Consider the following 57,671-nt stretch of genomic DNA (forward strand, 5'->3'; position numbering starts at 1 on the left):
TGTCTACCTTACCTAATCCCCTAATTGATAGGGTCTCTCACGACTGAGGGGTTCACTATTGTTGACTAGTAGACCCTATGAAGGTTTCAAGCAGTAGTCTTCATAGAAGGGCAGTGGACTGCCTGATTGTGTGCGCGTCCAGTATAGTGAATGAGTAAAGCTTAATCCTAATGCTGGAATTGAATCTACTGTGACGGTTGCGGTTGAAAGGTTGTTGACCCCAGAAATTGCTCGACCTGCTCGCTATCTGGGTAATGAGTTAGGGGCAGTTCATAAGGATTGGAATGCATCAACGGTGCGTTGGGTTTTGACTTACCCTGAGGTTTATGAGGTTGGGGCCTCAAACCTGGGACATGTCATTCTCTACAGCATCCTGAATGCTCAGCCCAGGCAATTGTGCGATCGCGCCTATCTACCTGCGCCGGATCTGTCTGCCAAATTACGAGAAAACAAGATTCCACTATTTGCAGTGGAGTCGAGGCGATCGCTGACCGAGTTTGACATTTTGGGATTTAGCCTTAGCTATGAACTAGGGGCTACCAACATCCTGGAGATGTTAAATCTTGCTGGCATCCCCTTAACCTGGAAAGAACGGAAGCACGAACTAGCAGGGCAGAATTACCCGCTCATTTTCGCGGGGGGGCAAACTGCCACCTCTAATCCAGAACCTTATGCCGACTTTTTCGACTTCATCGCGCTGGGAGACGGAGAAGAGCTGCTGCCCGAAATCGGTTTGGTGTTGGAAGAGGGCAAGTCTGCCGTACTGAGTCGAGAAGAACTGCTGCTAGATCTAGCACAGGTGCCTGGAGTCTATGTACCGCAGTTTTACAAGATGGGTGCAGATGGCTCTGTTCAATCTATTCGACCAGATGTGCCGGACCGCATCTTACGTCGGGTTGCTGACCCTATGCCCGCGTATTCAATGGGGTTGGTTCCCTATGTTGAGACAGTACACGACCGTCTCGTGATCGAAATTCGCCGTGGCTGCACTCGTGGCTGTCGTTTTTGCCAACCTGGGATGCTCACCCGCCCGGCCCGCGATGTGGAGCCAGAGCAGGTTGTAGAAGCGATTGAGCAAGGCATGAGAACGACAGGCTACAACGAGTTCTCGCTGTTGTCGTTAAGCTGCTCTGACTATTTGGCTTTGCCAGCAGTCGGCATGGAAATCAAGAATCGGCTCAAGGACGAGAATATTTCTCTATCTTTACCCAGCCAGCGAGTCGATCGATTTGATGAAAACATTGCCAATATTTTGGGGGGAATGCGGCAGGGCAGCTTAACCTTTGCCCCTGAAGCTGGCACTCAGCGAATGCGGGACATTATCAACAAGGGACTGACTAACGAGGAATTGTTGCGAGGGGTTAAAACTGCTCATGAGCAAGGGTGGGACAAGGTCAAGCTCTACTTCATGATTGGCTTGCCTGGAGAAACAGATGTTGACGTGTTGGGTATTGCCGAGACAATTCGGTGGCTTCAGCAGGAATGCAGTACTCCAGGTAGACGAAAGTTAAACTTCAATGTAACGATTTCCAACTTCACACCCAAACCGCATACTCCATTTCAGTGGCACTCGGTTTCGACGGCTGAGTTTGAGCGCAAGCAGAAGCTTTTGCGCCAGGAATTTCGCACGATTCGTGGGCTGAAGGCCAACTTTACGGATGTGCGGCTTTCCGCGATGGAAGACTTTGTTGGACGGGGCGATCGTCGTCTTTCTACCGTCATTCACCGCGCCTGGGAACTGGGAGCCGGAATGGATGCCTGGTGGGAAAGCCTTGATCGTGCCTTTGCTGCCTGGACACAGGCGATTGCTGAGTCAGGGCTAACCTGGAAATATCGCCAAGTTGAAAGCGGCGAATGGAATTTGATGGAAGGGATGCTGCAACTGTCTACCACCAGCCCGTCCCCTCAACCCGACGAGCATTCTACTTCGGTAGAAAGATCTGATTCTTTACTCCCTACTCCTCATCCTGCATTTGATGCTCCTTTGCCCTGGGATCATATTGATACAGGAATTGATAAACAATGGCTCAAAGCAGACCTACAGAAGGCTTTAGAAGCAGCGATCGTACCAGACTGCTCTTTTGAGGGTTGCTCCCACTGTGGTGTGTGTGGGGCAGACTTCGGTCACAACGTTGTGATTCAGCCGCTGCCGATTCCTCAGTTTGAGGGACACTTTAAGCCCAACCAGGAAAAAGTCCAGCGGTTGCGAGTTTGGTTTGGGAAGCAGGGCGATATGGCTTTGGTGAGCCATCTAGATATGGTGCGCTTGTTTGACCGAGCAGTGCGGCGAGCCGCTTTACCCATCGCTTTCACAGGAGGATTTCATCCTTCACCTCGAATCTCGATTGCTAATGCTCTATCGCTTGGAGCAACGAGTTCGGGTGAGCTAGTAGACTTTGAACTGACTAAAACTGTAGATTTAGTCGAGTTTCAGGAAAGATTGGCAGCGGCTTTGCCAGCAGATGTACCCATTTATCAGGTAGAGGCGATTGCTCCCACTACTGCATCTGCCACCAAGTTACTGGAGCAAGCAAAGTACTATGTCGCAGTTCGTGCTCTGGCTGAGGGCACTTCAGATCCAGAGCCTCTGTCAACAGCACAGTGGCAAGCTTGGGTAGAAGCGATTAAAGCAGCCAATGAAATAGGCTTAGAGCAGAAAACGAAGTCGGGCAAGACTAAGCAAGTTAACTTGTGCGATCGTCTCTTTGACCTTTCCTTAGCCGAAAATACTGTTTCCTCAGACTTGCCTCCTGCTATTCTGCATCACCAAGCTCAATCTGACGCTATTCTGCAATATGTGGGAAGCTGTCGCAACGACGGCAGCTTGCTGCGCCCAGAGCATGTAGTTTATATGCTGGAGCAAATAGCTCAGCGTCCATTTCAACTGCTGCATACCCACCGAAGCCAGCTTTTTCTATCCCCAGCAGTCACTGAGTAAGGATTGTTGATTGGATTCTGCTCCTGATTTCTCACAAATTGCTCACTTCTAGTGGCGTTATCGCTGCTCCACGCTATAATTCAATTCAAAGAAGCTGTCGTGGATTGAGAGCCTTCAGGGTTGCCAGTGGTTTAATCGGCAACACAAGTCGGGCGCAGTCTGCTTCTGCAAGGCTTTCCGTTCACCCCTGGTCAATTGCAGATGCCTAACTCCCAGCGGAAGGTATCTTTCCAGGATGTTTGATTAGTTGGCTGTAGGTTCGAGGTTCGTTGGAGAGATTCAGCCATTCTGGGGTTGCTGAATTTCTCAATGGTTTTGTTTAAGGATAAGGAGCAGCTTCGTTTGCCTCCATGTCATGATTGTGATTTTTTCCACACGTTGTCTTATTACCAGGAAAGCAAGCGGTGCTGATGAGGCTAGTGCCTTTTGCTTTGCTGTAAATATTCGAGGAAGTTGAATGTCGAAGCAAATTATTATTGCCGAACAGCACCGGATTGCTGCTGTTTTTTCAGAAGATCAAATTCAAGAACTGATTGTTGCCACAGGAAGTCACCAAGTTGGTGATATTTATCTAGGTGTAGTTGAGAACGTACTACCTGGAATTGATGCGGCCTTTGTCAACATTGGAGACGCCGAGCGCAATGGGTTCATTCACGTCACGGATCTAGGTCCGCTCAGGCTAAAGCGGGCCGCTGGCTCTATCACCGAACTACTAGCACCCCAGCAGAAGGTTTTGGTGCAGGTAATGAAGGAGCCAACAGGCAACAAGGGTCCTCGGTTGACTGGAAACATTAGCCTTCCTGGTCGATATCTTGTACTCATGCCGTTTGGTCGGGGTGTAAATTTATCACGCCGTATTCGTAACGAAAATGAACGTAATCGGCTGCGCGCGCTGGCAGTCTTAGTCAAGCCAGCAGGGATGGGGCTACTTGTCCGTACCGAAGCCGAGGGTGTAGCAGAAGAAGCCATTATTGAAGATTTAGAGACCCTGCAAAAGCAGTGGGAGAACATTCAGCAAGAAGCAGTGACGACTCGCCCTCCCAGCCTATTGAATCGCGATGACGATTTTATTCAACGGGTTCTACGAGACGTATACAGTGCCGACGTTAACCGGATTGTGGTAGATTCTCACACCGGAATGAAGCGGGTAAAACAGCATTTAGTCAGTTGGAGCGGTGGTCGGTCACCTCAGGGTGTACTGGTAGACCATCATCGCGATCGCACCTCCATCCTGGAGTATTTCCGCGTCAATGCAGCAATTCGAGAAGCACTTAAACCCAGAGTCGATTTGCCCTCTGGCGGCTACATCATTATTGAACGGACAGAAGCGCTAACCGTTATTGATGTCAACTCTGGTTCTTTTACCCGGTCGGCAACCGCGCGTGAAACGGTTCTTTGGACAAACTCTGAAGCGGCTGTTGAAATTGCCCGACAACTGCGACTTCGCAATATTGCCGGAGTCATTATCGTCGATTTTATCGATATGGATTCCCGTCGCGATCAACTGCAAGTTTTAGAGCAGTTTAACAAAGCCATAAGAGCCGACAAAGCTAGACCTCAAATTGCTCAACTCTCGGAACTAGGTTTGGTTGAGCTAACCCGCAAACGCCAAGGCCAGAACATTTATGAGCTGTTTGGAAGAACCTGCCCAACCTGCGGCGGATTAGGGCACTTAGTACACCTTCCAGGTGAATCAGAGCGTCAGCTTCAAGAATTTGTCGAACCAGCGGCTCGCGAATATGCTGCACCTGAGAGCCGCACACCGCAGCTGCGGGAGAACTGGGACGGTCAAAAAGATGAATTTGATGCAGATCCATCTCAAGATTTGCAGGAACTAGATTTGACCAACCATCCTAGCTATCAAGAGCGGGGTGGAGCTAACAATCGCCGCCGTCGTCGCAGCCGCATCCGAGTCGGAGAACCTGTTGCGAGAGTGGGTAGCCCCGTCCGAGCAGAACCTGACATTGAGCCTGAGCTGCCGCCTGCTGCGGAAGAGACAGTACTACCCACGTTGATTCCTAAAGAGAGTCGAAGTGAAAAACCAGATCGCAGCCGCTCCTCTAATCGACGCGACAAACCTATTGCTGAACCACCTCAAATTGTTCAAGTTGAAATGACACTTGAAGAACAAGATGTCTATGCTTTAATGGGTGTTTCACCTTTGGTTTTAGCAACTGAGGGAGTAAAAGATCCAAAGTCTGCTGTTGTCACAGTTACATTGCCTGGAGAAAGCTCCCGTACTGGTAATGGAACACCTGTGCCAGTCGTATTTCCACCTAGTGGATTTGAGCAAACTGAAGCAGAAGAAACCTCCCCGTCGAGCACAGACTTTCCTTTAGACGACGAAAATGGCGAAGATTCAGTTTCAATACCTGTATCTGTGCCAGCACCCGATTTAGCAGTTTCTGATGGAAGTGCAGATTCGCCTGACGGTAATGGGTCGTCTCGTCGCCGTCGCCGTCGTTCTTCTGCTGTCGAGTCAGAAAATACTATGAATGCAGTGGGTGATAGCTAGTTGTGATCCAATCACAATTGTGTTTTTCAAACCTACCTGACAACTTAAGCCAGTTTCGACTGATTGCTGGAGTTGATGAAGTAGGTCGAGGAGCTTTATTTGGACCAGTGGTTTCCGCGGCAGTGATTTTACCGGGTCGGGCTATAGCAGGTTTACTTAGTGCAGGCTTAGCGGATAGCAAGCAGCTTACTCCTTTACACAGAGAACTGCTTGCTAAACAGATCCGGTTTCTAGCAGTAGATTGCCGAATTGGTATCGCTTCAGTTCAAGAAATTGATCGACTCAACATTCTGCAAGCATCTCTACTGTCTATGCGTCGCGCTATCCTTCGGCTAACTCCCCAGCCCGATTTTTGTTTGATAGATGGCAATCAAAAAGTTCAAGGGTTGCCAATGCCTCATCAAACCTGCGTAAAAGGCGATCAGCAATTTGCAGCGATCGCCGCTGCCAGCATCATTGCAAAAGTTTGGCGGGATGCACTAATCGTTAGACTAGCAGCTAAGTATCCAGGGTATGACCTAGCAGCCAATAAAGGATATGGAACTGTCAAACACAAGCTAGGATTAAAGCAATTAGGGGCTTCTCGACAACATCGCTTGTCTTTTAGCCCCTGTAAGTTGCAATAATTATGTTGAAACGTGCTGAGCAGTTAAGCAATTGGTGTATTAGGAGATAGAAGAGATCGCCCGGACTGAGCAACCTGCTCCCTCTGATTAACAGCCCAAGTCCGATAGTCAGACAAGAGTTGATGTATTAAACGTTGCTTAACGGTGAGCAGGACACTTCGCAGCAAGCCATTGCCTGTTGCCTCTAACAAAGGTTTTGGCGTAAATAACAGAGGCGGCGGTAACTCAACTAGTACCTCCAAATCTGCTCTCCCGACGAGATAAGTTGTATCGCGCTTTAGTTGTGGAGTTAACTGTCCAACGAGGTTAAGGTTAAATCGCTGGTTAATATATTCCACTCCTCGAATCTCACAAGCAAGGGATTCAACCCGAATCGTGCCGTCTGGTTCTGCCCAGATTCTCATATCTACTATAGGTTGAACCTTGAGCATCATAAAGTTCAAAGGACGCATCTTGAGCCGAAAGACTTCTGAACTCAACTGCTCAGTCCGACTTGGATCAACCAGTGCCTTGACCAAGCGCTGAGGTTGACGCAAGTAATGCTGAATTGGGATAGGCTGATCTGCTACAGCAATCTCAACGGATTGGAAGGCGTTAAATCGGATAGGCATAGAAGGATTAAAGAATGGTTGAATGCTTCCCTACTCGTTCACTAAATTTTACATACTTTCCAAGAAAACACCCTTAATCTTACGAAGTATACGTGTTTTGGCGGACAATAGCTGATTGTACTTAATAGAAAGTTTCAATTATCTCAGCTTTGTCTCTGAAAAGTTATTCCTCAAATATTTGCTATGGCACGCTCAATTGCTTACCTCGGACCTCCAGGAACCAATGCTGAAGCAGCAGCCCTGATCTGTGCCAAATGGTTGCTAGAGACGACAGAGGAAGAATCTTTACTCTGTCCCTATCCCAGCATCACACAAACATTAAGAGCAACAGCAACTAGAGAAACCGACTTAGTAGTAGTTCCGGTCGAAAACTCAATTGAAGGAAGTGTGAGTGTCACCCTAGATGCACTTTGGCAGCTTGACACCCTGCGGATACAAAAAGCTCTAGTGCTGCCAATCTCTCATGCTTTGCTGTCGTACAGTCCAGCTCTGGAGCAGATTCAAACCGTTTACTCTCATCCTCAAGCTCTTGCCCAATGCCAGAGTTGGCTGGAAAGAGCTTTGCCCAATGTACAGCTAATTCCCACAAACTCTACAACGGAGGCATTGCAATACCTAGACCGAGACTCTAGTAGTGGAGCAATTTCATCTCAACGGGCTGCTCAGCTTTATAAGCTGCCTGTTCTGGCTCATCCAATCAATGACCACCCTGACAACTGCACCCGCTTCTGGATATTAAGCTTACAACCATCGCCCGGTGGTAGCCATACCTCGCTGGCCTTAAGTTTCTCTGCCAACTTACCAGGGGCATTAGTTAGACCCCTTCAATCTTTTGCCGAACGGGGTATTAACCTAAGCCGTATAGAATCACGTCCTACCAAGCGATCGCTTGGAGAATACCTGTTCTTTGTCGATATTGAAGCTGATGAAAAAGATCCAACAACACAATCTGCTCTAAAAGAATTGAGCAACTATGCAGAGACCCTAAAAATCTTTGGCAGCTACACGGTTCTTCCATCTCAGATTGCCCAAACCTAAGAGAGTTGAACCCCCTTTCCCTTTTTTACTTCAAAGCATCCTTTAAGGCTGTTCGAGCTGCCAGATGATTGCGCGTAGAGGTTAAAATTTCAGCTTCGCGCTCTAGACGGGCCGCCGTGTCTTGCATCTCCAAAAGGGCTTGCTGCTCCATCGCTACACCATAAAGGTTGCTAGCGACCCAGTAGGAGAGTTCAATGGGCAAATCAGGAATGTCATCAGGCAGTTCAATTTCTTGACCTGTCAACTTAGCAGAAAGATGCACAACATCTCTCAATAGTTGATCAACTTCAGTTGATAATGTCTTTAAATTCCTTTCAGTGGGTTGATCTTCAATCCATTCAACCAATCCTACGTAGTAGGGCTTCTCTCGGACATATTCAAGAATCCGAAAGCGCTGCTGCCCCACAGTCATAACCTTCATCCGGTCATCTGGGAGACGTTGAAAGTGTACGATCTCTGCACAGCAACCAACCTTTGCAACTTTACCCTCTACCGGGTCAACCATTAGCACTCCAAAGCGGCGATCGCTCTGAAGTATGGTATTCATCATAATCCGATAGCGAAACTCAAAAATGTGAAGTGGAAGTGGTTTGCCTGGAAATAGAACTACTTCAGACAACGGAAAAAGTGGAAGCTCTCGAACAGCAACTGATGAAGAAGATGTCATTGAAATCCTAATCCCCAATAGGGATTCAATATGATTAGGTTTGACCTTATCAACTGCTTTCGGAAACAGGTCAAATGTGTGAGCAGCAAAGGCTACTCCCCATAGTCTATCGCATCCTTCTAGTCTGCAAAAAGGCTATGACCCTAAATCTATAACCAAAGGTTGAGTTGGCGACATCTAGCTACTAGTGCCCACCTAGTACCCTTGATTAAAAGACCTATCCTGCAAAAGGTTATGGCTGATTTCTACCTTCGATAGAAACAATGGCAATCTAACGAACAGAGAAGAAGCTCTATTATTGCTAAACAGCTAGCTTAGTCGCTACAAATGGGTCGTGGGAGACGAACTCTTCGGAAGTTCGTCCCCACGACCCATTTCATTTCACAACCAATCAGGAGAGCTACAGCTTCACTTCAATGTCAACGCCAGCAGGCAGATCCAGCTTCATGAGAGCATCAATCGTTTTAGAAGAAGGTTGGTAAATATCAATAATGCGGCGGTGAGTACGGGTCTCAAAGTGTTCCCTAGAATCTTTGTCTACGTGAGGCGATCGCAGTACGCAGTAGATTCGGCGCTTAGTCGGTAGAGGAATCGGACCAATTGCTGTAGCGTTTGTCCGATTAGCAGTATCGACAATCTTTTCACAAGAGGTATCTAAAAGGCGACGATCGAATGCCTTAAGGCGAATCCGAATTTTTTGCTGTTGAATAGTTGCCATGATTTTGCTTCAGTTGTCTAGGTTCAGTTAATTCAGGTTCATCTCAATATTCTGGCTGAAGCTAGGATGTTGAGATGAACTTGGTTAAGCTCAAAACTATCAGCAGCCAAACTTGTAGGTTGGCTGCTGATAAAAACGGCTCAGTAGCTAGAGCTACTTGATGATTTTGGAAACGACACCCGCACCTACGGTACGGCCACCCTCCCGAATTGCAAAGCGCATTCCCTGCTCAATTGCAACCGGGTTAATTAGCTCAACCGTCATTTTGATGCGATCGCCAGGCATCACCATCTCAGCTTCACTGCCATCGTCAGCAGTAAAAGCACTGATTGTGCCAGTCACATCAGTTGTACGAACATAGAACTGAGGGCGATAGCCAGGGAAGAATGGGGTATGACGACCACCTTCTTCTTTCTTCAGAATGTAAACCTCAGACTCAAATTGGGTGTGAGGTGTGATCGAACCAGGCTTAGCAAGTACCATGCCGCGCTCAATGTCAGCTTTCTGAATACCGCGAAGCAGAACTCCAACGTTATCTCCAGCCATTCCCTCTTCCAGAACTTTCTGGAACATCTCTACACCCGTAACTGTGGTGCTGCGAGTATTTCTGATACCGACCAGCTCAACAGTCTCACCGACCTTGACCTTGCCACGCTCGATCCGTCCAGTTGCGACCGTTCCACGACCCGTGATTGAGAAAACGTCCTCAACAGCCATCAGGAAGGGCTTATCTATATCTCGCTCAGGAGTAGGGATGTAAGCGTCTACTTCATCCATTAGCGCGTAGATTTTGTCTACCCACTCGTTCTCTCCCTTAACGATCTTAGGGTTAGAAACCAATGCTTCCAGAGCCAACAGAGCCGAACCTGAGACAATGGGAATGTCATCGCCCGGGAAATCATAGGTGCTGAGTAGTTCACGCACCTCTAGCTCAACTAGCTCCAGCAACTCTTCGTCATCGACCTGGTCTTGCTTGTTTAGGAAAACAACAATGTTGGGTACACCAACCTGCTTCGCCAGCAGAATGTGCTCACGGGTTTGGGGCATCGGGCCATCAGCCGCTGACACAACCAGAATCGCTCCGTCCATTTGTGCCGCGCCAGTGATCATGTTCTTCACATAGTCGGCATGTCCTGGACAGTCTACGTGAGCATAATGCCGCTCTTCTGTCTGGTATTCAACGTGAGCGGTGTTGATTGTAATGCCTCTTGCTTTCTCTTCAGGAGCAGCATCAATCTCGTCGTATTTTCTGGCTTTGGCACCACCCGTTGCAGCCAGGGTCATCGTGATCGCAGCGGTAAGAGTAGTTTTACCATGATCGACGTGACCGATGGTACCGATATTAACGTGGGGTTTAGTCCGTTCAAACTTTGCGCGTGCCATGAATCTATGTGTTCCTCTTTCTGATTATGCGTTCCCTTTACTCTTAGCAATGATCGCTTCAGCCACGTTGCGAGGCACCTCATCGTAGTGGCTAAACTCCATCGAGAATATGCCCCGACCCTGCGTCTTAGACCGGATATCAGTAGCATAACCGAACATTTCTGCCAGTGGCACCTTAGCGGTGACTTTGGCAATTCCTTCTTCCGATCCCATCCCTTCAATCTGACCTCTGCGGGAGTTTAGGTCACCCATCACATCCCCCAGAAAATCTTCAGGAACCTCGACTTCAACTTTCATCATCGGTTCCAAAAGAACGGGTGAAGCTTTCATCACAGCTTCCTTAATTGCCATTGAGCCGGCAATCTTGAAAGCCATTTCTGAAGAGTCAACCTCGTGATAAGACCCGTCTACCAGCGTAGCCCTAAGGTCGATTACCGGATATCCAGCCAGAATACCAGACTCACAAGCTTCTTTCATGCCTTGCTCGGCTGGGCCAATGTACTCCTTCGGTACCGTGCCTCCAACAATCTTGGAAACAAACTCAAAGCCAGTACCAGGCTCTCCAGGCTCCAACTGAATCACGACATGGCCATACTGCCCTTTTCCTCCACTTTGACGAACAAACTTGCCTTCTGCCTTAACAGCCTTACGAACTGTTTCCCGGTAAGCGACTTGAGGGGCACCAATGTTAGCTTCTACCCTAAACTCCCGCAACATCCGGTCCACAAGAATCTCTAGGTGAAGCTCACCCATTCCGGCGATCACGGTCTGGTTTGTTTCCTGATCAATGCTAACTCGAAAAGTTGGGTCTTCCTCAGAGAGAGATTGGAGGGCTTTGGAAAGCTTCTCCATATCTTGCTTTGTCTTAGGCTCAACCGCAACCGAGATTACAGGCTCTGGAATAAACAGAGACTCTAGAATGACTGAGGATTCCTCAGTGCAAATCGTGTCACCTGTAAACGTATCTTTCAAACCAAGAGCAGCACCTAAATCTCCGGCTCGAAGCTCGTCAACTTCAGTTCGTTCGTCTGCTTTAAGCACGATTAAGCGAGAGATCCGTTCCTTCTTGCCCTTTGTCGAGTTGTAGACATAGCTCCCTTTGCTGAGGACACCTGAGTAGACTCGAACAAAGGTCAGACGACCATATGGGTCTGCCATGATTTTGAATGCTAGGGCAGCTAGGGGCTCATCGTCACTTGCATGACGAACAGCCACACTACCATCCGGTAAGGTACCTTGAATTGGAGGCACCTCTGTAGGAGCGGGTAAATAGGCAACCACAGCGTCCAAAAGAAGCTGAACGCCTTTGTTCTTAAACGCAGAACCACACAGCATAGGAACTATGGTGCCTGCGATAGTTCCTTTCCGCAAAGCGGCTCGGATCTCTTCTTCAGTTAGCTCCTCACCTTCGAGGTATTTTTCTGTCAGAGCATCGTCAGTCTCAGCCACTGACTCAATCAGCTTGGTGCGATATTCCTTTGCAAGCTCAAGCACATCTTCTGGAATATCCGTATCTTCAAAGTCCGTACCTAGATCATTGTTGTAGATACGAGCGCGCATCCCTACTAGATCTACGACTCCTCGAAAGCGATCTTCACTCCCAATTGGAAGTTGAACAGGCACAGCGTTAGCCCGAAGGCGATCGCGGATCTGGTCATACACCTTAAAGAAGTTAGCACCCGTTCGGTCCATCTTATTGACAAATGCAATCCGGGGTACTTTGTAACGATCGGCTTGCCGCCAGACCGTTTCTGACTGAGGTTGAACCCCACCGACCGAACAAAATACAGCGATCACACCATCTAGGACACGCATGGAACGCTCAACTTCGATCGTGAAGTCAACGTGGCCAGGAGTGTCGATAATATTGATGCGATGGTCTTTCCAGCTTGTGCTGATAGCAGCAGCAGTGATAGTAATACCCCGCTCCCGCTCTTGCGCCATCCAGTCGGTTACAGCTGTTCCCTCGTGGACTTCTCCAATTTTGTGAACGACACCGGAGTAAAACAGAATTCTCTCCGTCGTCGTCGTTTTACCAGCATCAATGTGGGCGGCAATTCCGATGTTACGTATCCGCTCTAGCGGGATATTACGTGCCACAGCTACCTCCTTAGTCCCTGTCGCAAAGTTCGTTCGGATACTTCTGTTAAGATTCTATACACTGCGAACTCTTAACGCAGTCTTCCTCTAAGAAATTAGTATCTGTAGTGAGCAAACGCTTTGTTAGCTTCAGCCATTCTGTGAGTTTCTTCACGCTTCCGGATTGCGCTGCCAGTTTCATTAGCTGCATCCATAAGCTCATTTGCTAGCTTACCAGCCATAGTTCGGCCTGTACGCTGGCGAGAGTACTGGGTTAACCATCTTAGAGCCAATGCAATGCCTCGGTCAGAGCGAACTTCCATAGGAACTTGGTAAGTTGCACCCCCTACACGGCGTGCCTTGACTTCTACTAAGGGAGTAGCGTTTCGTACAGCTCTCTCAAACGTTTCCAACGGGTCCGACCCAGTTCTCTCCTCAATCACCTTGAACGCATCATAAATGAGACGATACGCCAAGGATTTTTTTCCACTTCTCATCAATCGCCGAACCATCATGCTGACAAGGCGGCTGTTGTGAACTGGATCAGGTTGAACTGGACGCTTTTGGATAACTGTACGACGAGACATGGTAAGCCTTAAATTGAGAGGTTAGATTGCCTTGCAAAAAAGATTGATTGAAACAGAAAGATGTGGACATCACAATCGCAAAGAGAACGCAGTCCCATTACGACATACGCTGAGAACACATCGACAGCGACGAAAATGCCACCAATATCCAAGAATAACTCAAGGTAGCAAATTTCGAATAAATCGCAAGTGTAAAGTCAGCACATACGAAAAGCATTACGGGCTTAGCTCAGGACTTAGGGCGCTTAGCACCATACTTGGAGCGCCCTTGCTTCCGATCTTTTACTCCAGCAGTGTCCAGAGTTCCGCGAATAATGTGGTAACGAACACCCGGTAAGTCTTTAACCCGACCACCCCTAATCATAACGACAGAATGCTCTTGTAGGTTATGACCAATCCCCGGAATGTAAGCAGTCACCTCAAACCCAGAAGTCAAACGTACCCGCGCAACCTTACGGAGTGCTGAGTTTGGTTTTTTAGGAGTGGTTGTATAAACCCTCGTGCAAACGCCTCTACGCTGCGGACAGCTCTTTAAAGCTGGTGACTTTGTCTTTTTCGTTGCCTTTTGGCGTTCGTCGCTAATAAGCTGTTGGATTGTGGGCATGGAATAACACTAAATCTCGTTCTCTTACTGGTTTGCTCTTTGCAACAGTCTACAACTATAGCGATTTTAGCGATTTTTTGTCAATTTGTTTGGACTTTAATATCTGGCAGCAAAGCCCTCAGAAATGGGAAGCTCTGGAAACCACTACGAAATAGAGAAAGAGTTACCACATCCACAGTTTTGGATAGCGTTAGGGTTGTGGAAGCGAAATCCACCGCCCATTAGATCCTCGGAGTAGTCTACTGCCAAACCGCTAATACAACTGAGACTCTGAGGGTCTACTACAACAGACATCTCCCCACATTTTAGAACTTGGTCAGTCGGGTTAATGCAACTATCAAATCTGAGGACATAATGAAGCTCAGAGCAGCCACCGGGCTGAATTTCTAAACGAAATAGCGTTTGAGGGTCACGCTGTTTTGCTTTAAGACGGCTGATTTCGGCGATCGCTGCCTGACTAAGCTGAATCATGAATTATATGGGGAAAATATAAGTCCTGTGGATGATCTTACAGCCATCTAGCCGCAAGCGTAGAGATGCAAAGAGGTCAGAGTTAGAGCTAGCTAAAAAGGGTAGGCTCTTGGTCAAGCCTACCCTTTTTGATGTAATAGTCAGGTGAGCGAATTTTGAAACTTAAGCTTTGGCTCGAGAGTAGTCATCCTGGAACCGAACGATGTCATCCTCTCCTAAATATTCTCCGTTCTGAACTTCAATTAGAACCAGAGAAATTACTCCAGGATTTTCTAAGCGGTGGCTGGTGCAGGCGGGCACGTAGGTTGATTGGTTGCTAAACAACAGCTTTTCCTGGTCGCCGCAGGTGACTTTGGCGGTCCCGGAGACGACGATCCAGTGTTCGCTGCGGTGATGATGCATTTGTAGGCTAAGACGATGCCCAGGCTTGACTTCAATCCGCTTAATTTTGTATCCCCGCCCTTCTTCCAAAATAGTGAAAGAACCCCAGGGGCGCAGTTCGGTGGCAGCGACTCCTTTTGGAGTAACCGAGGTAGGTAGGTTCAAAGCGGCGGGTTGAGTAACTTCTTGGGTTTGAGCCACGACATTTTCTCCTTATGAACTGCTGTGAGATTGAGTTGACTTCGGGCATTCGCTTGGGTTGCTTTGACTGGAAAACGATGCCCGACTCAAGCATGATTCCCTCAATTCAAACAACCGAAGCTAACCATAGCAAAAGCGCCCAGATGATTTCATCTGCCAAACCACAATTTGAGCTGATTTATATGGATTCTTTACACAATAGGATGAGCTTTAAATCAGCTTTATTTCCTCTAAAGTTGAAAAGGTATAAGTACTCATCCCAAAAGTAAGCAGTGCGAGTTGCGTAGGCTGTTTTATTCAAAGGCTAGGTTGAATAAACACACCGATGCCATTGTGAACGCGGGCTGCTGTATAGGGAGAGCGGTTAAGCAACTGTCCACCGAGATAAAGTGTTGTAGAACTTCCACCATCTAGATTGAGGGCATCTACTGCGCCTAATCGCTGCATGATTTGAGCGGTTTCTGCCAGAGTAGGTCCAGGTCCACCTATTCGATTTTGAACCGTAATCATAATCAGATCGCCTTCTGCTGTTCTACCGATCGCACTGCGGGCAGCTGCCTGTCGGGCAAAGGCTTCACCAAATTGCTCGGACTGAGCATTGAGTACGACTTGACGATTTTGCAGCAGCAGCGGACCGGCTCCAAGAATTTGGGTATATCGGCCAAAGTCGGCTGGGTTGCTGGTAGTTTCTAGCTGCACGTTGGTACCTACAGCAAGAGCGTTTGCAGCAGCACTGTAGGCTCTAACGACTATCACGTATCCATTGGCAGGGATGGGAATGGAGGTTTGCCCTGCAGCTCCAGCAGGTTGCTGATTGACGACCCGATTGTCCTGAACTGTGACCAAAATCTCGTTGTCGATGATCGAAGTGTAGGTTGATCCCCAATCACTTGTATAACGAGCAACACCTGCCTGAACGTATCCGCTGTTGAGGGAAAGAACTGTAAACCGCTGCCCTGCGGGAGTTGCTATTGTTTCTTGAAGCCCGAGGCGGCCGATCGCCACTTCTCCGGCTTCGTTCCAAGCGATCGCCCCTCGATTCAAAATTGGCCCTGAGATCCAGCGACCATCTCGACGAATTGCGCCCAGCGGCAACTGATTATTGCGGTTGAAGAAACCACCATTAATAGCAGCGATTGCTTGCGAGCTTTGGGCCATCGTAATCAGTGGCGTAGTGCCAATAGCACTAGAGGCATTGCTCCAAATTGGTCTAACTGCCAATCCTGACTGACGGGGATCAATGACTAGAGCGATTACTGGAAATTGGGCGCTTCCTGTATTCACAACTTGCTCTTGCCAGCGAATACCCGGTGCCCAAACAATATTGCGTTGCACGGTGGAATCTGCTCCAACGTCGATGATCATACGATTAGGGTTAGGCAAAGACCAGACGCGAGGACGGAGGTTTGTGGGAATGCCAACTCGAATCACCGTTTGATTGCCGCTTGCCTGAACATTGAGCGAAGTTAGGCGATTACCTGGTCCTGCCTGGAAGTTTCGGACTAACGCAGGATCAGCCTGGGCGTTGATATTAACTACCAATTCTCCAGATTGCTCGGTGACTTGCCAAGGGGTTGAGCGATCGAGGTCAATCACAATGCGATCGCCCCAACTTTGCCGTCCTTGACGAACCGCCATTACTCTAGACACTGGCGTAGAAATCCGCAGCACATTGCCACTCACCTGCATCTGCCAGCCAGCCTGCTGTGCGAGTTCAGTGATATCCAAATAGCGATATCGACTGGTGAGCCAGGTTCCCAACGCCAGAGCATTTGTACCTGAATCAGAAAACCACTGCACAGGCTGCCTAGAGGCACTTTCAGTATTCAGTAGCTCAACGCCAACTGTCTGCATCAATCCAGTATCAGCAATACCAATGCGCTGCTGGCGCTGGCTCCAGGCCGCATTTAGAGCGCGACCGTTAATTACAACCTGAGTACCCTCAGTGACGGGTATGGCTTGAGAAATCCTAAATAAAACAGGGGTCCAGAACTCTTGCGGAATCACTTCTACATCGGATGCCTGAACAGATCGTTCAGCGGACTGATTGGAGACATCCCCAGTGACAGGCAAGATATTCGACGACTCTTGAACAACGGGCATTTGGAGCTGTAAACTAGCGCTTTGCAGAGACCGAAGAGATAGGAGCGCTTCATTTCCCTGAGTAAAATCAGGCGCATGGAAAGTAGCAGCCAGCAGGGGGAAGATCAGCAGGGAAGAAGATTTTTTTGAGAAAGACTGCAGAATTGAGCCTTTGAGGAGGCATTGCTTGTTAACTTGATTCACGTTGCTCAGTGTGACTTAGCGGGAGCAAGGGGCATTACTCCAATGGATAGTGAGGTTAGCGAACTGCCAGTTGGGTTGCTGGAAACACAGTGTGGTTGAAATGAGGCTGTGAATCGAGCTAACCTTCAATGGGAATTTGCAGCGGTTTGTGCTTCCAGGATCCCCCAGACAACCCCGTCTTGCCGACAGCTGTTCACAATTGTTAAAAGACGCATCCTCTCAAGGGCGGGTTTACTTATACACCAGTTCCAGAGTTGCGCTGATTGCTGCTCTAGTTGCATAAGGAATGGTTAGACCGAGCCTTGCGCTGATTCCTGAGACGAAACATTCAGCTCAATATGCGCTTAGCCTGCGCTCTGCGACCTCTTCCTGCGAGTTTTTGCAAATTTCTAAAAGGGCGCTAAGAAGAATTTGGATTGTTTGACTTGAACTGTTCATCTAAGAGTTGAGCGTAAAACTGCTCTTTCTAGCCGCGATTTAGAGATACAGCCGCTACTTCTTTCTGCAAAGACAAACACTGCATTTCTCAAAAAAATTGTAATGCAAGATACAAAATTCGTTTTTTGCGATTTTGGTTGTGGAAGCGCGTAGCCTTTGCTCGTTTTTTGCTAACTCTACAGGGGAATCAATGATTGTTGAGATTCCTGGGACCTAGACAAATTTAAGCTTTCGACATTTGCCTTACAAATATAAAAATCAGAATTTTGTAGTAAATGCATCAGTTCGAGAGTTGCAATTCTACTAGCGTCACCTCCTTAGTCATTCAGCAAGGAATAATCACATAGATTTAAAGTTTTAGCTTCATAATAGAAACTAAGACAGCCGATTTTTGATTAGATCATTGTTACAAGTACAATCAGCTTTCTGAGTAGACTTAAAGCTTTGATTGAGACTGAGGGTGAGTTGAGCTTGGAAATTAAGCCGCTGGTGAGCGAAATTTGAGCATCTGCGTCGCTCCAAATACAGCGAGGGTTGCCAAGGCTCGATATCCTCTATAAGATCCATGATCTATTCGGTGCCATCCATGTGGATTTTTTATAGATAGCGACTTTGCAATCCACGCTACGGTACTGAGGGTTTTACCTTAAATGGCATTGCGGCTGCTTGAGCCTTGAAAGTGTCAGAAGCATTGCTTCGGACAGCTTTCTCGTCTCCTCAGTTTTTGGCTTTTGCGGGTTGATAAGGGGTTTTCTTTTTAGGGTTGTCATTTAGATATTTGACAGTTTTTGTCATCCAGATGATTTTTCAGCGATTACAAGCGAGACGGGTTGTTCTATGGGTAGCACGAGTGTGAATCGAGACAGACAGACAAATCACGAAGTAGCGGCAGGTTTTCCAGGACAGCGATGGTTGGTTGAGGAAAGGGATGCCTGCGGGGTTGGTTTTATTGCTGACCAGTACGGGCGGGCAAGCCATACTTTGGTTGCCAAAGCGCTGTCTGCTTTGACTTGTTTGGAACACCGAGGAGCTTGTAGCGCCGATCAGGATTCGGGTGATGGTGCCGGAATAATGACGGCTATTCCCTGGGATTTGTTGAGCGATTGGCTCCAGGAAAACAAGATTGGCGCTGTTCCTACTGAGCATCTCGGTGTAGGGATGGTGTTTTTGCCGCAGGCTGAGGCAGCAGCAGCGATCGCCCGTCAACTTGCCGAAAAACTGCTACAGGAGTCGGGTTTGCGGATCTTGGGCTGGCGAAAAGTACCTGTACATCCTCAATTACTGGGAATTCAAGCAAGAGAAAACCAGCCTCAGATTGAACAACTTTTGGTGCAATCTAACGAGACGGACGATGTGCTAGAGCGTCAGCTTTATCTGGTGCGCAAGCAGATTGAACAGGCAGTTGCAACGGTAGAACCTGCTAGCTCAGAAGACGCAGCCGGATTGCAAGAGTTCTACATTTGCTCCTTCTCTAACCGAACGATTGTTTATAAGGGCATGGTGCGCTCTGCAGTGCTGGGTGATTTCTACACAGACCTGCAAAATCCGACTTATCAAAGTGCCTTTGCGGTGTATCATCGCCGCTTTAGCACGAATACGATGCCTCGCTGGCCTTTGGCTCAGCCGATGCGGTTGCTTGGTCACAATGGCGAAATCAACACGCTGCTGGGCAACATCAACTGGATGGTGGCGCGGGAAGCGGACCTGGAGCATCCTTACTGGGGCGATCGCCTCGAAGCACTCAAACCAATCGTCAACCCTGAAAACAGCGATTCTGCTAACCTCGACAACGTGATGGAGCTATTGGTGAATTCAGGGCGCAGTCCCCTGGAAGCGCTGATGATCATGGTGCCAGAGGCTTACCTGAACCAGCCAGAATTGGCAAATTATCCCGAAATCACTGATTTCTACGAATACTACAGCGGTATCCAGGAACCCTGGGATGGACCAGCATTGCTGGTATTTAGCGATGGTAAGCGAGTCGGAGCGACGTTAGATCGAAACGGACTACGTCCTGCTCGCTACAGCATTACCCGTGATGGCTTTGTAGTAGTTGCTTCCGAAGCGGGTGTAGTTGACCTACCCGAATCTGAAATTGTGGAGAAGGGGCGACTGGGTCCAGGAGAGGCGATCGCAGTCGATTTTAGAAGCCATGAAATTTTGAAGAACTGGCAAATCAAGCAGCGCGTTGCCAGCAAGCAACCTTATGGTGAGTGGTTGCAGCAGCGCTATGAGTTGGAACCCCAGCCTTTTGCCGAAGCGAGTTCCCTGGAGACTGAGAGCCTGCTACGCCATCAAACTGCCTTTGGCTACACCAGTGAAGATGTAGAAATGATCGTTGAGGCAATGGCTTCTCAGGGTAAGGAACCCACTTTTTGCATGGGCGACGATATTCCCCTTGCCGTGCTGTCAGACAAACCCCGTCTGCTTTACGACTACTTCAAGCAGCGGTTTGCTCAGGTGACAAATCCGCCAATCGACCCGCTGCGGGAAAGCTTGGTGATGTCATTGACATCTCAACTAGGCGAACGAGGCAATTTTCTGGAAGAAAAACCAGAGTATGCACGATTGCTCAAGCTCAAGTCTCCTGTTCTAAACGATGCTGAACTGGAGCAAATCCGGCAGTCTGACTTTGGCACTGCAAATCTATCGACTCTATTTCATATCTCTGCTGGCCCAGAAGGTTTGCAGAGAGCCGTGACAGCATTGTGCCAGCAGGCAACAGCGGCAGTTCGCGCAGGTCAGAAAATTTTGATTCTGAGCGATCGCCTCACTCCATCTGGTGAAACAGGCAATCTGAATGCTGAGCAAAGCTACATTCCTCCCCTGCTGGCTGTCGGCGCAGTTCATCATCACTTGATCCGACAAGGGCTGCGGATGAAAGCCTCAATCGTCATGGATACTGCCCAGTGTTGGAGTACGCATCATTTTGCCTGTTTGATTGGCTATGGAGCCAGTGCCGTTTGCCCTTATTTGGCTTGGGAAACGGTTCGCCACTGGTGGTCTGACTCTAAAACCCAGAGCTTCATGCAGCGTGGCAAGCTTGAGGCGATCTCCATCACCGCAGCACAAAACAACTACCGTAAAGCGATCGAAGCGGGCTTGCTCAAAATTCTCTCGAAGATGGGAATCTCGCTGCTGTCTAGCTATCAGGCGGCACAAATTTTTGAGGCAATCGGCATTGGATCTGACCTGCTGCATCTTGGCTTCACTGGAACTGCTTCACGCTTGGGTGGATTGAGCGTGGCTGACCTGGCGCAAGAGGTCATTACCTTCCATCAACGCGCATTCCCTGAACTAACGCTGAAGAAACTAGAGAACTTTGGCTTCTTCAACTACAAGCCGGGGGGCGAGTATCACATGAATAGCCCCGAAATGGCAAAGGCGCTGCATAAAGCGGTAGGCGCGATGAACTATGACCACTATGAGGTCTACCAGAAATCTCTGGAGCAGCGACCGCTAACCGCATTGCGCGATTTGCTCGACTTTAAGGGCGATCGCCCCGCCATTCCTATTGAGGAAGTGGAATCGGTCGAAACCATTGTCAAGCGCTTTTGCACGGGAGCCATGTCGCTGGGGTCGCTCTCACGGGAGGCACATGAGACTTTGGCGATCGCCATGAACCGCATCGGCGGCAAGTCCAACTCTGGCGAAGGCGGCGAAGATCCAGTTCGCTTTAAGGTGCTGAACGATGTGGATGAGAACGGACTGTCTCAGCTTCTGCCCCACCTGAAGGGCTTGCGAAACGGCGATACTGCTAGTTCAGCGATCAAGCAAATTGCGTCAGGGCGATTCGGCGTAACACCCGAATATTTGGTCAGCGCCAAACAGCTTGAAATCAAAATTGCTCAGGGCGCTAAGCCCGGTGAAGGCGGACAGCTTCCTGGCAAAAAAGTCAGTCCCTACATTGCTATGCTGCGTCGTTCTAAGCCTGGAGTGCCGCTGATTTCACCGCCTCCCCACCACGACATTTACTCGATTGAAGACTTGGCTCAACTAATCTTTGACCTACACCAGATTAATCCTGAAGCAAAGGTTTCGGTGAAGCTGGTGGCAGAAGTGGGCATTGGCACTGTCGCGGCTGGTGTGGCGAAGGCAAACGCAGACATAATTCAGATTTCCGGTCACGATGGCGGAACGGGTGCCTCACCACTCAGCTCAATCAAGCACGCGGGTGTTCCCTGGGAATTGGGTGTAACCGAAGTACATCGGGTGCTGATGGAGAATCAGTTGCGCGCTCGCGTCCTGCTGCGGGCAGATGGCGGCTTCAAGACAGGTTGGGATGTACTCATGGCAGCCCTAATGGGTGCGGAAGAGTACGGGTTTGGCTCCGTTGCCATGATTGCGGAAGGCTGCATTATGGCGCGAATCTGTCACACCAACAACTGTCCGGTCGGTGTAGCAACCCAGCAAGAGAAACTGCGCCAGCGGTTCACGGGCGTCCCAGAGCACGTGGTGAATTTCTTCTACTTCATTGCTGAGGAAGTGCGATCGCTTCTCGCTCGACTAGGCTACCGTTCGCTCAAAGATGTGATTGGTCGGGCTGACTTGCTAAAGGTGCGAGAAGGCGTAAAAATCACCAAAACTCAAGCACTTAACCTGGACTGCCTGACTCAGTTGCCCGACAGCCGCACCGATCGCACCTGGCTAGAGCATGGGGAAACCCACAGCAACGGAGCCGTTCTAGATGATCAGTTGCTTAGCGATCCGGCAATTCAAGCGGCAATCCAAGATCAGGGCAGCGTTAGCCAGACTATTAATGTGGTCAACACCGATCGCACTGTGGGCGCGAGGTTAGCAGGAGCGATCGCCCAGAAGTATGGCAACACTGGCTTTGAAGGACAAATTACCCTCAACTTCACAGGCAGCGTCGGTCAAAGCTTTGGAGCTTTTAACTTACCGGGAATGACCCTTAATCTTGAAGGCGAAGCCAATGACTACGTTGGCAAAGGAATGCACGGTGGCGAAATCGTCATCAAACCACCTGCTGCTGCGACCTACACGCCCTCTGAAAACGTGATTATCGGTAACACCTGTCTATATGGCGCAACTGGCGGAACGCTGTTTGCGAATGGACAGGCAGGTGAACGTTTTGCTGTGCGGAATTCCAAAGGACAAGCGGTGATTGAAGGAGCCGGAGATCACTGCTGCGAGTACATGACGGGCGGCACAATTGTCGTTTTGGGTCGAGTCGGTCGCAACGTCGGTGCAGGCATGACAGGCGGACTAGCTTACTTCTTGGATGAAGACGGCAGCTTCCCTGAGAAAGTTAATCCCGAAATCGTCAAGCTCCAGCGTGTACAAACCCCAGCCGGGGAACAACAGTTGAAGGACTTGATTGGGGCGCATAGCGATCGCACAGGCAGCCAAAAAGCAGCCCACATTCTCAATAACTGGTCTGAGTTCTTGCCCAAATTCTGGCAGGTTGTGCCACCATCCGAGGCAGACAGCCCAGAAGCAAGTCAGACTGCTGTTGAAGAAAAAGTGCTGAGTTCAGTTCAGTAGTTTTGAAAGAGATCTGAAAGCTCTATCTGTATGCAACGTGTAGGGGCGTAGCATTCGGGCAAAAATCCCCAATAATTCCGGGGACTATCTGCCGAAGGCTACGCCCTTACCGTAGGTATTCGCCAAATAACTTCTTTTCTCCTTCAGCAGCAAAGGTCAGACAGGCTCTAATATCTTCAGCAGTCAGTTCAGAGAAATCCTCTAAGATTTCTGATTCGGTCATACCGCCCGCCAGGTATTCCAGAATGTCAGATACCGTGATTCACATTCCTCGGACACAGGGCTTACCGTTGCGTTTACCAGATTCAATTGTGATGGTGTCGTGGTAATTCATAAACTGAGTGAATCAGAGCCATTTAGATAAATCTAAGCATTATGGAAGATTTTGTTCCAAAGGCATTGGAATCTAAGCGAGACATTTTTCTTGCAACAAAAATGCCGTTTGTACACATCGATCCATTTGAGACAAACGAATTCCTGTCCCCTTGGACTAGCAAATATTTAGGTACTCCCTACTTACCTAAAGAAGCCCAATATCCATACACGACTGATGGAAAATCATTAGCGTTTTTGGCACAAATTAATTTTTCAGAAATACCGAAACTGGAGGGTTATCCAACATCAGGAATTCTTCAATTTTTTATTTCAGATAACGATCTTTATGGTCTTGAGTTTAGCGCTCCTTACGATCCATCCGAACAGTTTAGATTGCAACAGCAACAGAATAAATTTCGGGTGGTTTATTACCCAGAAGTGATTGAAGATTTGAGCTTTCTCACGGACTCTTTTGACTTTCTACCAGAGTTTGAATTTCTCCCAGTGTATAAGCAATGTAGATTGGAGTTTTCATTGCGAGAAGAACTGGTTGGAATAAATGACTATAGATTTGCCAAATTATTTGGAGAAAATTTCTATCCCTTAAGCGAAGATGAGGAACCAGAAAATGATATGGATGATCAAGTTATATTTTCTTCCGGCAATAAAATAGGCGGTTATGCAGATTTTACTCAACAAGATATCCGTTTCCTAGCTCCATCAGAAGAAAATTGGTTGCTTCTCCTACAAATTAGCGACGCAAAAAATGCTGACATCATGTGGGGAGATGGAGGAATCGGTAATTTTTTCATTGAGGAAAAAGCTTTAGAAGCTCGTGATTTCTCCAGAGTTTTATACAACTGGGATTGCGGCTAGTGGGGTAAAGAACAAGTATCAGTTTAAGTTGACCCAGCAGTATGAGTTCCGGAGCGAGCAGTCCACCTTATCTTCCGTTTGCTGATGGGCAGTGGCGTATGCTGCCGGGGTTGAGATCGCTCGACTTACAAACCTGGATTGAGATTGACGAGCATTTCGAGCATGAGTTGGCGTTGAAAGAAACACTGCTGCGCCAGCACTACTCCGATGTGTTCGCCAGTTTGCCGGGAAGTGAACCCGGAGAGCAGGAAGCACTGGATTTGCTGGTGGCACACCTGTTAGAGCATTTTCCCAGCACTATCAGCAGGAGGGCGATCGCCTCCACAACTTAGCAACCGGACAAACCTGGCATCTCTCAGACTTCAAAGCCGCCCCGCTTGACCTTGCGGGGCGGTTGGTTCAGGAAGATTTTTGTCTGATGCACTCTGCCCCTGAAGGCTATGTGCTATCTGCAGCTTCCGTTTGTTTCCCATCTCGCTGGCTGTTAGCCGAAAAGATAGGGCGACCGATGGGACAAATCCATGCGCCAGTACCTGGCTATGCAGAGAAGCTGCGATCGCCCGTCAATCGATTCTTTGAGCAGATCAGGAGCGATCGCCCCGTCTGGCGTTTGAACTGGAGCATCGTAGACTCGCCCGACCTATTTCTTTTACAGAGCCGGGATGCTGCACCTAGCTTGAATGCTGCCAATGCAGGAGAAAAGCTCTGGATTCGGGTAGAGCGACAAACCCTACGACGGTTGCCTCAAAGCAGGAATATCCTGTTTACAATCCGCACCTATGTCTATTCCTTAAGGGTGCTTGAGACTGAGCCGACCGCAGCAAGAGGTTTAGCAGCTGCAATTCAACAGATTTCTCCTGAAATGCAGCAATACAAAACGCTGTTGCCCATTCGAGAAGTGCTGCTAAATTATTTGGCGGATACTATACAGAATCTTGATTAGAAGCATGGGTTACTGATCTTTGAAGTAACAAATTTTTGCTTGCGTTTTGACAAAACGCCATAGAATCTTAAAGAACACTGTTTGTCTAGAGAGTGAGCATTAGACATAGCAGTCTTAGAATGATCCGTAGGTGGGTGAGGAGTGAGCGTATATTCTGGAAGTGTAACGCTCACCAACTTTTCAAGCTGAGAATTGGAAAAGCTCCAATTTGCGATACGTGGTGAGTGGAGGAACGGGCGTTGTTGGGATTGATCAGAGGGCTAGTTCATCAGGCCAGCAAGATAAAACATTGCTTGCCAATACGTGAGCAGGGGTGGTCTCAATTAAGCTTGCTCAAGGCATTGGTACAGCGAGATCTAGAAGCTCGATATAAAGGATCGGTTCTGGGAAATGTTTGGCCGCTGTTAAACCAACTCTCCCAGCTACTCATCTACACTTACGTTTTTTCGATTGTTTTACGGGTCAAGCTAACCCTCAACGGCTTACCAGAAAATAACCTTACTTTTGGACTGTGGCTGTTTGCTGGACTGTTGCCCTGGATCGCTTTTACGAGCGGTTTGGTTCCGGCAGCAGGTTCAGTCGTAGCCCAAACAAATTTAGTTAAAAAAGTAGTATTTCCGCTGGTTCTGCTGCCTTTAGTTCCAGTTCTTTCAGCATTCATCGAAAGTACATTCGGGTTGATGGCGCTGATTATATTTGTGGCGGCAATCACCCAAACGGTACACGCTACTCTGTGGCTGTTGCCCTTAGTCTGGATGCCTCAATTGTTGCTAACTGCAGGGCTAGCCTACCTGACTGCAGGACTCACCGTATTTCTCCGGGACATTCCCCAGACGCTAGGAATTGTTTTAAACCTGTGGTTTTACGTTACCCCAATCGTTTACCCCGCAGAAATCATTCCCGAACGGTTTAGAAGCTTGGTGTTCTGGCTCAATCCGATGGCGGCGATCGCTGAAACCTACCGGGATCTTGTTCTAGTTGGCAAAGTTGCTCACTGGGGAGAATGGGGAGTTGCTACGGGAGCATCTTTAATAGCGTTTACTGGCGGCTTGTGGGTTTATAAGCGCTTGCGTCCAGCATTTGCTGATGTCCTTTAAGAATTGCTCAATAATGGTGTGATGAATGAGATCGCGATTTCGTTAGAGAACATCTCGAAGTGCTTCAAGCGCTACGCAAAGCCAGTAGATCGGCTAAAAGAAATTTTGCTGCCGCAAAAGAATCATGCCCAAATATTTTGGGCACTGCGGGATATCAACTTGAACGTGACAAGAGGCGAAGCCCTTGGAATCATCGGTCAAAATGGCTCCGGCAAAAGTACGTTACTTCAAATCATTGCTAAAACACTAACCCCAACCACAGGAGAAGTAGTTGTCAACGGACGGGTTTCTGCTCTACTAGAACTGGGTAGTGGTTTTAACCCCGAGTTTACAGGCAGGCAGAATGTATTTTTTAATGGGCAAATCTTAGGACTTAGTCAACAAGAAATTACAACCAAGCTTGATGAAATAATCAAATTCGCCGAGATTGGAGATTTTATAGAACAACCTGTAAAAACGTACTCTAGTGGAATGTTCGTCAGGTTGGCCTTTGCCGTTGCAGTCAGTGTGAACCCTGATATTTTAATCGTTGACGAGGCATTAGCAGTTGGCGATATTTATTTTCAGCAGAAATGTTTTGAAAGGATTCAAGAACTCAAAAAATTAGGGACAACTCTTTTATTCGTTTCTCACGACTCTACCGCAGTATACAAGCTGTGTGATAGAGCCATATTAATAGAGTCAGGAAAAGCTTTGCTGGATGGAAGTCCAAAACAAGTTATCGATTTGTATGAGGCCAAACTGCTTAAAAAGAGGGATACGCACTCTGAATCCGTTGAAATTCAGATAGTAGCAAAGCCTGACTCACCTGATCAGGAAACATCTTCTTCTGATCAGGTTTTAGAAGAAGTTATTATTCAATCTTCAGAAGTTTCCGTTAAGTTTGTACAACTTTTAGATGAAAACGGTCAAGTTGTTGATTCAGTAATTAGTGAAGAAGCTTTGCAGTTATCAATTGGATTATTATTTTTGCAGGGTTTTGATGATCTACATATCGGCTTTAAAGTTCGAGATAGAACTGGAGAAGTTATTTTCGAAACCAATACCTTCGCGATGAGGGAAAAGATTGGCAAAGTATACAACGGAACCTTCTTGGAGGTAATTTTTAGATTTCACGTTCCGTTGAGGGAGGGTGAATACACAATCTCATTGGGTGTCGCTGATGGTGGATTTGGAGAGGGTTTATTTAAGCGATCGCTAGTGTATGCTCATAACTCTGCCGCTTTCAACGTTTTAAGAAACAATGAGTCTATTCATTGGTCGGGTATTGTAAATCTCAATCCTTCTATTTCGATTAATAGCTCCGTTTATGTTTGAGTTAATCATTCAAAAAGCGCAACAGTCAGATTATGACTTCAGAGCAGGTGCTAATCCATCTGATCCGCTAGCACATCTTTTTGATGAGTGGGTTGATTATTACAAGCTGAAATGGGCGATCGCAGACGTATTAAAGCCCAACTCTATCTTAGAAATAGGCGTTCGATTCGGTTACTCAGCGCAAGCATTTCTATATGGAAACCCCAGCGCTAAATATATCGGCATTGATCTAGACTCAGACTCCTATGGAGGCGTAAAAGGAGCAATTAACTGGGCGAAAGAAGCAACCCAAAGCTTTGCTACTGACTTTATTATTGCTGATACACAAGCCCTAGATCATTTACCTGGCACCGTTTACGACCTGATTCATGTTGATGGGCAACAAGATGGAGACGGTTCCTTTCATGATCTAGAACTCGCTCTTAAACAAGGACGATACGTACTGGTAGACGGATATTTTTGGACAAGACAAAACTATGTAGCGATCAGCGATTTTCTGTTCCGGTACGCTAACCTAATAGATTTTTACGGTGTAATTCCTGGTTATGCAGGAGAATTATTGATTAAAGTTTCTCCTACTTATTTAAAGCAGGCTAGTAAAGAGAAAAGTTATAAGACTGATTCCAGCCTCGCTATCCGTCAGGCTTATACTGCTGATTATTACACTAAAGATTGCGGCGGATTTGATACCTATAGAAGAAATAAAGGCAAAAGATTAGAAGACCCAAGATTACAAGCGATCGCAACAATTTCTAGCTTAAAAACCAAAGGATATGCATTAGATATTGGCTGCGGACGGGGTGAATTAACTTACTGTTTTGCTCGTCAAGGATTTAAGGTTACTGCAATTGACTACTCAGCCGATGCGATTCAGTTAGCAGTAAAGTGCTTTGATGAATCTGAGCATTTACTAGCCAACGTTCAATTTCTCTGCAACGATGCTTGCACCGCTCCTCTACAGGCTCAGTACGATTTAGCAGTTGCCTCTGATGTGATTGAGCATTTGTCCTCCGATGAGGTAAACACGCTTTACCGAAGAGTAGCAAAGCATCTAAAGCCAGACGGTTTGTTTGTACTGCACACTTTTCCTAACCTCTGGTACTACAACTATGAATATCCAAGAAGAAGAAAGATAGCTGCTTCTGTGGGAGCCTATCTGCCACCACAACCTCGCACAGATTATGAGCTTCGGATGCACATTAATGAGCAATCTCCAAGAATACTTAGACAACAATTGTCAAAACATTTCAAACACGTGTTGCTTTGGTTTGGAGATGTCAGCAACCCTGGTGGAAGTTTGCTTAAGAAGTTTTCTATAAGAGAAATGCGTGCTGCTCATAGTTTGTTTGCGATCGCATCCCATCAACCTATTGATTTAGATCAGCTAAAGTCTCGATTGCAAATGGCTCCTTTGCCAGTTATTCAACCTTATGAAATCAAAATAGCGGTTAAGGATTTTCCTAAAAATGCCCTAGTCAAAAGTAAGTTCATCGCGACTGTAGAAATTACAAACAAGAGTCGTTCTGTTTTAAATAGCTGTGCTCCTAACCCAGTTCACCTCTCCTATCACTGGTTAGACAGTAAAGCGACCAAAAACGTAATCTTTGAAGGCGAGCGGACCAAGCTAATTCCACCTCTAAACAATAAAGAATCTCAGAAAGTTTTTGATCTTCTTTCCGCCCCAACAAATAAGCAGGTGTATGACTTGAAAGTTAGCGCACCATCAGAAGCAGGCAACTATGTACTTAGAATTACGTTAGTACAAGAGGGTGTTCGTTGGTTTGACCAGGAACCTATCGGATTGGCAGAAGATATTTCCATCTCAATTCATAACAACTAGTCAGTATGATTGAAGCTAATAATTCTAAAATTGACGTAAATGTTTTAATGCAAAAGGTACAGGAAGAAGTCGCTAAACGCCGTGATTTTAATCCTATAGAGGCAGCAGTTAGCAGCTTGAGCACTATTAACACTGCTAGTATCAGCCACGCAGAGGCTCAATTAAGCGTTGCTGAAACTTTTTCTGAAGTCCCCACAAAGTTTCCAGATAAATTTAATCGTTTTCCATTTACAATCCTCAAACCTCTACAAAAATTTGCTCTTAAGGTTTATGGTTTTCTATTTAAAAAGCAACGAGTAGTTAATTCCTCTTTAGCGCAAGCTCTCAAAGTTTCTCTTGACCTTAATCAGAGATTAAGCCAACAGGTTATAACTCTCCAAGCTCAGTTGCACAAGCTAGCAGACCAAGTAGATTCTATAGATAGGCAAACCGCAGATACTAGCATCAGTATGGATGAGCGGTTCTCAACAGTAGATAATCATCTCGCAGCTACAGATGAACGCTTCTCTGCTGTGGACGGGCGCTTTTCTACAGTAGATGGTCGTCTCACAGCTATGGATCAAAAGCTTTCTTCCACCAATGAATATTATGTGAGAAATGAAAGCTACATCAAGGACGATTTAACGCAGCAGAAGCGCCTGATCACCCTGTTTTTAGAAGAGGCAAGAAAACGTTTGCCAGAGCCCTTTGAGCAGGAGCAATTGCAGACTTTTGAGAATGAAGGGAAGCATCTGCTGGATGCATTCTATGTTGCTTTTGAAGATCATTTTCGAGGCAGCTATCAAGACATTTCTGATCGCCTAAAAGTTTATTTGCCGCTTCTAGAACAAGCAAAGTTAGATACAGCAAACTTTCCCATTTTAGACATCGGCTGTGGACGAGGAGAGTGGTTGGAATTGTTGCAGCAATCTGGCTACACGGCAACAGGGCTAGACATTAACAGAGTAATGTTAGATCGATGCCGCTCACGAGGACTAGAGGTAGTTGAAGCAGATGTAATAGCTTACTTAAAGTCTCTGCCTTCACAAAGCTTGTCAGCCATAACAGGTTTCCATATCATTGAACATTTACCAGTCATAGAATTACTCACCTTATTTCAAGAGATACTTAGGGTTTTGAAATCGGGCGGGTTAATTATCATGGAAACTCCCAATCCCCAGAATGTCCTAGTAGGAAGCAACAACTTTTATATGGACCCTACTCATCTCAATCCTTTACCTGGACCGCTAACTAAATTTATGCTTGAGAATGCTGGATATCAAGCCGTTAAAATTATGAACTTGAATGCTTATGCTGATTCGTTCAAAGTTAGCGGTTCAGAGATTGCGGATCGGTTCAATGATTATTTCTATGGTCCTCAAGATTACGCAGTCATTGGTTATAAGCCATGAAGCCTCTGTGCATTGTAACTCCCTGGTTTGGTAAAGACTTAAAAGGAGGAGCCGAGCAGCAAGCCTGGCAGGTAGCAACACGATTGGCAGCACAGGGCCATGCGGTCGAAGTGCTAACAACCTGCTGTCGCTCATTCTTAGACAATTGGACATCCAACTACTACAGACCCGGAGTGAGGCAAGAGCAAGGCGTAAAGGTTCGGCGTTTTCGAGTCAACCGCCGCAATGAAGAGGCTTTTGCTCGAGTAAACAGCTTAATGTTAAATCTGCCGTCTTCAGTCTTAAAACCCCAAGTTAATCCGGTCAATCCAGAAGATTCACTGATCTTTGCTTCTGAGAATATAAATTCAGCTAAATTACTAAATTTTTTGAAACGGAATAAAGACCAGTACCATGCTTTTCTGTTTCTTCCCTATCTTTATGGACCTGTTTTAAACGGGTTGCCCATCGTAGCAGATCGGGCTTTTTTACAGCCTTGTCTCCATGATGAAGTCTATGCATATTTACCTGAAGTTACTAATATCTTTCATCTAGCACGTGGGCTGCTGTTTATTAGCGAAGGAGAAGCTCAGCTAGCGACACAGCTTTATGGTCCAGGCATTACTCACAAAAGTTCTGTTGCAGGTGCAGGAATAGAAGCAGGTTCCAGCTTTGATGAAAGTCTTACCCATGTGGGTGGTTTTTCAGTTAAGCAGGAGCGGTTTGTGCTGTGTCTGGGGCGCCGTGATTCAGGAAAAAATACTGATTTATTAGTCAAAGCTTTTGCACATTTCAAACAAGAGAATCCTGCTTCTGATTTGAAGTTAGTCCTCGCGGGTCCAGGCAATCGGTCTTACAGCGGGTTAGCGCTAGATCTAATTGACTTAGGTTTAGTAGAGGAAAAAGAAAAGGAGTTGCTATTAGCAAACTGTCTGGCTTTATTTCAGCCTAGCCAGAATGAAAGCTACTCTCGTGTGATCATGGAGGCTTGGTTTTATAAACGACCCGTAGCAGCTCATAGGAATTGTTTGGCAACGGCGATCGCCGTTGAAAAAGCTCAAGGCGGTTGGCTAGCAGAAACTGAGCTAGAGTGGTCAGAACTATTTGACAAAGTTGATCAGATTGGCGAAGAACAGCTTACGAAATACGGGATCAAGGGACAGGCTTACGCCGAGGAAAATGCAGCTTGGGACAAAATTATTCAGCGTTACGAAATTGCTCTAAATTTGACTGAGCGCGCTGTTACTTCACCCCTTCAACTAAAGCCTAAAAAGCTGAAGGAAATTCATCAGTTACTACCTAATCTTGCCTACGGGGATGCGATTTCAAATCACGCAATCGAGATTCGCAACTATCTCCGTCAGTGCGGATACCGCTCAGAAATTTTTGTTCGCTATCTTGACCAAAAGGTTGCCCATGAAGCAACTGTATTCAGCCCAAAATATCTCGACAATCAAGCGGGGCTAATCTATCACCACTCGATTGGCTCAGAACTGACGGAGTATGCGATCGCCCATTCTGGACCTAAATGTTTGGTTTATCACAACATCACCCCCGCAGAGTTTTTCTTACCCTATCGTCCTGATGTCGCTAAACTCTTGGAGGATGGTAGAACCGAATTGAGGCAACTAGCTCAGCATTTTCCAGTATCAGTTGGAGATTCTACATTTAACGTAGAAGAACTGCTAGAAGTTGGGTTTGCTGAATCAGAAGTTTTACCAATCATTGTCAATCCTAAAAAATGGGATACGCCGCCAGATGCTGCTTTAATGCGACAGCTGCAAGATGGCAAAACCAATTTACTTTTTGTAGGTCGTATTGCCCCTAATAAACGACAAAATGATTTGATTGAAGCGTTTGCCCATTACTTAACGTTTGATCAAGAAGCCCGTTTAATTCTGTTGGGTGGATACGGCTTGACTGACCCATACTATTTTCATCTGATCAATCTAATCGACAAACTAAATCTAGCGAATCATGTTTTACTCCCAGGGCTAGTTACAGAAGCGCAGCTATTAGCTTATTACCGAACGGCTCACGTGTTTTGGTCGATGAGTGAGCATGAAGGATTTTGTGTGCCACTTGTTGAAGCGATGTGGTTTGATACTCCAATTCTTGCCTACAAAAGCAGTGCTGTTCCTGAAACATTGGGTTCAGCAGGATTAATTTTCAACAGTAAAAATGATTTAGTTCAAGTAGCCGCCCTAGCAAAACTACTGGTAAAAGATAAAGAATTAAAGTCTAACGTAATCAAAGCACAGCGCCAACGACGAAATGATTTTCTAACAGAGTTAGGGCACGGTAAGTTAGATAATTTGATTTTAAAGATGGAAAATGTATCTGTATGACTCGCTATAGCAATGCTTTCTCTAAGCTATTCGATAGGTTTAGTAGAAAGGCCCAAAAATCTTTAGATATTAAGCCTCACGAACTTTTTCCACTTAATCCAGAATTGCCTCTGCCAACAGGTATCTCTGAAAGCGAACTATTTGATTTTCTTAAATCTGTTTTAGTTGAGGACGCACCTCCGCAGGAAATGGCAGATTATTGCCAGTATGATTTTCGCAGATTTGTCTATACCTATGGACTAGCAAGAGATTTGACTGGGAAAGGGCTTGAGCTAGGTTCAAATCCTTATTTCACGACAATGCTGCTAAAGGAATTTACGCAAATAGATTTATCTTTAGCTAATTATTTCAACTCTGAATTAGGCAGCACTGTTGAGCAGGGAGTGTCGTATCAAAAACCTGGCTCAAAGGAGAATTCGTCAATCAAACTTAAATCAAGCCAATTTAACATTGAGGAGGAGGAATTTCCTTTTGAAGATGAGGAGTTCGACGTAGTTTTTTTCTGTGAAATTATAGAGCACCTACTTATTAACCCGATTGCTGCTCTTAAAGAAATTAAGAGAATTTTGAAGCTAGGCGGAGCATTAATTCTAACCACGCCGAATGTGAGTAGATTAGAAAATGTCGCCAAAATGATTGCCGGAGGAAATATCTATGATCCCTACTCCGGTTATGGACCCTATGGCAGACACAATCGTGAATACAACAAACACGAACTTTATCTTTTGCTAACCTACTTGGGGTTTGACATTGATGCAATGTTTACGGCTGACGTACATTTAAACAACGCTAACGGTTATGCACCGATCGCTGACTTTTCAGCACTGCTTAAAAAGCGAGAACAAGATTTAGGACAGTATATCTTTGTCAGAGCCTTAAATGTTAGAGAGGCAGGTCATAAGAAGCCTGCTTTTCTATATAGAAGTTATCCTGCTGATGAGCTAGAGTGATGCCTAGAGTTGCTTTTGTAGTTCAACGTTGCGGTTTGGAGGTAAATGGTGGCGCAGAAGTCCTTTGCCTCAAAATTGCACAGTATATGTCCGAGCATTGGGATTTGGAGATATTGACAACCTGTGCATTAGATTATGTCACTTGGGAAAATTATTACCCACCAGGAATAGAAGAAGTTTCAGGAGTTAAAATACGTCGCTTTTGGGTAGAAAAACAGCGAGATATTGACGAGTTTAATCATTTATCTAAAAAAATCTACCCTCGCCTTGAGACGGCTTCGATTGAGGAGCAGGAGGACTGGATGTGTTCTCAGGGTCCGTGGGCACCGGATCTGACTGCTTATGTCGAACAACATCAACATGAGTATGACGTGTTCATATTTTTTACCTATCTGTATGCAACAACTTATTTCGTTCTGCCGCTAGTTGCTGAGAAAGCTTACCTTGAACCATTAGCTCATGATGAATGGACGATTTACATGAGTATGTGGAACAGCTTCTTTCAAAAGCCGCGTGGTTTTATTTTCAATACGGTGGAGGAACAACGCTTTCTTAAAACTCGTTTTCCAGATGTCGATCTAGAGGGGGCGATCGCCGGAATAGCTGTAGAACCCCCAGAAACTTTTAGCGCAACCCAGTTCAGACAGCAATACAAAATTGATGAACCCTTTCTGCTGTATATGGGTAGGATTGATCCTTCCAAAGGCTGCGAAGAACTGTTTAACTATTTCATCTCGTTACGTAAACAAGAACCTGGGTCAAGAAAACTGGTTCTGTTAGGCAAACCAACCATGCCAATCCCCAAACATCCAGATATCGTAGCGCTTGGTTTCGTAGATGAACAGACAAAATGGGATGCTCTAGCAGCTTGCGACATATTAGTGATGCCTTCACCCTATGAAAGTCTTTCTATCGTGTTACTAGAAGCTTGGGCAGTAGGAAAGCCCGTTTTGGTAAATGGCAAATGTGATGTGTTGCTGGGTCAATGTCAAAGGTCTCAGGGCGGTCTCTGGTACAACAATATCAACGAATTTCAAGTAGCGGTAGAAACGATGAACCATCGAGTTAGAAGACTACTAGGAGCACAGGGGAAATCCTTTGTAGAAGCTAACTATGTTTGGTCTGAGATTCAGAGACTATATCTAAGTCTGTTTTCTGACAATACAAGTACTACCAATCAGCTTTCTACGTCTGAGAATGCAGAAAATCTAACAATTTAAACTTTAGTATGATCTCCATAATTCTCTAATTCAAACTTGAGATTCACCAAGTTGTGCTGTATTGTTGTTTTGTCAATTTTTGTAAGTCTCTGGTTCATCAAGTAGACCATCAAACATAGCTCACATATCAGTTGAAGCCTTGGTAGAAGCAGAGGAATGGCGCGAATAGTAAAACTTTAAGGTAGCATCTTGAGATTAAGCTCAAAGAACATGACACAATCTAAAGTTGAATAAATTCAGCAACCGTCACCAAGTCGTTCAGGCTGTTTTATTTTGTAACAAATAGCACGTAAACCCAGTGACTATACTTACGCAAATCCCTGATATTAGCATTGTTGTTCCCGCTTTTAACGAAGAGCAAACATTAGAAGCTTTGCTCGATCGCATCGTAAATGTCACAGAGCAAATTCCTGACCAAAAATTTGAAGTGATCTTTATTGATGACGGTAGTACTGATCGTTCGTGGGCTATCCTTCAGAGTCTTGCTGCCAAGGAGTCATGGGTACGCTGCTTTCGACTGCGTCGTAACTTTGGTAAAGCTGCTGCCCTATCAATAGGAGCTAGCATGGCAAGGGGTGACATCCTGATCACAATGGATGCAGACTTACAGGATGACCCTAAAGAGATACCGCGATTCTTAGAGAAGCTGAAAGAGGGATATGATCTAGTTTCTGGTTGGAAAAGAAATCGCAAAGACCCTTTATCCAAAACGCTCCCTTCAAAAATTTTCAATACAGCTATTTGTTTAGTCAGTGATGTAAAACTGCGGGATTTTAACTGTGGTTTCAAGGCAGCACGAAAAGAAGTCTACCAAAACATTTCCCTGTACGGCGAGCTGCACCGCTACATTCCTTTGCTAGCTCACAACCTAGGTTACAGAGTAGGTGAGATTCCTGTTCTTCATCACCCCCGAGCCGCAGGAAAGTCTAAATACGGGTTAGAAAGGTATGCACGTGGCTTCCTTGACCTGCTAACAGTGCTAACCATTACGCGATACGGTCGTCGTCCAGGACATCTGTTTGGGGGAGTAGGACTAATTAGCGGTATGGCTGGTTTCCTAATCTTAAGCTATCTCACAGGAGTATGGGTCTTTACCAGTGAGGCGATTGGAGGACGACCACTGCTTCTACTTGGAATTATGTTAGAGATTCTGTCGGCACAATTGCTCTCTCTGGGAATGTTGGCAGAGCTAGTTTTAAACTGTAGTCCATCGCAACCAACGCATCTGCTCATAGCCGATAGCAGTGACATTTCCACTGCTTACAATAAGGAGAAGAGCTATTTATGAAACCGGACGTTTTCAAGCAGTATCAAGCAGAGAGTGAAAATTGGTTAAAGCGTGGTCGTCGCAGCCTGCTCCGCACTTTGCTTGAAGAAGCGGGCGGAACCACTGGAATTACAAAACCCCTCGATATTTTGGAAGTGGGGGCAGGGGTAGGTCAAAACATACCAACCTTACAAGAATTTGGTCAGGTAGAGGTCGTTGAGGTTAGTGATATTGGTCTTGCTGCATTAAAAGACATTCCCAATATCAATCGAATTTATAGCACCCCTATTCCCTTTAACTTAAACAAAAGCTACGACATCATTTGTGCTTTGGATGTTGTAGAACACATTGAAGACGATAAAACTGCTGTTAAATGGCTCGTCGATCGCCTGAAACCAGGTGGTTACCTAATTACAACAGTACCCGCCTATCAGTGGCTATTTTCAGACCACGATATTGCTCTAGGACATTACAGGCGCTATACACAAAGAACCTTTAATCGCATTCTTCCTGCCGAACTGACTGTTCTTAAAAGCGGTTATTTCAACAGCGTGTTGTTTCTGCTTGCTGCAGCAATTCGTCTCGTCAAACGACTGACCAAAAGCATCCTTCCATCTAGAAAAGGATTCACTGAGCTTAAGAAAGAAAGCTCTACTGTTCCAGGTTGGGTTGACTCAGCTTTTGGGAATTTCCTATTGGTTGAAACCAAAATAATAGAGGGAAAGCCGATATTTCCGTTTGGCTTATCAGTATTTTGTTTAGCCCAGAAAGTTAGTAATTAGCAGTTCAAAATACCTTTAATGGTTTAGGCTCTACGGTTATGAGAATAAAGCTTGATAGAGTTAAGATATCTCAGTACTTCTTCAACTCTCGCACCGAGGTGGCAATATATCTAGCCACTTTGGTTTCCTCTTGTGTCTTATTATTCATTTTTCTAGATTTGGGCAATTCAACACTATCAGTCCCATTTAACTATGCTGGTGACGCTCTATATAAAGGCAATGAAGTAAGAACCATGATAGACACGGGATGGCTTTTTCATAATCCATCTCTTGGTGCTCCCTTTAGCTACAACAGGCTCGATTTTCCAAGATTTGATTCTCTCAATTACTTAATCATGAAGGTCTTTTTGATCTTCACCAAAGACTACGCTACAGTTCTCAATTTATATTATTTACTATCATTTATACTCTGCGCCTTAAGTGCTTTATTTGTCATGAAGCACTTTAAATTATCTAACTTTATTGCTTTCTACGGCTCAATTCTCTTTGCATTTCTTCCCTACCCCTTTTATCGAGGAATACCACATTTTTCAAATGCAGCCTATTACATGATACCGCTGTCCGTAATGGTTTTGCTTTGGACAGCTTTAGGTTTATTTTTTAAGGATGGCAAGATTTCTAAGAAATATCTTCTAGCTGCATTTCTGATATCATTTCTTACTTCGCTTCAAATGCCATATAACGGCTTCTTTATGGCTGTCCTTACACCTGCTGCTGGTTTGTCTGGATTCTTGAAAACCAAGAATTTCCGAGCAATCCTTATAGCTCTTTTCATTTGGTTTTCGATCGCAAGTGCCTTTACAGTCGAACAAATACCCAGACTTCAATATCAAGCGGTTCATGGCGTTAATGCTAGCGTTGCCAAACGTTCTATTACAGAAGTAGAGCTCTATTCAGTCAGGTTATCCCAACTTCTCTTGCCTCACTTTAAGCACAGGGTTGACGAAATTGCTGATGTAAAAGATAGGTTTGATGATACCTTTTTGCACACTAATGAAAACAAAACCTCATATCTTGGTCTTTGGGGAGCAATGGGATTTTTGTTTCTCCTATTCTTTGTTATTTTCTCTAGAGTAGAGAAACTCGAATCCACGTACTTCCGAAACATCTCTGCCTCATCAATTTTAGCTTCACTAAGTGCGCTCAACATAGTTGCCTTCTCATATGCAACTTTTGCTGGCTTTAGCGCAATGTTTGCCTTTTTTGTAGAGCCTAAAATCCGAGCTACAAACCGAATATCGGTCTACATAGCATTCCTCTCCATATTCGCGCTTTGCATAGTTCTAGATACTGTCAGACATAGCTTTAAGCCAAAAAGAAAGTTTTTTATCAATATATTTCTGACCGTTGTTTTCTTCATTAGTCTTCTGGATCAGACTTCTCCAAAGTTAATTCCTAAGTACGATGCGATTCAAGAGAATTATGAGCACGACAGACAATACTTTGGCTTGCTAGAAGAGCGGTTGCCTGACAATGCTGCTGTTTATCAAATGCCTTACGCCTTCTACCCAGAACGCGGACCCATCAACAAAATGACGGATTATGAGCACCTAAAAGCGTACTTTCATACGTCTAGTTTGAGATGGAGCTATGGCTCTGCTAGAGGACGGCAAGGATATTACTGGAATATGGATTTGGCAGAGCGTTCTCCGACTGAGCTAGTTCAAAGGCTACAAAACTTTGGTTTTTCAGCAATCTATATTAATAGACTTGGTTTTGAAGATCGTGCAGAAACGGTCATTCAAGAGCTATCAAACCTGCTGCAACAAGAACCTTTGATTAGCGAGAATGAGCGATACGCAACTTTCTTCCTACCCGATTCGGATGTTGCCAACCCGCCCTACCTGGCTGAGCCTTACAAGCTTGGAGACACAATCAGTTTTTCTGCAAATGCCCATCCTATGGTCTTCTACTCGTTAGGCTGGGCTAAGCCAGAGGACTGGGGAACCTGGACCCTTGGGAAAGATGCCCGGTTGGTTATGCAAGTTGACGGTTCACCAACTTCTAATACGGTAGAGCTTTCAGCTATCGCTCAGGCTTTTGTTAATGAGGAGCATCCCGAGCTTGATGTAGAGGTGATTGTCAATGGAGAGCAGGTTGACCAATGGGAGTTTGTTTATGGGGAGAGTGCAGGTGGTGGACGAAGAGCTGTTATTCCAGCGGATCTAGTTGCCAAGCAAAATCCCCTAGAGATTGTTTTCAAGATTCCTAATGCCAAATCTCCTGCCGAACTAGGTCTTTCTAGTGATGGACGTGTACTTGGTCTTGGAATACATGAACTGCGCTTGGACAATGTCAGCAGTCCTTTGTAGGAGGTTCAGAGTTAGTGTCAGATATGCCAGCTAATAATCTTGTCTCAGGAATAGCAACAGCAGTTAAGCAAGGCTACGTCCTGCTCCTTAGAGGATTACGTAGCCTTGCCAAAAGCATAGGTTTGTTAGGAGTATTAGAAGCTCGTAAGAACAACCGCACCCTGTTCTGGCTTCGTAGTTTATTTGCCATTTATGATATGGACGATATGATACGTCTGGGTGTGCCCTGGTGGACTTTCTCGTCCATTGATTTGGTTGAACGTTTTCTAGCAAATGTGCCGCAAGCACGCGTATTTGAATACGGGGCTGGAGCAAGCACGCTCTGGTTGGCTCAACGTGCTGGTACGGTATATTTTCTTGAACATGATGCTGTGTACAAAAAGAGCCTCGATCGCTACACTGCTGGTTTAGCAAATGCCAAGGGCTTTTTGGAGGTTCCGGTTCCAAATAAATCACCAGAACCTTTCACGTCAAGTCGCTCAGATATGCAGGGTATGAGCTTCAGGAACTATGTCAAACATCTTGACGCTGTAGATGGTCTGTTTGACCTGATTATCATTGATGGTCGCTGTCGGGAGCGATGCCTAGAACAGGCTTTGCCACGTCTTAAAGAAACTGGGTGTATTGTATTTGACAATAGCGGTAGAAAGCGTTATCGCAGAGTTATTGAACAACTGAATTATCCTATGATCGAAACTCGCGGATTAACGCCCTCTTTACCTTATCCAGGCCAGACTACTTTAATCTTTAAATCGGTGGAAGTACGAAATAAGCTTCAAGCTAAGTGAAAAAAGCTGTTTACCTGGTTGGTTATCTAGTAGTTGGACTATCACTGTTTTTTCTTCTGAGAAACCTGGTAGTTAACTTGAAAGATATTCCTGGCTTTGAATTTACTTACCAAGCCGTTCTAGCGTTAGTTATATCTACGCTTCTTTGTGCTGGTACAGTTGCGATTTTAAGTTTGGCTTGGAGCCTCTTAATTAGAGGAGGTAATGTCTATTTGACGGTTAGACAAGCTTACGTGATTATGGCTCAATCCCAGATTGGCAGATACTTACCTGGAAATATTTGGCACTATGCGGGGCGGGTCGCTTTAGGTCGCCGATATGGAGTTTCTGCTGAAGCGACTCTTCTCAGCACCAGCATGGAAACTGTCATGATCTTTGGAATGGGCCTCATCATATCGGCAACTGGGTTGCTATTCAGTAAGCAGTTTTTCCCAGATATTAAAATAGACTTTTACACAAGAAATCTTGCTGCACCGATCGCCTTAGTCATTGCTGTATTGGCAGTAATTGGACTGGCAATTACCACTGTATTTGTTGTTTCCAAACCTGTTTGGACATCTGCCAAAAATTGGATTAAAAAACGCTTGCCCTACATTCACGTAGGACGTATTGGTGTATCAGGGCTTCTCTACATTTCAATATTTCTTATATTTGGAAGTGTTGTTTGGCTTCTATTAAACTTAATTTGGCAAGTAGAAGCTGGAATATCCTGGTATCAATTTGTTTGGAGTTTTTCGATAGCCTGGGTAGCCGGCTTTGTGACTCCGGGTGCCCCAGGAGGTATAGGTGTTAGAGAAGCGATCCTGGTTACGTTGTATTCCCCAGTATTGGGAGAAGGATTAGCGTTAGGTTTGTCGCTCATGCTAAGGGTGCTAACGAGTTTAGGAGACCTGGTTGCATTTGGTCTAGCCTACTATCTCAGTCAAACTCAAAATTTGAAATCTCTAAGATAACCCCATGACAAAGAAAGCCTTAATCACCGGATTAACTGGACAAGACGGTTCTTATCTCGCTGAACTTTTGTTAGAGAAAGGCTATGAGGTGTACGGGTTGGTGCGTCGATCCAGTTCTGGTAATGTTGGGCGGATTGGTCATCTTTCTGATCGAATTCAAATTGTTTCGGGTGACCTTCTAGATCAGTTTTCTTTGATGGATGCGATCGCCAGCGCCCAACCGGATGAGATTTATAATCTTGCTTCCCAGAGCTATGTCCCAATTTCTTGGACACAACCCGCCCTCACAGCCGAGTATACGGCGATCGGGGTTTCTCGACTTTTAGAAGCGATTCGTCGCGGTAAACCTGATGCCAGACTTTACCAAGCCTCTAGTAGTGAAGTCTTTGGACAACCTGACGAATCTCCTCAAAATGAGCGTACTGCCTTTCGGCCTCGCAACCCTTATGGTGTTGCCAAAGCCTATGCCCACTGGATGACGATCAACTACCGTCAACAGTACAACCTCTATGCCTGCTGCGGGATCACTTATACCCATGATTCCCCCCGACGGGGAACAGAATTTGTGTTTCGCAAGATTACTAATGGAGCTGCCAGAATTAAGCTGGGTCTGGACAACGAGTTGAAATTAGGAAATCTAGATGCCCGTCGAGATTGGTGTTATGCCAAAGACGCGGTATATGCAATGTGGTTGATGCTGCAACAAGAGCAACCCGACGATTACATTATCGCTAGCGGCGAAGCTCGTTCTGTCAAAGAGCTAGTTGAATGTGCGTTTAATTGTGTCGGCTTGAACTGGCAGGATTATGTCTCTGTTGATCCTGCTTTTTATCGCCCTGATGAAGTAGTGCAGTTAGTCGGTTCTACTGATAAGATTCAGAAAAGTTTGGGTTGGAAGCCTGGTCACTCTTTTGAGCAATTAGTCGAATTGATGGTTGATTACGACCTCAAGCAATTGAGCGACGGCTAACTGTGAAATAGAAATAGGAGATTTGCTTAGAAATGAAACTCAGAAATAGGTTCTTCGGGTTTCATTTCTAAGCAGAAATTAGACTAGAAGTGCGCGGTAAATAAGCAAGATAGCACTTAAATCATTGTCTATGCCTGTACTAGTAGCAAGGTGATCGGTGTACTCAAAGTATATATTTGATGTTAAAAGTTGTAGTTGATGCGACTCCGTTGCTTCCAAAACCTAGTGGTGTTGGCTTTTATGTCGCCAATCTGATTCAGGCACTTCATGCATTACAGGACCAAGAAAACTTTCAGTTAGGAATTGCTTACCAGCCAAGTCTCAAGAATTGGTTTCGCGGAAATCTTAGATTCCCTGATTCAATTCAGCAATATCCTAATCTTCATTTGATACCGTTGCCTGTTAGAGTTCTTAATCTATTAGCAACCGTTCCAAATCCACTTTTGTCTTATTTTGAGCAATCTTTTGAGCTACCGGATATTGTTCATGGCACTAATTACGCTGTGTATCCGTGCCAAAAGAGTTTGAGGGTAATGAGCATTTATGATCTGACATTTATCAAGTACCCAAACTATGTCAACGCAATTGTCAGAAGCTATGCCTCACGTATTCAGCAATGTCTTAGATGGACTGACCTAGTTTTGACAATTTCGGAAAGTTCTAAGCAGGATATTGTTGAGCATTTGAATATTAGCCCTAGCCGGGTTCAAGTTACACCCCTAGCGAGCCGCTATCACACAAATTATCTATCAGAAGAAATGGTTGAGAAGCTTAGCCATTCTATCAACTATGACTTTTCAAAACCCTATATTCTTTTTGTTAGCACGATTGAACCTAGAAAGAATATCAATGTTTTAATCGGGGCATTCAATCTACTTAAGCAGAAACACAAAATCGAGCACCACTTAATTTTAATTGGGCAAAAAGGTTGGCATTATAAACCAATTTTTGCAGAGATTGAGCGATCGCCCTGGAACCACTGCATCCATCATCTCAACTATTTGTCTGATGAGTTGGTTGCCTTGTTTTATTCAAAAGCAGATGTTTTTGTGTACCCATCCCACTACGAGGGATTTGGTCTACCAGTATTAGAAGCTATGACCTTAGAAACTCCCGTTATAACTTCTAATACGTCGTCGCTGCCCGAAGTTGCAGGAGATGCAGCGCTTTTAGTTGATCCAAACGATGTTGCAGACATAGCTAATGCCATCTTGCGCGTCGTGGGCGATCGCACCCTACGTCAAGAACTGATTCGAAAAGGCAAAGAGCAAGCAAAGCTATATTCCTGGGAGAGAACTGCTCATGAAACCCTCAGAGCTTATCGTTCGCTTCTGGTATAAATCCCTGGTGTTGCCTTAGATCGAGGCTTCAGGCAGAATCAGCATTGCATCTCCAAATGAGTAGAAGCGGTAATTTTGGGCGATCGCCTCTTGATAGAGCGCTAGCAGTCGCTTGCGCCCAATCAAAGCACTGACCAGCATCAGTAAGCTGGACTTAGGCAAATGGAAATTGGTGATTAGCCCTTGCACCACTCGCCACTGGTAGCCAGGGTAAATAAAGAGGTCAACCTTGCCACGATAGGGCTGAAGCGTTCCTGTTTGGGCTGCGCCTTCTAGAGCACGGGTAACGGTGGTGCCGACTGCAAAGATACGTCCCCCTTGAGCTTGGGTTTGGCGAATTTTTTCCACCGTTTCGGGGGGAACTTCTACCCACTCTCCGTGCATCTGATGGGTGGTGATGTTATCTGTTTCCACCGGGCGGAAAGTTCCTACCCCAACGTGCAGGGTGATAAATGCCTGGTCAATTCCTTTTGCTTTGAGTTGAGCGAGCAATTCTGGCGTGAAGTGTAGCCCTGCGGTAGGGGCAGCAACGGCACCAGGGCGATCGCTATACACCGTTTGGTATTGCTCTGGAGCGGCTTCAGATCCAGTAATGTAGGGCGGCAAAGGCACTTGGCCCAACTGCTCCAGCACTTCGTAAAGAGACTGTCCTTCCGGTAGGTTAAATTGAATAATTCGTCCACCAGTTGGCTCATCAGTTGACAGGATCTCGGCAGCTAATGGTAAACCGGACTGGACTGGTAGATCGGACTGAACTGGTAAACCGGGCTGAACAGCGCTTTCCTCCCATCCTCCAAACAGAATTTGTGCCCCTGGTTTCAGCCGTCTACCAGGTTTGACGAGGGCTAACCAACGATTGGGCTGCTGTTCTTCTAGCAGTAAAACCTCGACCTCAGCGCCTCCTGGCTTACGCCCGTAGAGACGAGCGGGAATTACGCGGGTGTTGTTGAGTACCAAGAGGTCGCCGGGTTGGAGCAAATTCGGTAAATCTCGAAAGATACTGTGCTGGTGCGTGACACTTGACGAAACGACAAGCAGTCGGGCACTGTCTCTAGGAACGACAGGATTTTGAGCAATTTGCTGCTCGGGTAACCGGTAATCATATGCAGCCAACAGCCAATCTGATTGATCGAGAGGAATGGAGGGCGATCGCTTCCAGTTTTGTTCGTCCGTTGTCTTGCTCATCATTCTGCTTGAAATTTTCTGCTTGAAATTCTGCTTGAAATTTAGTATCTACGGTAAAGCCTGCCCTGTTTTCAGTTTGCTTTTAGTCTTCCGCTTCGTCAGATTGGGTGAACCTCCCTACTCCAGTCCGGGGATTATTCCCCTATTGGTTATCCGTGATTCCATTCAGAATATAGATGTAGCATTTGCCCGGACATCCAAACCTTATGGAATATCTCTATTACCTTGCAAATGCCAGCCTGACGTTGAGAGTTGTCGAACACCTCCACACTTCACCCTGGCTTCCAGTCCGTTTCATGACTGTGATCCACCAGATTGACGGCTGGGTAGTTAAGGTAAAACTCACTCACAACCTGGATGCACAGCAGCACGGAGATTTCCGCGCTTTCCTAAACGAACTGGGTATCCCCTATGAGCCTGAAATTCGCGTGAAAATGGCTCTTTGGGGACTAGAAACGGGACAGTCTCCAATTGACGTAATGCATCGCTATCAGGTTGCTGTTGTCTCTCATGGCAATCCTGACCGCGACGAAATTGAGGAATTTCGCAAGCAGTTCGTTCATGGCCTCGGCTACTGTCCAGAAACTTTGGCTTAAGCTGGCAACCACTTACAGCCTAATCTGAATTACCAGGAGCGCAGCATTGCTGCGCTCCTTTTTTAGGTTATTTCTGTTCTAGGTTACTTTAAAGTTGATTAAATCAGGTGCAATAACTAAACCGCTGCCAATGTTTCGGCTTGGCGACGAGGAATGTCATAAGTGAAAAAGTCATGAGCCATGGTCGTATGGGGAAAGATTGCCTGAGCTTCAGACAGCAGATCGGTGAGGGCGATCGCATTTCCCGGTGCATAGCGCGGGCTAAAGTGAGTCATAATCAGCTTCTTGGCTCCCGCTGCAAGAGCCACCTGAGCCGCCATCGTAGAAGTAGAATGAAGCCGCTGGTAAGCTAACTCAGCATCCTGATGGGCAAACGTCGCTTCATGCACTAGCACGTCTGCATCTTGCGCTAGCTCTACCGAATTTTCACAGAAAATCGTATCGGTGCAATAGACAAACTTACGTCCAATCTGAGTTTCGCCACATAGATCAGCCCCATTAATTTTGCGCCCATCTGCTAAGGTAATCACCTCTCCTCGCTTGAGCTTGCCATACAGTGGACCTGAAGGAATGCCTAACGCAGTAGCTTGCTCTACGTCAAACCGTCCTGCTTTATCTTTTTCCGAAACGCGGTAGCCAAAAGCAGGCACCCGATGTGTCAAAGGGCTACAGCTTACGGTAAATTCCTCATCCTCAAATACAACTCCGGGCTGTACGGTGTGGACTTTTACCGGATAGGAAAAATGGGTCTGAGAATAGCGCCCACAGGCTCGCAGGTACTCATTCAGGTGAGGTGGTCCGTAAACATCGATCCGAGTGGGATTACCCGCCAACCCACAGCTTGCCAGCAGCCCCATCAAGCCGTAGATGTGGTCCCCGTGCATGTGAGTGACAAAGATGCGCGTGATCTGGCTAATCTTGACATCACTACGGAGAATTTGGTGCTGAGTGCCTTCGCCACAGTCAAATAGCCAGGTTTCTGCTCGTTGCGGCAGTCGCAGAGCAATGCTGGAAACGTTGCGCGATCGCGTCGGCACACCCGAACTAGTTCCAAGAAAAGTTATCTGCAAGATGGGTCAACCTGATTTTTGGCACAAATGCTTTGCACGAATCTTCTGCACAAATCTATAGTGACATAGGATGCAAATTCATCGCTGTGAACTTCCTAGATTCAAAAATACCGAAACGTTCAGCCGCAGTTAGAACCTCAAATTCAAGAATTTAAGAGGATTCCGGTGAGTTGTAACTAAGTGATGAATGATGCAAACAGTTACAGCCCATGCTGGACAAAGACTACAGACAAACGCTCGCACTACAGGTGTTTCGACGCTTCGTTGAATTGGTATGAGTTCTAAAAGTGACTAGAATTTGATCTAAATTACGGTCTAAATCCAGTTCAAATTGGTCTATATTGGGCAGGGTTATTGCTTCGTGCCAATCTTCCCCTGTCATTTGTGAATCCCTGAGTCCACTGCAAACTTATCTTTATCTCAGTGTTAGGAGTCCGCAAGTTATGACATCTGGATGCTATGCCAAATCTCGCTGGTTTCGGCTTCAGCAATTCACTCGTTTTACTAAACACTCCTGGTGGTTTTCGCTGCTGCTGTGGTTGGTGGCGATCGCTCCCGCGTATGCCCAGCGCTTAGAAATGCGCGTTGCTGTTGAGCAAGGGGTGTCCCAGGTGCAAGTCGGCAGCTCAACAGATGCTGTCGTGCGTGACGGCTCAGGTCAAGTCTTAGCAAACATTCCAGCAATGAATGCGAAGGTAGCTGAGTCCGAGGCAGGGAGAGTGGCGATCGACGATTGGCAGTCAAGCCAAATCTGGATCGAACCCAGTGAAGGCGGAGCCGTCTGGATTGGCGACAAATGGTATCGCGGACGCACCCTGGTTGTCCCTACAGGAAATGGGCTGACAGCCGTCAACTACGTCGATTTAGAACATTACCTTTACAGCGTCGTTGGTGCTGAAATGCCCACTAGTTGGCCCATCGAGTCGCTCAAGGCACAGGCGGTTGCTGCCAGATCCTATGCGCTTTTCCAGCGTCAGACGGGTGCCAACGAGGTGTTTGATGTCGGTGACACTCAAGCTTGGCAGGTCTATGGCGGCTTAGGCGAAGAAACAGCTAGCACCCAAACTGCTGTAGACCAAACTCAGGGTCAGGTGCTGACCTACAACGGGCAAATCATCAATGCCGTTTTTCACTCTTCATCAGGTGGACACACTGAAGATGTGGAGCAGGTTTGGGTCAGTCCACTGGCTTATCTGCGCGGCGTTCCTGACTTTGATCAATATTCTCCTGACAGACAATGGGTTGAAAACTTCTCCGCGTCCGACTTACAGCAACGGATTTCCGGCGTAGGCAATATCGTTTCCTTTACTCCAGAGGAATATACTCGTCCTGGTGGTCGCGTCAGAAGAATGCGAGTTGTTGGGGAGTCAGGAAGCCGCATTATGACAGGCGATGAAATTCGCCGCGCTTTAGGACTGAAAAGTACTTTATTCGCAATTACACCGCAGTTTGAGCCGGTCGCCAGCGCGGGCGAAACTGTGCCTTCTCGTCCAGTTAGCTTCCAGGTCGTCGGCGGTGGCTTTGGTCATGGAGTCGGCATGAGCCAGTGGGGAGCTTACGGTATGGCGATGCAGGGACAAAACTATCAGCAAATTGTTCGCCATTACTACACGGGCGCAATTTTGTCTCAGATCGAGGTTCGCTAACTGGTTATTCAGTTAAGAGAAAGCAGTGAGGACAGGGCTTAAGCCCTGTCCTCACTGCTTTCTTTTGATCTGTACGATGGCTCTGGGACTCTTAAAAGCCTTGCTCTAACCTGCGCCGCCACTCGGCGTCAACTTTGTCAGGGTTAGAGGCTTCCTGCTCAAGTAGGTCTTGCTCAGTGGTGTATGCCAGGTTATCAGCACTGATCACGGTTTCAGCAGCAAACTGTTTGGCATAAGCGATTTTGCTTTGGAGTTCAGGGGTTGCCTGACTTAGCAGCATGGCGTGCTCTTGGCGCTGGCGGTTGCGAGCTTCAACTTTTTGGTTTCGCCATTTAACCCAAAAGTAGCGGATTAGCGGAATTCCGATAAAGGCGATGCCATAGGCTAGCAGTAGCGGGTAAATGACATCGACAAAGGCAATCAGTCCGCCAATCTCGGCTATGAGCACCGGATCGGTAAGCAGGGTTCCCAAAAATATCGCTCCAGCCAGGTTGGCAACACCCAAACCGATGGCGATCGCCACCTGCCCTGAACTAGCATGACTAAATTTCCACAGAGATTCCTTTAGGTAAGCTGCTACCGATTTACTGCGATTTTGTTTTGCAGTCACCTGTAGCTCAGGGAAGTGGTAGACGATTTGCCCATCCGGGCTAACCTCTGGGCGACCGTTGAAGCGGCTCAGCACAGGCAACATGTAATCTTCGTATTCTCGGTTATAGCCAGTGCCCAGGTCATCCAGGTAAGGCGCAACCTGTTCGGCAGCGACAGCACCGCTATTATTGCGAATGACTGTGGCGATCGACTGCCAGCGGCGTTCATCCAGGTCAGCGTTGGGATTGCCATCACCAAACAGGAAGGAGAAAACCGCTTCCAAAAAATTCATCTCATTGTTTGGCTCAATCCCCCGACGAGAAGTGGTCTGACGCTGGCGATAATATGACCGGCGATCGTAATAGTCGGGGTAAAAAATCCAGAATAGGTCAGGCCCAAACCAAAACCGGGGAAGGAAGATGAATCCACCACCGCCGCTATCTCGACGCTCGTCACCGCCCTCTCGGCTAGCGTTCGTCGCAGTGATCAGAACAAAGATCGAGACTGCAATCAAGACCAGCGATGCGATTAGCAGAATTCCAAAGGAAATGCGGATCAGGTAAAACAAAATCTTCCAGATCTTGTTCCACCATTCCTGTAGGCGCAGCCTTAAGTATTTGTTTCGTAAGACCCCCCTAAAGTTACGGGGAAAGAGATAGGCAATTTCTCCTGAGTCTGAGACTTGAAGATGTCCTCCGGCTTCAGATGCTAGCGCCAGCAGATCTTGCTCGGCCAGCTTAATATCCAAGCCTGACTGAGAGGCTACGTCGCCAGTGGTGACGCGATAATCTAGCTTCTCAATCGCCTGCATGACGATAGGGTTTAGAGCCATGCCAATTTCTCGGTGAAAACTACGGGGTATACCTCCAGTATAGGATTCAGATTTTCCAATCTACCCCGTAGCAGGTTGATTCAATTTAATTCATCGGCTAACGCGGTACTCGTTGAAACGATAGGATTTGCTGTTTGATAATTCGTTTAATCAAGGCAACAGCAGCAGATGGGTGGTAATTGCGGTTTTGAAAATAGCTTTGACCAGTCCGATGGTTCAGATAGGGTAATGTCATCTCACATGACGCTATGCCATCATTTCCTATCGCGTCACTGTCTGGCACCCACGTTACCGAGCCGTCTGGGAAAACAGCTACACCGTCTAAAAGTGAGCTTGAAGGCTTCTGCGGTTTTAGCTTGACAGGATTCTCTTTGGCAGAGTTGCTTTTTGCAAAGTTATTGTCTAATTCGTTGTTTAAAAAACTGTTTGAAAACTGCTGTTTTGAGTCGGACATCATCACGATTAGCTCCGTAGTTCTACAAAATGGTGAGGGGCAGTTTTACCACCTCAATATGTGACGGAACACCCGTGAAGGTTATTTTCAGGAACATCCAACCCATCAACAGCTGACTACTCTTTAGCAGCGCAGCTACTGTACGTCGCAGGAACTTTTGATTTCAAACTAATTCACAGCACCTGCTCAAACTCAACTGCTGCACCCCAGAACTGGATCTTAAGCATCGTCGTTCAGCCCGGCATCAATTTGGAGAGGTAGTTCGCTTAGCAGAGACTCTATCTCAATGGCTAGAACGTTGTTGGACTTGAGAATAGTATGTGGGACTTGCATGAAACCGTTGGTGATCGTCTTGGGGAAAAGGTGTGACAATTTCTTAGAATTAGAGTGACTCCTATAGAGGGTAGACGTGACCTGGTTAGACAAGTTGAGTGATGACAGTCACGCGATCGCCCCCAACCGTCTAGTACTACAACTGTCTAGTATTGGAATTTGACCAGTCAGGCTCAGCATTAAGTTAGTTGGTAAGTGGGCGATCGCCTCATATAAATCAGCTACTCTAAACAATAAATCAGCTACTCTAAGCAGTTAGTTCTCCTATCACAAGCAGCTATGCCCAGATCTCAACGAAACGACAATTTCATTGATAAAAGCTTTACGGTCATGGCAGACCTGATTCTTAAAGTTCTGCCAGCCAGCAAAAGCGCGAAAGAAGCTTTTGCCTATTACCGAGACGGCATGTCCGCCCAAGCAGATGGTGAATATGCCGAAGCACTGGCAAACTACGAAGAAGCATTGGGGCTTGAAGAAGACCCCTACGACCGCAGCTACATCCTCTATAACGTAGGGCTGATTCATGCCAGCAACGGCGAGCACGAGCGAGCGCTAGGACACTACAGGGAAGCACTGGAGCTAAACCCCCGAATGCCCCAGGCTCTCAACAACGTTGCGGTAATTTATCACTATCTGGGCGAACGCCAGGAAGAAGCAGGCAACTCTGAAGCGGCCGAAGAATATTATGATCAGGCTGCTGAATATTGGCAGCGCGCCATCCGAATGGCTCCCAACAACTACATCGAAGCCCAAAACTGGCTGAAAACCACTGGGCGGTCAAAGATGGACGTGTATTTTTAGTAAGGATAAAGCATGATTGACCGCGAACAAGTTCAAAAAGTCGCCCACTTAGCCCGACTGAATCTAACTTCTGAAGAGGAAACTCAGTTTACTGGACAGCTCAGCGATATTTTGGAATATTTTGAGCACCTGAGTGAGCTAGATACGAGTGAAGTGGCACCAACCACACGGGCGATCGATATGAGCAATGTCTCTCGCCCTGATCAGCTACAGCCTTGTGAAGACCGAGAGATTATTCTCGAAAGCGCGCCTGATCGAGATGGTGAGTTCTTCAAAGTGCCGAAAATTGTCAATGCTGAGTAACACCCAGCTGGTGCAAGCCACCTAGCCTATTCATCAGTGAAAGGGGGCTTCAGCCCCTTTATGGCTAGCGGCATTAGTTGCGGTGATTGTTGCTGTAACGTACCAGGGCTCCAGCCCATTGCAGCTTTTCGCGCAGCGTTTGGTAATAGGAATAGTTCTCTCGCAAAACAATGAAGTTGGCAGAGCAATCTGCCATGCGAATATCAACTCGCTGCCCTGGCCAAATTGAAGTTGCCAAAACGCCATCCATCCAAAGCTTCGTCGTCAGATCTCGGTCTGCCAAAGGCCAGATACTGACGACTGAGCGAGGAGGCAGCACGATTGGGCGACTGGAAAGACTCAGAGGGCAGATGGGAGTAACGGCGATCGCCTCCATACCAGGATGCAAAATCGGCCCATTTGCAGCAACGGTATAGCAGGTTGAGCCAGTAGGAGTTGCCACGATCAGTCCATCCCCCTGGTACTGGTCAACGACTTCTCCGTCGATTTCCATTTCCAGGATGGAGGTAATCATGCGATCGGCGGAGCCAGGTTTAACGCACATCTCGTTCAGAGCGTAGTAGCGATCGCTCATTGGCTCCTGATTTTCACGCCCGCCTTCAAAGGTGCAGGCTTGCAGCATCATTCGTCGCTGCACTGCAAACCGATCTTCTAGCAGCCGATCCCAAAGCTGGTCAGAGTCTTTCAGGTGATCTGAAGACTCGGTTAAAAAGCCTAAATGTCCGCCAATATTGATGGCGAGAATTGGAATGCCTTCGGGCGCGAGGTGTCTGGCGGCTGCCAGAGTCGTTCCATCCCCACCAAACACCAGACCCAGATCTATCTTCTGCTGTACCGATGCCAGAAAAACCGGATAGGGGTTGTCCTTGGCACCGCTTGGGCCGACCAGGACGCGACACTTCCGGTTTTCCAACTGCTCAGCACACTGCTCTGCCCGGCGTTGGCTGAAGGAGTCTCCTGCTTTGTAGGCAATAATGACCTGATTTAGCTCCAAACCTTCACCACACTAGAAGCACTACCACTTGAGCAAATTAAACTGCTCCATATCTACCGTATCGCGGTTGCGATAGATAGAAAGCACAATCGCCAGACCAACCGCCGCCTCAGCAGCGGCGATCGTAATCACAAATACCGTGAACACCTGTCCCTTGATTCCGCTGGGGTCGAGGTAGTTAGAAAACGCCATTAAGTTGATGTTAACGGCATTTAGCAGTAGCTCAATTGACATCAGCACCCGAATCGCATTGCGGCTTGTCACCAAACCATAGATTCCGATACAAAACAGGGCAGCTGCCAGGAGAAGAAAGTATTGAAGTTCCATAGAGTTTTGTCAATTTCAAATTTGCAGCAATTTCCAGGGAGCTACCTAAACATTGCGTTGTGTTGGAGAAGTTCCAAGGGTTCTGTCGGGGCTACCGGGTGCCGCTGAAGCCAGTTCACGAGGACGTTCGGGCAATGTCAACACAGGTTGTTGAGTCTCCTCTCGCTCAAGCGCATCGGGCAGAAACTCACGTCGTGCTAGAACGATCGCCCCAATCAGCGCCATCAGCAGCAACACCGAGGCTAGCTCAAACGGCAGCAAAAAGTCGCTAAAGAAATGCATACCAATCACAACAGTAGAGGTATCTCCTGCCACCGGAGCCGTAGAAATTGCCCAGGGAGTTGCTAGCACCATCGTTCCTAGTAGGGCAAACAAACCCAGGCAAACGGCTGCTGTTGTAATTTTGCCAACCCAGGCATTCCGCAGCGGCACAAAATTCTGACGCTTGTTAACCAGCATGATTCCAAACAGAATCAGTACGTTAACGGCTCCAACATAGATAAGTACCTGAGCCGCAGCAACAAAGCCCGCATTCAGCAGAATGTAAAGTCCTGCAATGCTAATAAACACGCCGCCCAGCAGGAACGCCGAGTAAACGATATTTTCTAACAGCACCACGCCCAGTGCCGCACCCAGCATCATCAGCGCCAGCACGCCAAATGAAACAATTTGAACTCCATCCGCTAAGTTCACGTTCGCTAATCTCCATCAAGTTTTTACCACCAGTGGATCAGGCAGAAAAAGCTGAGATCTGCCTACTCCAACCTCTGAGCCTCACTTTGCGCCATTTTCTTCGGCTTCTTCCAAAATTTCTTCTGGTAGCTTACCAGCCCGACGGGAACCAGCAGGTAGCCCATGAGGATAAAGCACGCCTTTGGGCAAGTACGCTAACTCGCGCATAGGTTGCACCATCGGGTCTTGCGTAACTTTGTAAGGGAGACGGCCCAACGCCACATTATCAAAGTTTAGTTCGTGGCGATCATAGGTACACAGATCATATTCCTCAGTCATGGAGAGGCAGTTGGTCGGGCAGTATTCGACGCAGTTGCCGCAGAAAATGCAAACGCCAAAGTCAATGCTGTAGTGGTTTAGCTTTTTCTTCTTGGTTTCTTTGTTAAATTCCCAATCCACCACAGGAAGGTTAATCGGGCACACCCGAACGCAGACCTCACAGGCAATGCACTTGTCAAACTCAAAGTGAATCCGACCACGGAACCGCTCTGAGGGAATCAGCTTCTCGTAGGGATATTGAACAGTAATCGGGCGACGCTGCATGTGGTCAAAGGTGACAGACAGCCCTTGTCCGATATATCGGGCAGCTTGGACTGCCTCTTTGGTATAGTCAGTAACTTGCTTAAGGAACTTCAACATAGTGTCACCTAACAAGGATCAGGAATGAGGGTTGAAAAGGGAGGATGAGGGGTGGGAACTTTTTGCGGATGAAGAGATTGCTACAAGTGCATTCATTCTTGATTCTCATCCTTGATTCTCATCTTCCAAAAGTCACCCGCCGAAGGCAAAGGGGAAGGTGAGCTTGAGAGCGGCGGTGAGCAGAAGATTTACTAGGGAAACAGGCAATAGGAATTTCCAACCCAGGTCTAGCAGTTGGTCAATGCGAACGCGGGGAAGCGTCCAGCGCAGCAAGATTGCCAGGAAAACAAGCAGATAGGCTTTGAGCAGAGTCATGATGATGCCCAGCGACCCGGTAAGTACCTGGAGCCAAGGGGTAGACTCACTTATGCTTAACCAACTTGCTAAGGATTCGATAGGAATGATGAAATTCCAACCGCCCAGATAGAGAACGGAGACAAATAGAGACGAAAGCACCAAGTTGACGTAGGAGCCAAGGTAGAACAAGCCAAATTTGATGCCCGCGTACTCAGTTTGGTAGCCTGCGACCAATTCTTCTTCTGCCTCGGGGAGGTCAAAGGGGAGACGTTCGCACTCTGCAAGGGCCGCAATCCAAAAAATCAAGAAGCCAATAGGTTGTCGCCAAACGTTCCAGCCAAGGATTCCATAACCAGACTGCTGCTGAACGATGTCGATGGTGCTGAGGGAGTTTGACATCATGACGATCGCCACCACCGACAGCGCCAGCGGAATCTCGTAGCTAATCGATTGTGCAGCAGCTCGCAGCCCACCTAACAGAGAATACTTGTTGTTTGAAGCGTAGCCAGCCATTAGCAAACCGATGGGTGCAATGCTGGAGAGCGAAATCCAGAGAAAAACACCAATACCCAAATCGGTAATCAACAGATTTTGTCCGAAGGGCACGATCAGGAATGACAGGAATACGGGAATGACGACGATCGCTGGTCCGAGCGTAAACAGCAAAGAATCAGCTTTGGCAGGAATAATGTCTTCCTTGACTAGCAGTTTCAGACCGTCGGCGATCGGAATGAGCATCCCTAGGGGTCCAGCGAATTCAGGACCAATTCGCTGTTGGGCTGCGGCTGAAATTTTTCGCTCTAACCAAGTTGTGACCAACACCCCTAGAGTCGCGCCAACGAGTACTAACAGCATGGGGAGGGGCAACCAGGCGACCCTAGCTACCTCAGCAGGCAGCCCCAGATCAACGAGGAGCTGAATAAAACTTCCTTGTAAATCAATTCCTGAGTTCATGTTTCCTATTACGGGCAACGATTAGGACAACTTATCTAGCCGTCAAATTACCTTAATTCACTGAACCATTAAGCCAATTCAGCTGCTAGATCAACCGTCAGACTACCGCACAACGTAGTACAACGTCCGTCAGCTTGCAGGCTAAAAAGCCTCGTTAAATTTGTGAAGATTCTTCACGCACTCTATTGCATAGTATATCGCTGCCCGGTTTGCAGAACGGGGCGTATAGCATTCAAATCTGGGGTAAATCATGAGAAGTTCTACTGAACTGGATAAATTGTGCTTAAGTCAGTTCAGAATTTCTTGAAAGCCTCGACTGCTTACTATTTGAACCATAGAGGCTGGGCTATAGCAGCTCTGTCAGGGTAAATAATATAGCGATCGGAGTTATCCGAATGCCGGACCCACATGGTTTGATTCACCTCAAGAACAATTTTAGAAAAATGCCTCAGTTGGGCGTAACAGTTGGGTATAGTGGGAGCTATTCCTGGGAACGCGTTTACCAATCGATAGATTTTTCAGATGTTATTCTTTACCAGGTGTATTTTTAGCCCTCTGTAAATCATTAGCCGTGCTAGTTCCAAATTTTCCTGAATGTAGTCACCCTCTTGTGAAATCGCTGTTTCACTACAGCGACCAGGAATTGCTGACGCTGTTTCAACGGCATCCCGATGCAGGGCAGTATTTTACAGCGATCTTTTGCCGATATAGTCCGATTGTTTACACGCTAATTCGGCATTCGGCGCGATCGCCCGTTCAGGCAGACTACCTGTTTGCAATCACCTGGAAGCACATCTATCACGAGTTGGGTGGATTGGATCTGCACGCCGCTGCCGCTCCGAGTGCAGCATCCCGCTCAGGGCTGTCTTTGCAGAGTTGGCTGATTAATGTCACCGCTGTCTGTATTAATGGAGCTGATTTGCCAGCGGTTGAGTCGATTCACTATTCTCTTAAAGCCGCTTCACCACCGCTGTGGTGCTACATCGAGCAAGCGCTGGATCAGCTTCCGCCTGTTCAACGGTTGATGATTGTAATGGCGCAAACCTTTCGCTGGAGCGAAACCCGAATTGCAGCCTACTTGCAGGCAGAAGGCGAGACGATTTCGGCGGCTGAGGTCAAGACACAGCTTCAAGATGGCTATCAAAAGCTAGAGGCTACCCTACCCGCTGATATCCGCGCTATTTATTTAGAAGGCAAAGGGCTGGCTCAGCCACAGGCAAAACCAGATGCTGACCCTGTGCCAATGGAATCAGGGCTGGAATAAGGTTGCTGCAATTAGAGATGTTTAAGACGAAAAGGCACCCACTTCGCGGGGTGTCTTTTCATTTGTGACCCCAATTTATATAAGAAGCGATCGCTACAGGGATTTGTGGTTTATCCAATTGGAAATGGCTGTAAGTACGGTAGGTAGCACCTCAGCCAGTCGATGTTCTTAATGCTGCTTCAGCCAAGCTATTTCGGATAGTCTTGAGAAAACTTGAGTAATCTTTGGAGAAGTCCATTCGGAAGGCATAATTCCAAACAACACTCCCAGAAACCTTACGGGTAGTGATGTTAATGTCATGAATTTTGGCAGAGCGGTCCAAGGTTGCATTCTCAGAAATCATGGCAAATAGAGGCTACCGACTCGTGAAATACTTTTTTCTCTCAGACGGTTGGACAGTTGGACGGGTATGGGAAATGGGTGGGCTGTGGAATGAGGTCGCCTGGCGGCGCAAACCCGACATTCGCCGTATGAATCTGTGTATTGCTGAAAAGGGCGAGAAGCTGTGGCTCTACCGGGTTGAAGATGAAGTGATAATGGTAGAAGTCAAACCCGAAGCAGAATTTAATACTGAGGCTGCTAGTGCGATCGGTCAGGTGGTGCTGAAACGGTTGATCAGTGCTGATCAGGCGATCGAATTACTCTGTGCAGCAGAAGCCTTTTTTGAGCCTGCGTCCTTCGAAGGAGTATAGCCCAGTTATCTGAACCCTTATTCCTGAGAGTTTTAAGGCAACATGGAAAAGTGGATGCAGTACTTAATTCGATGACCCCGAATTTAACTCCGATCGCTTCTCAGTTTAGTTCACTAGAGCAGGCGCTCAAGCACTTTTTTGGCTACGATCGCTTCCGACTGGGGCAACAGCAAATCATTGAGGCGGCACTACAAGATCAAGATTTGCTAGTGATCATGCCCACTG

General features: G+C 46.8%; 47 protein-coding genes and 2 pseudogenes (1 of these 49 cut by a window edge). 28 read left to right on the plus strand and 21 right to left on the minus strand.

The features are described 5' to 3' along the window. Positions 1-190 precede the first annotated feature (190 nt). From H6G00_RS23110 to H6G00_RS23120, 3 genes are all read left to right on the plus strand, one after another. Positions 191-2,938, plus strand: a complete 2,748-nt coding sequence (locus tag H6G00_RS23110; RefSeq protein ID WP_190798554.1) for a TIGR03960 family B12-binding radical SAM protein — start codon at positions 191-193, stop codon at positions 2,936-2,938. Positions 2,939-3,395: 457 nt separating this feature from the next. Next, on the plus strand, positions 3,396-5,453 hold the full coding sequence (locus tag H6G00_RS23115; RefSeq protein WP_190798555.1) for an Rne/Rng family ribonuclease: 2,058 nt from the start codon (positions 3,396-3,398) through the stop codon (positions 5,451-5,453). Between the two features lie 5 nt (positions 5,454-5,458). Further along, the gene (locus H6G00_RS23120; RefSeq protein WP_190798715.1) at positions 5,459-6,079 is read left to right on the plus strand and encodes a ribonuclease HII; all 621 of its coding nucleotides are present in this window, start codon (positions 5,459-5,461) and stop codon (positions 6,077-6,079) included. Between the two features lie 23 nt (positions 6,080-6,102). Here the strand turns inward: H6G00_RS23120 and H6G00_RS23125 are convergent, their stop codons facing one another. Then, positions 6,103-6,690 (minus strand): DUF1997 domain-containing protein, encoded by a 588-nt coding sequence (locus tag H6G00_RS23125; RefSeq protein WP_190646225.1) that lies wholly within the window; start codon positions 6,688-6,690, stop codon positions 6,103-6,105. Between the two features lie 183 nt (positions 6,691-6,873). Here H6G00_RS23125 and pheA point away from each other — a divergent pair, with 183 nt between their 5' ends. Next, positions 6,874-7,728, plus strand: a complete 855-nt coding sequence (pheA, locus tag H6G00_RS23130; RefSeq protein WP_190798556.1) for a prephenate dehydratase — start codon at positions 6,874-6,876, stop codon at positions 7,726-7,728. Positions 7,729-7,753: 25 nt separating this feature from the next. On the opposite strand, the gene H6G00_RS23135 is transcribed toward pheA, so the two are convergent. The 9 genes from H6G00_RS23135 to H6G00_RS23175 form a co-directional block, all read right to left on the minus strand. After that, complete coding sequence (locus tag H6G00_RS23135; protein WP_190798557.1) at positions 7,754-8,395, minus strand: LON peptidase substrate-binding domain-containing protein; 642 nt, start codon at positions 8,393-8,395, stop codon at positions 7,754-7,756. Between the two features lie 400 nt (positions 8,396-8,795). After that, the gene (gene rpsJ, locus H6G00_RS23140) at positions 8,796-9,113 is read right to left on the minus strand and encodes a 30S ribosomal protein S10 (protein WP_018399487.1); all 318 of its coding nucleotides are present in this window, start codon (positions 9,111-9,113) and stop codon (positions 8,796-8,798) included. Positions 9,114-9,266: 153 nt separating this feature from the next. Continuing rightward, positions 9,267-10,496, minus strand: coding sequence for an elongation factor Tu (gene tuf, locus H6G00_RS23145; protein WP_190646222.1), 1,230 nt, complete (start codon positions 10,494-10,496; stop codon positions 9,267-9,269). Between the two features lie 24 nt (positions 10,497-10,520). After that, the gene (gene fusA / locus H6G00_RS23150; RefSeq protein ID WP_190798558.1) at positions 10,521-12,596 is read right to left on the minus strand and encodes an elongation factor G; all 2,076 of its coding nucleotides are present in this window, start codon (positions 12,594-12,596) and stop codon (positions 10,521-10,523) included. Positions 12,597-12,691: 95 nt separating this feature from the next. Then, positions 12,692-13,162 (minus strand): 30S ribosomal protein S7, encoded by a 471-nt coding sequence (gene rpsG / locus H6G00_RS23155; RefSeq protein WP_190646220.1) that lies wholly within the window; start codon positions 13,160-13,162, stop codon positions 12,692-12,694. 229 nt (positions 13,163-13,391) lie between these two features. Then, on the minus strand, positions 13,392-13,766 hold the full coding sequence (rpsL, locus tag H6G00_RS23160) for a 30S ribosomal protein S12 (RefSeq protein WP_190646219.1): 375 nt from the start codon (positions 13,764-13,766) through the stop codon (positions 13,392-13,394). Between the two features lie 144 nt (positions 13,767-13,910). Beyond that, entirely contained in the window at positions 13,911-14,237 is a 327-nt protein-coding gene (locus H6G00_RS23165) for an iron-sulfur cluster assembly accessory protein (protein ID WP_190798559.1), read from the minus strand. A 162-nt stretch (positions 14,238-14,399) separates the two neighbouring features. Beyond that, the gene (locus H6G00_RS23170) at positions 14,400-14,819 is read right to left on the minus strand and encodes a cupin domain-containing protein (protein WP_190646217.1); all 420 of its coding nucleotides are present in this window, start codon (positions 14,817-14,819) and stop codon (positions 14,400-14,402) included. A gap of 297 nt (positions 14,820-15,116) precedes the next feature. Continuing rightward, the gene (locus H6G00_RS23175) at positions 15,117-16,922 is read right to left on the minus strand and encodes a phosphodiester glycosidase family protein (RefSeq protein ID WP_190798560.1); all 1,806 of its coding nucleotides are present in this window, start codon (positions 16,920-16,922) and stop codon (positions 15,117-15,119) included. Positions 16,923-18,380: 1,458 nt separating this feature from the next. On the opposite strand from H6G00_RS23175, the gene H6G00_RS23180 reads away from it, so the two are divergent. Continuing rightward, positions 18,381-23,048, plus strand: coding sequence for a glutamate synthase-related protein (locus H6G00_RS23180; RefSeq protein WP_190798561.1), 4,668 nt, complete (start codon positions 18,381-18,383; stop codon positions 23,046-23,048). 106 nt (positions 23,049-23,154) lie between these two features. Here H6G00_RS23180 and H6G00_RS23185 read toward each other — a convergent pair. Then, a pseudogene (locus H6G00_RS23185) lies at positions 23,155-23,382 on the minus strand (DUF433 domain-containing protein). A 41-nt stretch (positions 23,383-23,423) separates the two neighbouring features. Here H6G00_RS23185 and H6G00_RS23190 point away from each other — a divergent pair. The 16 genes and pseudogenes from H6G00_RS23190 (at position 23,424) to H6G00_RS23265 (ending at position 43,736) form a co-directional block, all read left to right on the plus strand. Further along, complete coding sequence (locus tag H6G00_RS23190) at positions 23,424-24,239, plus strand: YwqG family protein (RefSeq protein ID WP_190798562.1); 816 nt, start codon at positions 23,424-23,426, stop codon at positions 24,237-24,239. A gap of 98 nt (positions 24,240-24,337) precedes the next feature. Further along, positions 24,338-25,182: pseudogene (locus H6G00_RS23195) on the plus strand (DUF3445 domain-containing protein). A gap of 251 nt (positions 25,183-25,433) precedes the next feature. Then, positions 25,434-26,279, plus strand: a complete 846-nt coding sequence (locus tag H6G00_RS23200) for an ABC transporter permease (protein WP_190798716.1) — start codon at positions 25,434-25,436, stop codon at positions 26,277-26,279. 21 nt (positions 26,280-26,300) lie between these two features. Continuing rightward, positions 26,301-27,596 (plus strand): ABC transporter ATP-binding protein, encoded by a 1,296-nt coding sequence (locus H6G00_RS23205; RefSeq protein ID WP_199318660.1) that lies wholly within the window; start codon positions 26,301-26,303, stop codon positions 27,594-27,596. Continuing rightward, positions 27,589-29,436 carry a methyltransferase domain-containing protein gene (locus tag H6G00_RS23210; RefSeq protein ID WP_190798564.1) on the plus strand — a complete coding sequence of 616 codons (1,848 nt, stop codon included), beginning with the start codon at positions 27,589-27,591 and terminating at the stop codon, positions 29,434-29,436. Before H6G00_RS23205 ends, H6G00_RS23210 begins: the two co-directional genes overlap by 8 nt. Before the next feature lie 5 nt (positions 29,437-29,441). Then, a complete protein-coding gene (locus H6G00_RS23215; protein WP_190798565.1) occupies positions 29,442-30,827 on the plus strand; it encodes a class I SAM-dependent methyltransferase in 1,386 nt (461 codons plus the stop codon). After that, positions 30,824-33,154 carry a glycosyltransferase family 4 protein gene (locus tag H6G00_RS23220; RefSeq protein ID WP_190798566.1) on the plus strand — a complete coding sequence of 777 codons (2,331 nt, stop codon included), beginning with the start codon at positions 30,824-30,826 and terminating at the stop codon, positions 33,152-33,154. The genes H6G00_RS23215 and H6G00_RS23220 overlap by 4 nt, the downstream gene beginning before the upstream one ends. After that, on the plus strand, positions 33,151-34,104 hold the full coding sequence (locus H6G00_RS23225) for a methyltransferase domain-containing protein (protein ID WP_190798567.1): 954 nt from the start codon (positions 33,151-33,153) through the stop codon (positions 34,102-34,104). The genes H6G00_RS23220 and H6G00_RS23225 overlap by 4 nt, the downstream gene beginning before the upstream one ends. Next, entirely contained in the window at positions 34,104-35,324 is a 1,221-nt protein-coding gene (locus H6G00_RS23230; protein ID WP_190798568.1) for a glycosyltransferase family 4 protein, read from the plus strand. The genes H6G00_RS23225 and H6G00_RS23230 overlap by 1 nt, the downstream gene beginning before the upstream one ends. 298 nt (positions 35,325-35,622) lie before the next feature. Next, on the plus strand, positions 35,623-36,612 hold the full coding sequence (locus H6G00_RS23235) for a glycosyltransferase family 2 protein (protein WP_190646208.1): 990 nt from the start codon (positions 35,623-35,625) through the stop codon (positions 36,610-36,612). Next, a complete protein-coding gene (locus H6G00_RS23240; protein ID WP_190798569.1) occupies positions 36,609-37,373 on the plus strand; it encodes a class I SAM-dependent methyltransferase in 765 nt (254 codons plus the stop codon). The genes H6G00_RS23235 and H6G00_RS23240 overlap by 4 nt, the downstream gene beginning before the upstream one ends. Positions 37,374-37,471: 98 nt before the next feature. Continuing rightward, the gene (locus H6G00_RS23245) at positions 37,472-39,685 is read left to right on the plus strand and encodes a hypothetical protein (protein WP_190798570.1); all 2,214 of its coding nucleotides are present in this window, start codon (positions 37,472-37,474) and stop codon (positions 39,683-39,685) included. A gap of 23 nt (positions 39,686-39,708) precedes the next feature. Further along, positions 39,709-40,473 carry a class I SAM-dependent methyltransferase gene (locus H6G00_RS23250; RefSeq protein WP_242042468.1) on the plus strand — a complete coding sequence of 255 codons (765 nt, stop codon included), beginning with the start codon at positions 39,709-39,711 and terminating at the stop codon, positions 40,471-40,473. Next, the gene (locus H6G00_RS23255; protein ID WP_190798571.1) at positions 40,470-41,426 is read left to right on the plus strand and encodes a lysylphosphatidylglycerol synthase domain-containing protein; all 957 of its coding nucleotides are present in this window, start codon (positions 40,470-40,472) and stop codon (positions 41,424-41,426) included. The genes H6G00_RS23250 and H6G00_RS23255 overlap by 4 nt, the downstream gene beginning before the upstream one ends. 4 nt (positions 41,427-41,430) lie before the next feature. Next, positions 41,431-42,396, plus strand: coding sequence for a GDP-mannose 4,6-dehydratase (locus tag H6G00_RS23260; RefSeq protein WP_190798572.1), 966 nt, complete (start codon positions 41,431-41,433; stop codon positions 42,394-42,396). A gap of 179 nt (positions 42,397-42,575) precedes the next feature. After that, positions 42,576-43,736, plus strand: a complete 1,161-nt coding sequence (locus H6G00_RS23265) for a glycosyltransferase family 1 protein (protein WP_190798573.1) — start codon at positions 42,576-42,578, stop codon at positions 43,734-43,736. Positions 43,737-43,751: 15 nt separating this feature from the next. Here H6G00_RS23265 and queA read toward each other — a convergent pair whose 3' ends face one another. Then, positions 43,752-44,924 carry a tRNA preQ1(34) S-adenosylmethionine ribosyltransferase-isomerase QueA gene (gene queA / locus H6G00_RS23270; RefSeq protein WP_190798574.1) on the minus strand — a complete coding sequence of 391 codons (1,173 nt, stop codon included), beginning with the start codon at positions 44,922-44,924 and terminating at the stop codon, positions 43,752-43,754. 203 nt (positions 44,925-45,127) lie between these two features. On the opposite strand from queA, the gene H6G00_RS23275 reads away from it, so the two are divergent. Then, on the plus strand, positions 45,128-45,517 hold the full coding sequence (locus H6G00_RS23275) for a hypothetical protein (RefSeq protein WP_190646200.1): 390 nt from the start codon (positions 45,128-45,130) through the stop codon (positions 45,515-45,517). A gap of 116 nt (positions 45,518-45,633) precedes the next feature. Here the strand turns inward: H6G00_RS23275 and H6G00_RS23280 are convergent, their stop codons facing one another. Next, positions 45,634-46,587 carry a ribonuclease Z gene (locus H6G00_RS23280; protein ID WP_190798575.1) on the minus strand — a complete coding sequence of 318 codons (954 nt, stop codon included), beginning with the start codon at positions 46,585-46,587 and terminating at the stop codon, positions 45,634-45,636. Between the two features lie 443 nt (positions 46,588-47,030). On the opposite strand from H6G00_RS23280, the gene H6G00_RS23285 reads away from it, so the two are divergent. Continuing rightward, positions 47,031-48,233 carry a SpoIID/LytB domain-containing protein gene (locus tag H6G00_RS23285; RefSeq protein ID WP_190646197.1) on the plus strand — a complete coding sequence of 401 codons (1,203 nt, stop codon included), beginning with the start codon at positions 47,031-47,033 and terminating at the stop codon, positions 48,231-48,233. 91 nt (positions 48,234-48,324) lie between these two features. On the opposite strand, the gene H6G00_RS23290 is transcribed toward H6G00_RS23285, so the two are convergent. The 3 genes from H6G00_RS23290 to H6G00_RS36235 all read right to left on the minus strand — a co-directional run bounded on the left by H6G00_RS23290 (position 48,325) and on the right by H6G00_RS36235 (position 50,677). After that, positions 48,325-49,656, minus strand: a complete 1,332-nt coding sequence (locus tag H6G00_RS23290) for a hypothetical protein (protein WP_190798576.1) — start codon at positions 49,654-49,656, stop codon at positions 48,325-48,327. 97 nt (positions 49,657-49,753) lie between these two features. After that, positions 49,754-50,113: a hypothetical protein gene (locus H6G00_RS23295; protein ID WP_190798577.1), complete on the minus strand. Its 360-nt coding sequence runs from the start codon at positions 50,111-50,113 to the stop codon at positions 49,754-49,756. Between the two features lie 438 nt (positions 50,114-50,551). Further along, positions 50,552-50,677, minus strand: coding sequence for a hypothetical protein (locus tag H6G00_RS36235; RefSeq protein WP_277881943.1), 126 nt, complete (start codon positions 50,675-50,677; stop codon positions 50,552-50,554). A gap of 45 nt (positions 50,678-50,722) precedes the next feature. On the opposite strand from H6G00_RS36235, the gene H6G00_RS23300 reads away from it, so the two are divergent. Continuing rightward, positions 50,723-51,244: a photosystem I assembly protein Ycf3 gene (locus H6G00_RS23300; protein WP_190646194.1), complete on the plus strand. Its 522-nt coding sequence runs from the start codon at positions 50,723-50,725 to the stop codon at positions 51,242-51,244. Between the two features lie 12 nt (positions 51,245-51,256). Next, a complete protein-coding gene (gene gatC / locus H6G00_RS23305) occupies positions 51,257-51,547 on the plus strand; it encodes an Asp-tRNA(Asn)/Glu-tRNA(Gln) amidotransferase subunit GatC (RefSeq protein WP_190798578.1) in 291 nt (96 codons plus the stop codon). 73 nt (positions 51,548-51,620) lie between these two features. Here gatC and H6G00_RS23310 read toward each other — a convergent pair whose 3' ends face one another. The 5 genes from H6G00_RS23310 to nuoH all read right to left on the minus strand — a co-directional run bounded on the left by H6G00_RS23310 (position 51,621) and on the right by nuoH (position 55,490). After that, positions 51,621-52,541 (minus strand): NAD(+) kinase, encoded by a 921-nt coding sequence (locus H6G00_RS23310; RefSeq protein WP_190798579.1) that lies wholly within the window; start codon positions 52,539-52,541, stop codon positions 51,621-51,623. A 21-nt stretch (positions 52,542-52,562) separates the two neighbouring features. Next, complete coding sequence (gene nuoK / locus H6G00_RS23315; protein ID WP_190646191.1) at positions 52,563-52,868, minus strand: NADH-quinone oxidoreductase subunit NuoK; 306 nt, start codon at positions 52,866-52,868, stop codon at positions 52,563-52,565. A 45-nt stretch (positions 52,869-52,913) separates the two neighbouring features. Next, positions 52,914-53,561, minus strand: a complete 648-nt coding sequence (locus H6G00_RS23320) for an NADH-quinone oxidoreductase subunit J (RefSeq protein ID WP_190646190.1) — start codon at positions 53,559-53,561, stop codon at positions 52,914-52,916. An 81-nt stretch (positions 53,562-53,642) separates the two neighbouring features. Next, the gene (gene ndhI, locus H6G00_RS23325) at positions 53,643-54,236 is read right to left on the minus strand and encodes an NAD(P)H-quinone oxidoreductase subunit I (RefSeq protein ID WP_190646336.1); all 594 of its coding nucleotides are present in this window, start codon (positions 54,234-54,236) and stop codon (positions 53,643-53,645) included. A gap of 135 nt (positions 54,237-54,371) precedes the next feature. Continuing rightward, the gene (nuoH, locus tag H6G00_RS23330; RefSeq protein ID WP_190681548.1) at positions 54,372-55,490 is read right to left on the minus strand and encodes an NADH-quinone oxidoreductase subunit NuoH; all 1,119 of its coding nucleotides are present in this window, start codon (positions 55,488-55,490) and stop codon (positions 54,372-54,374) included. Positions 55,491-56,061: 571 nt separating this feature from the next. On the opposite strand from nuoH, the gene H6G00_RS23335 reads away from it, so the two are divergent. The 3 genes from H6G00_RS23335 to recQ form a co-directional block, all read left to right on the plus strand. After that, complete coding sequence (locus tag H6G00_RS23335; protein ID WP_190798580.1) at positions 56,062-56,754, plus strand: sigma-70 family RNA polymerase sigma factor; 693 nt, start codon at positions 56,062-56,064, stop codon at positions 56,752-56,754. Positions 56,755-57,119: 365 nt separating this feature from the next. Next, entirely contained in the window at positions 57,120-57,446 is a 327-nt protein-coding gene (locus H6G00_RS23340) for a hypothetical protein (protein ID WP_190798717.1), read from the plus strand. Positions 57,447-57,517: 71 nt separating this feature from the next. Further along, a protein-coding gene (gene recQ, locus H6G00_RS23345) for a DNA helicase RecQ (RefSeq protein WP_190798581.1) crosses the window boundary here: on the plus strand, positions 57,518-57,671 show its beginning. Its footprint extends 2,066 nt past the window's final position; 154 of the gene's 2,220 nt are visible here — the first part of the coding sequence; its start codon is at positions 57,518-57,520; its stop codon lies beyond the right edge, outside the window.

The sequence above is a fragment of the Leptolyngbya sp. FACHB-541 genome (assembly GCF_014695875.1).
GTDB lineage: Bacteria > Cyanobacteriota > Cyanobacteriia > Elainellales > Elainellaceae > JAAUTN01.

Excerpts from the sequence above, each read along its gene's own strand:
- H6G00_RS23115 (WP_190798555.1), top strand. The coding sequence starts at position 3,396 with ATGTCGAAGCAAATTATTATTGCCGAACAGCACCGGATTGCTGCTGTT.
- H6G00_RS23125 (WP_190646225.1), bottom strand. The coding sequence starts at position 6,690 with ATGCCTATCCGATTTAACGCCTTCCAATCCGTTGAGATTGCTGTAGCA.
- pheA (WP_190798556.1), top strand. The coding sequence starts at position 6,874 with ATGGCACGCTCAATTGCTTACCTCGGACCTCCAGGAACCAATGCTGAA.
- H6G00_RS23135 (WP_190798557.1), bottom strand. The coding sequence starts at position 8,395 with ATGACATCTTCTTCATCAGTTGCTGTTCGAGAGCTTCCACTTTTTCCG.
- rpsJ (WP_018399487.1), bottom strand. The coding sequence starts at position 9,113 with ATGGCAACTATTCAACAGCAAAAAATTCGGATTCGCCTTAAGGCATTC.
- tuf (WP_190646222.1), bottom strand. The coding sequence starts at position 10,496 with ATGGCACGCGCAAAGTTTGAACGGACTAAACCCCACGTTAATATCGGT.
- rpsG (WP_190646220.1), bottom strand. The coding sequence starts at position 13,162 with ATGTCTCGTCGTACAGTTATCCAAAAGCGTCCAGTTCAACCTGATCCA.
- rpsL (WP_190646219.1), bottom strand. The coding sequence starts at position 13,766 with ATGCCCACAATCCAACAGCTTATTAGCGACGAACGCCAAAAGGCAACG.
- H6G00_RS23165 (WP_190798559.1), bottom strand. The coding sequence starts at position 14,237 with ATGATTCAGCTTAGTCAGGCAGCGATCGCCGAAATCAGCCGTCTTAAA.
- H6G00_RS23175 (WP_190798560.1), bottom strand. The coding sequence starts at position 16,922 with ATGCCCGTTGTTCAAGAGTCGTCGAATATCTTGCCTGTCACTGGGGAT.
- H6G00_RS23180 (WP_190798561.1), top strand. The coding sequence starts at position 18,381 with ATGGGTAGCACGAGTGTGAATCGAGACAGACAGACAAATCACGAAGTA.
- H6G00_RS23190 (WP_190798562.1), top strand. The coding sequence starts at position 23,424 with ATGGAAGATTTTGTTCCAAAGGCATTGGAATCTAAGCGAGACATTTTT.
- H6G00_RS23205 (WP_199318660.1), top strand. The coding sequence starts at position 26,301 with ATGAATGAGATCGCGATTTCGTTAGAGAACATCTCGAAGTGCTTCAAG.
- H6G00_RS23210 (WP_190798564.1), top strand. The coding sequence starts at position 27,589 with ATGTTTGAGTTAATCATTCAAAAAGCGCAACAGTCAGATTATGACTTC.
- H6G00_RS23215 (WP_190798565.1), top strand. The coding sequence starts at position 29,442 with ATGATTGAAGCTAATAATTCTAAAATTGACGTAAATGTTTTAATGCAA.
- H6G00_RS23220 (WP_190798566.1), top strand. The coding sequence starts at position 30,824 with ATGAAGCCTCTGTGCATTGTAACTCCCTGGTTTGGTAAAGACTTAAAA.
- H6G00_RS23225 (WP_190798567.1), top strand. The coding sequence starts at position 33,151 with ATGACTCGCTATAGCAATGCTTTCTCTAAGCTATTCGATAGGTTTAGT.
- H6G00_RS23230 (WP_190798568.1), top strand. The coding sequence starts at position 34,104 with ATGCCTAGAGTTGCTTTTGTAGTTCAACGTTGCGGTTTGGAGGTAAAT.
- H6G00_RS23240 (WP_190798569.1), top strand. The coding sequence starts at position 36,609 with ATGAAACCGGACGTTTTCAAGCAGTATCAAGCAGAGAGTGAAAATTGG.
- H6G00_RS23250 (WP_242042468.1), top strand. The coding sequence starts at position 39,709 with ATGCCAGCTAATAATCTTGTCTCAGGAATAGCAACAGCAGTTAAGCAA.
- H6G00_RS23260 (WP_190798572.1), top strand. The coding sequence starts at position 41,431 with ATGACAAAGAAAGCCTTAATCACCGGATTAACTGGACAAGACGGTTCT.
- H6G00_RS23265 (WP_190798573.1), top strand. The coding sequence starts at position 42,576 with ATGTTAAAAGTTGTAGTTGATGCGACTCCGTTGCTTCCAAAACCTAGT.
- queA (WP_190798574.1), bottom strand. The coding sequence starts at position 44,924 with ATGATGAGCAAGACAACGGACGAACAAAACTGGAAGCGATCGCCCTCC.
- H6G00_RS23275 (WP_190646200.1), top strand. The coding sequence starts at position 45,128 with ATGGAATATCTCTATTACCTTGCAAATGCCAGCCTGACGTTGAGAGTT.
- H6G00_RS23285 (WP_190646197.1), top strand. The coding sequence starts at position 47,031 with ATGACATCTGGATGCTATGCCAAATCTCGCTGGTTTCGGCTTCAGCAA.
- H6G00_RS23290 (WP_190798576.1), bottom strand. The coding sequence starts at position 49,656 with ATGGCTCTAAACCCTATCGTCATGCAGGCGATTGAGAAGCTAGATTAT.
- H6G00_RS23295 (WP_190798577.1), bottom strand. The coding sequence starts at position 50,113 with ATGATGTCCGACTCAAAACAGCAGTTTTCAAACAGTTTTTTAAACAAC.
- H6G00_RS23300 (WP_190646194.1), top strand. The coding sequence starts at position 50,723 with ATGCCCAGATCTCAACGAAACGACAATTTCATTGATAAAAGCTTTACG.
- gatC (WP_190798578.1), top strand. The coding sequence starts at position 51,257 with ATGATTGACCGCGAACAAGTTCAAAAAGTCGCCCACTTAGCCCGACTG.
- nuoK (WP_190646191.1), bottom strand. The coding sequence starts at position 52,868 with ATGGAACTTCAATACTTTCTTCTCCTGGCAGCTGCCCTGTTTTGTATC.
- nuoH (WP_190681548.1), bottom strand. The coding sequence starts at position 55,490 with ATGAACTCAGGAATTGATTTACAAGGAAGTTTTATTCAGCTCCTCGTT.